This window comes from Piscibacillus salipiscarius (genome assembly GCF_042685285.1).
Lineage (GTDB): Bacteria > Bacillota > Bacilli > Bacillales > Alkalibacillaceae > Piscibacillus > Piscibacillus salipiscarius.
In genome coordinates this window covers 1-57,671 of sequence record NZ_JBHUMZ010000017.1, presented here as the reverse complement: position 1 = coordinate 57,671, position 57,671 = coordinate 1, and the positions used below count along the sequence as shown (strand labels likewise).

Sequence of the window (57,671 nt, the reverse complement as noted above, 5' to 3'; positions counted from 1 at the left end):
AGTTCTTCAAATGTTAATTTTTCTTCCCGATCAGGTGCTACATAATGAAGAGCAACTTGATCTTTCTTATTAGGGTTTTCTGCATGTCGATCGATAGCTTCATAGGCAATATTAACTTTTCCTGTGTCATACCATGAGAAAGCTTTTTTTGCTTCTTCCCAGTCAAAGTTTTCATAAGTTTGTTTGTAGTTGTCCAAGTTGTGTTGTCCATTTGATCCTTGTAATTCTTTTACTTCTTCTGCCATTCTATCACCTCAACTATTTTTTAATTTAAATAACAATTTCCTTAAACACATAACTTAAAACAAAATTTTCATATTATGTGAAAATTCTGTTACTAACTATTGTATATGAGAAAGCGCTTTTTTTAAAGTGATAAAATTTCCACCATATAATCTGATGAAAAATTGATTTTTTTCTAAATATTTGGTAAATTTATATACATTAAAATAAATATTTTTACATCATGGAGGGAGCTTACTATATATGAAATTGTATATGTCTGTGGATATGGAAGGTATTACTGGTTTACCCGATTATACGTTTGTAAACCCTCAATTCCATAACTATGAACGTGCAAGGCGGATTATGACCCAAGAAGCTAACCACGTTATTGAAACCGCTTTTAATAATGGCTGTGACTATTTTTTAGTTAATGACAGCCACTCTAAAATGAATAATTTACTTGTTGATGAATTATATGAAGAAGCTGAGCTGATCACAGGCGGTGTTAAGCGTTACTCTATGGTGGAAAGCCTGGATGATTCTTATCAAGGAGCTATCTTTCTAGGCTATCACGCCCGTGCTGGACAACCTGGAGTCATGTCTCATTCGATGACTTTTGGTGTGCGTAATTTCTACGTCAATGATACGGCCGTTGGAGAATTAGGTTTAAACGCGTACGTTGCTGGTTACTATGATGTACCTGTCATCTTAGTTGGTGGTGATGATTGTGCATCTCATGAAGCAGAGCAGCTTATACCTAATGTCGTAACAGCACCTGTTAAGTATTCAATTACGAGACAGGCCGTAAAATCATTGACACCGAAGAAATCTGGAGAACTTTTAAGAGAGAAAACCATTGAAGCTATTAATCTATTAAATCGAATTGACCCGTTAACTCCTCCAAAACAACCAACTTTCAGAATTGAATTTAATAACTATGGTCAAGCGGAGTGGGCTGCGATTATGCCCGGTACCGAAATCGAACCAAATAGTTGTATCGTAAAATTTGAGGCTAAAGATATATTAGAAGCATACCGTGCCATGGTGGTCATGACAGAATTAGCCATGAATTCAACATTTAATTAAGGGGGGAGTAAGTTGTTTCGATACATAATCAAGCGTTTTTTAATGGCACTTTTAACTATTTGGATTATTGCCACACTGACATTCATATTAATGATGTCCATTCCTGGCTCCCCGTTTAATAGTGTTGCAGATAAGACTTCTAATGAAGCAGTGCAAGAAAATTTAAAGTCTCACTTTAACTTGGATGACCCACCAGTCGTTCAATATATGCATTACTTAAAATCGATCGCTACGTTTGACTTTGGGCCGTCAATCAAAAAGCCCAATTCAACAGTTAATGAATTGTTAGGCCGAGGGTTTCCAATCTCAGCAGAACTTGGGATTATTTCTGTTCTAGTTGCCTTAGTTTCAGGTATTGCTTTAGGGGTTTTAGCAGCTTTAAGGCATAACGGGATTATTGACTATATGGCTATGACAATTGCTGTTTTAGGTATTTCAATTCCTAACTTTGTTTTGGCAACATTACTCATCCAACAACTAGCTGTAAATTATAACATTTTTCCTGTTGCGACATGGAAATCTCCAATGCATATGGTGTTACCAACCATTGCGCTGGCAACTGGACCAATGGCTATTATTGCTAGGCTAACTCGGTCAAGCATGCTAGAAGTGCTGACACAAGATTATATTAAAATGGCGCGAGCAAAGGGCCTTTCACCTTATAAGGTCATTATTAAACACGCATTAAGAAATGCTTTAATGCCAGTTGTAACCATTTTAGGGACGCTACTTGCCGGTGTTTTAACGGGGACATTTGTCATTGAAAAAATCTTTGCCATTCCTGGAATGGGACAATATTTCGTACAAAGCATTAATGAACGTGACTATCCCGTAATTATGGGGACAACCGTATTCTACAGTGCCTTTTTAATCTTCATGCTGTTTTTAGTCGATATTACCTACGGCATTTTAGATCCGAGAATTAAAATACACGATGAGAAAGGGGATTAGAATGGATCAACAAGTTAAACACCAAAACAATCAGCTTAATCCTAAGGAAATCCCCGTAGAATGGTTACAACCTCTTGAACAAAAAGAGCTTAATCAGGAAGAAGTTGTTCGTCCTTCCTTATCATATTGGCAAGATGCGTGGCAACGTTTAAAGAAAAACAAAATGGCTATGGGAGGATTGTTCTTCTTAGTTTTACTAGGTATCATGGCAATCTTTGGTCCATATATGACTCCTTACACGGTAAATGGACAAAACCTTGCCGTGCAAAACCAAGCACCATCTGTTAATCACTGGTTTGGGACTGATGACTTGGGAAGAGATGTCTTTACTAGAACTTGGTATGGTGCAAGAATCTCATTATTTGTGGGGCTTGTTGCGGCTTTTATCGACTTCTTTATCGGTGTCATCTATGGAGGAATTTCAGGTTATAAAGGTGGAAGAACCGATAATATTATGATGCGAATTGTAGAGATCCTTTACGGTTTACCTTATCTATTAATCGTTATTCTGTTACTTGTCGTTTTAGGTCCTAGTTTATTTACGATTATTCTAGCTCTATCTCTTACTGGATGGGTTGGAATGGCAAGAATTGTTCGTGGACAAGTCTTACAACTAAAAACACTAGAGTTTGTCCATGCCTCTAAATCATTTGGAGCTAAAACGAGCCGAATCATTCGGAAAAACCTCTTGCCCAACACGATGGGACCTATTATTGTCCAAATGACCTTAACGGTTCCAACTGCCATATTTGCCGAAGCATTTTTAAGTTTCTTAGGTCTTGGTATCTCAAGCCCCTTTGCAAGCTGGGGTGTGATGGCCAATGATTCACTAACAACGATTATATCTGGACATTGGTGGCGCTTGTTCTTCCCAGCGTTTTTCATTTCAGCAACGATGTTTGCTTTTAACGTACTAGGAGACGGTCTTCAAGATGCCCTTGATCCAAAACTAAGGAGGTGACACCTATGAAAAAAATACTTGAAGTTGATGACCTTCATGTTTCATTTTCTACATACGGCGGTGAAGTCAAAGCAGTACGCGGGGTATCTTTTGATTTATATCAAGGGGAAACGTTAGCAATTGTAGGTGAATCAGGCTGTGGTAAAAGTGTAACCGCCAATAGCATCATGCAATTAATCCCTAAACCTGCTGGAAAAATTCGTAATGGCCGGATTGTTTTTAAAGATCAAGACATTACGCACTATAACGAACGGCAGATGAAGGAAATTCGGGGTGTGGATATTTCGATGATCTTCCAAGACCCTATGACAGCACTTAACCCTACTCTAACGATAGGTGATCAGTTAACTGAAGGTTTGATTCAACACGAAAAAATATCTAGAAGCAAAGCTAAAGAAAAAGCCATTGACATGCTCAACCTTGTAGGGATTCCAAGTCCAGAAGAGCGGTTAAAACAGTATCCCCACCAATTTAGTGGTGGAATGAGGCAACGTATTGTTATTGCCATTGCTCTTATTTGTGAACCTGATTTACTCATTGCCGATGAGCCGACCACAGCTCTGGATGTTACTATTCAAGCGCAAATTCTAGAACTATTTAATAAGATTCAACAGCAAACTAATGTTGCGATAATTTTAATTACACACGACTTTGGTGTTGTTGCAAAAGTTGCAGATCGAATCGCGGTCATGTATGCAGGGAAAATCATTGAAACTGGCTTTAAGAAAGAGATTTTCTACGAAGCTAAACACCCTTACACAAAAGGTCTACTGCATTCTATTCCACGGTTAGATCAAAAAGATGAGAAACTGATTCCTATTGATGGAACGCCGCCAGACCTATTTTCACCACCAGTTGGCTGCCCTTTTACAGCAAGGTGTCCACATGCCATGGTGGCTTGCGAAAAGGTTTATCCTATCCGTCATGAAAATAGCGAGTCACATTACGTGGAGTGCTGGCTTTATGATGAGAGGGTCCAACATATGAAAATTAATATAAAACCAAAGGAGGAATACAAATGAATAAAAAGTGGTTACTGGCTTTAATGGTCACACTACTGACCATGCTACTCGTTGCCTGTACAACATCAACGGGTGAAGGTGAAGATGAAGAAAGCAATAGCGAAAACAACACAGAAGAAAATGAAAGTTCAAATGAAAATGAGGGAGACGAAGGTGACAAAAAGATACTCTATTTAAATAATGCAACTGAACCAACATCGTTCGACCCACCAGTTGGGTTTAACTCCGTTTCCTGGAACACTTTAAACAACTTACTAGAAGGATTAACACGATTAGATCAATCCCATGAGCCTAAGCCTGCCATGGCTAAGGAATGGGAAGTATCTGAAGATGGCCAAGAGTACACATTCTTCTTAAGAGAGGATGCCAATTGGTCAAACGGTGACCCCGTGACAGCACAAGATTTTGTTTATGCTTGGAGACATTTATTAGATCCTGAAACAGCTTCATCAGCTGCTTTCTTAGGTTACTTCATTAAAAACGGTGAAGCATTTAACGCTGGTGAAGCATCTGCAGAAGATGTTGGCGTTGAAGCAGTTGATGACAAAACATTTAAAGTTACACTTGAATCACCAACTGGCTTCTTCTTAGACTTAGTCTCAAATCCTGCATTCTTCCCGGTTAACCATAAGGTTGCGGAAGAAAACCCTGATTGGCATGCAGAAGCTGATACTTTTGTTGCAAATGGACCTTTTTCATTAAAAGAGTGGAACCACGATCAAAACATGGTTTTTGAGAAGAACCCTGAATACTGGGACGCTGATACTGTTAAGTTAGATGAAGTTCATTGGGCTATGGTCAATGATACTAATACTGAATACCAAATGTACGAAAGTGGTGAGCTAGATACATCGGGCATTCCTTCTGATTTAGCTGACCAACTTTTAGAAGGTGATGATGTTACAAATGAAGAACAAGCAGGTGTCTACTTCTACCGCTTTAATGTTAATGAAGAACCGTTCCAAAATAAGAAAATTAGAAAAGCATTTGCTTTAGCTGTAAACCAACAAGAAATTGTTGATTACATTACTAAGAACTTAGAAAAACCAGCATATGGTTTCGTATCATACGGCTTTACAGATCATAATGGTGAAGATTTCCGTGAGGTAAACGGAAATTTAATCGAAACAAACGCAGAAAAAGCTAAACAATTATTAGAAGAAGGTATGAAAGAAGAAGGTTATGATGAGTTACCACAAGTGACATTATCGTATAACACAAGTGAAACTCACAAATCGATTGCAGAATATTTACAAGAAACATATAACAAGGTTTTAGATGTTCAAGTTGAGTTAGAAAACACAGAATGGAATGTTTTCTTACAGGATCAAAAAGACCTAAAACACCAGTTCTCACGTAGTTCATTCTTAGCCGATTATGCAGACCCTGTTAACTTCTTAGAAAGCTTTGTGACAGATTCATCTATGAACCGTACAGGCTGGTCAAATGAAGAATACGATCAACTAATCGCAAATGCAAAAAGTGAAACGGACGAAGCAAAACGTTTCGAATATTTATATGAAGCAGAGAAGATTTTATTTGAAGAGATGCCACTCTTCCCAATTCACTTCTATAACCAAGTCAATTTACAAAACCCAGATGTATCTGGCATTGTACGTCACCCAGTTGGTTATTTAGAACTTAAATGGGCAGATAAGAAATAAAATGTATTAAGGTAAAGGGCATACCGAGCTATGCCCTTTATCCAAATTAAAGGAGTTTAATCTATGATTCTACCAAAGGCATTACAACCAGGAGATACTATTGGTGTCATAGCACCTGCTAGCCCACCTAATATAGAGAATCTGAAAAAGGCCATTCCTTTTTTTGAAAACATTGGATTTAAGGTTCAACTAGGTCACTATGTCGAAGAAGTACATGGTTATTTAGCAGGCACAGATGAACAGCGTTTAAAAGACCTGCATGACATGTTTAGAGACGACAACATCAAAGCCATTATTTGTGCTGGTGGAGGTTATGGAACAGGTCGAATAGCAGCTTCCATTGACTATGATTTAATAAAAAAACATCCCAAGATATTCTGGGGATATAGTGATATTACATATTTACATACAGCCATTAGGCAACAAACAGGTCTTATTACATTCCACGGACCTATGCTGGCATCAGATATAGGTAAAGACGATTTCCACGAGCATTCAAAGCAAGCTTTCAATCAATTATCTCAACCTACACCCATGATATATGATCATACATATTCTGAACTAAAAGTAATTTCTAAAGGTGATGCTAACGGGGAAATTGTTGGTGGAAATTTATCTTTAATCGTTAATTCATTAGGCGGCCCTTATGAAATAGACACGAATGGAAAACTACTTTTCATAGAAGATGTTGATGAGCCACCTTATCGTATTGATTCTTTCTTATCTCAGCTTAAACACGCCGGAAAGCTTGATGATGCAGCAGGTATTATTGTTGGTGACTTTAACAATGCTAAACCGAAAAAAGACCGGCCATCCTTTACGTTAGAACAAGTATTAAATGATTACTTAAGTACATTAAATAAACCGGTCATAAGCGGTTTTAAAATCGGCCATTGTCAACCACATTACGCCATACCGCTTGGCGTTCAAGCTAATCTATCAACCGAAGCCAAACGTTTATCCATCGAGCCAGGTGTCATAGGAGGATCATCTTGAACATAAAGCAAATCGAAACTTTTCAAATTCGAATACCATTAAATAAACCTTTTAAAACTGCTTTAAGAACCGTGACTGAAGCGGACACCATTTACGTTAAAATTACTTTAGAAGATGGAACGATTGGTTATGGGGAAGCACCACCAACTCTTGTCATTACAGGCGATAGTTTAAGAAGTATTAAGTATTGTATAGAAGAGGTCTTTAAACCCCTTTTAATAGGGCAATCCATTAAAAACATACATCAATTACTAGAAAAAATTCACAGAGCGATCGTACGCAACACGAGTGCTAAAGCTGCTATAGATATGGCGTTATTTGACTGTTTAGCAAGGTCAGCTAACCTCCCTCTTTATCAATTACTAGGCGGTTATCGAAATAAAATTGAAACAGATTATACCGTAAGTGTTAACCGTCCTGACGAGATGGCTCAAGATGCTCAGGAGTATGTTAGCCAAGGCTTTTCAATATTAAAAGTTAAAGTTGGTAAAGATCAAATAGAACAAGATATTAAACGAATAAAAGCCATTCGAGAAAGAATAGGCACTTCAACTACCATTCGTTTAGATGCCAATCAAGGCTGGTCAGTTAAAGAAGCCATTTATGCGATTAATAAAATGGAAGAGCTCGGCTTAGACATTGAACTAGTTGAGCAGCCTGTGATCGCTAATGACATTGAAGGTTTGAAAGAAGTCACAACCCAAACCCACACTCTGATCATGGCAGACGAAAGTGTTTTCTCACCGGTTGATGCTAGAAGAGTGTTAGAAACAAGAAGTAGTGATCTAATCAATATAAAACTAATGAAATCAGGCGGTATCTACCACGCACTAAAAATTAACCATATGGCAGAAACATTTGGGATTCCTTGTATGGTCGGAAGTATGATTGAAACGAAATTAGGCATCACAGCAGCTGCACATTTTGCTGCAAGCCAGCCTAATATCACCAGGTACGACTTTGATGCTCCGCTCATGTTATCAGATGATACGATTTATGGTGGAGCCCAGTATACGCAAAATATTATGACGTTACCTGATGAACCTGGTTTAGGGGTTAAGACGATTAATAAAGCCTACATTCTTTAACTGAAAGGATTATGTAATATGAGCCAACAACAAGCTAATATATGGGTTTGTAACGTTTCTGTGGCAACGATTTGGACAGATTCGGAATCACCAAGAGTCATCGATCAAGTTGGCTTAACAAAACCTGTATTATTACAAAAATGGTACGACGAATTAACCAAAAAACAAAGAGATCATCTATGCTATGAGAAACGAGTACAATCCCAGCTTCTCTACGGTGAAGAAGTCATTGTCGATCAAATTGAAGGTAAATGGGCTAAAATTATTGCCGTCAATCAACCTTCTAAAAAGGATGAACGGGGCTATCCTGGGTGGGTTCCTCTTACTCAGCTCAAGTTAGTTAGTCAAGACTGGCGTGAACCACCTATTGCTTTAGTAACCAATGAACAAACCATTTTATACGATTCTAATAAATTACCGTTTCTAGAGTTAAGTTACGGAACCTATTTACCTGTTTTAAAGCAGCAAGAGAGTTGGATTAAAGTTCGAACACCTGAAGGCGAGGGTTGGTTTCAAGCAAAAAACATAAAGGTTTACAATTCAATTAAAGATTTACCTCAAGGTAATGGTCAATCGATTGTTAAGTCAGCAGAACAATTTTTAAAGCTCCCATATTTTTGGGGTGGGATGAGTGCATTCGGTTATGACTGTTCTGGATTTGCTTACACCATGCATAAGATGAACGGGTACAGGATCCCCCGTGATGCATCAGACCAAGCCTTACAAGGCAAGCAAGTTGCGTTTAATGAGTTAAAGATAGGCGATTTATTATTTTTTGAAGGTGACATAGGTAAAGGTAACATTAATCACGTCGGTATTTACTATGGAAACGGACAAATGATTCATTCATCTATTTCTAGTACTGGTATTGAAGTTATTTCGCTTGCAGGTTCTAGATATGAATCTAAATTATGTGAAGCAAGAAGGTACTACCAGGAGGAGTCTACATGACAAAAGATTTATTAAGAGTAGAGAACTTAAAAAAATATTTCAAAGTTGGGCGAAACCAAACGTTAAAAGCTGTTGATGATGTAACATTTTCGATTAAAGAAGGTGAAACATTTGGTGTTGTAGGCGAATCAGGTTGTGGAAAATCAACAGCGGGAAGAACGATTCTAACCTTATATGAAAAAACAGGTGGTAACGTGATTTATGATGACGTTAATGTCCACGATATCCCTGAACAAGAACGCTTTAAGTTATTTAGGGATATGCAGATGATTTTCCAGGACCCTTATGCCTCACTAAATCCAAGGTCAACAGTCAAGGAGATTATCTCAGAACCAATGGAGGTTCATGGCCTTTATAAAAATAATAAAGAAAGACTCAAGAAAGTATATGAATTACTTGAAGAAGTCGGACTGAACAGAGATCACGCTAACCGTTATCCTCATGAATTTAGTGGTGGGCAAAGGCAGCGTATTGGAATTGCCAGAGCTTTAGCGTTAGAGCCTAAATTTATTATTTGTGACGAACCTATTTCAGCACTTGATGTTTCAGTACAAGCACAAATCATTAATCTGTTAGAACGTCTTCAAGAGGAAAAAGGTTTAACTTATTTATTTATTGCCCACGACCTTTCAATGGTCAGACATATATCAGACCGGATTGCTGTTATGTATTTAGGACATATCGTAGAACTTACCGAAAGTAAAACATTATATGATGAACCGCTTCATCCATATACCAATGCACTCTTATCAGCTGTTCCAATCCCAGACCCTGACATAGAAGAAAATCGTTCAAGAATTGTGTTAGAAGGAGAATTACCAAGTCCAATTGATCCACCGTCAGGATGTGTTTTTAGAACTAGGTGTCCGCTTGCGCAAGATATCTGTGCTCATAAAAAGCCAAAACTGACAGAAGTTGAGGACGGCAGACACGTTGCCTGTCACCTGTACGACCCAGACATTTACGAAATGGATTCAACACAATTAACACAAATGCATAACTCATAAAAGATCTGGCTGTAGCCAGGTCTTTTAATATACAAAAAAATATAAGAAAAATAAAATACTAATAATGATCGTAAAAATTGACACTAACCAAACGACCCGATTAGACGGCTGAAACGTTTGTTCATTGATTTGCTTCTTTTTAACTAAATAACTATAAGTCGCGAACACAATAATGATTAGCCCTAAAACCACCGAGAATATGCCAATCATTTGAGCAAATTGATCAGCTGCGGCAGAGGTTTCATTCAACGAAAAATGGATATTCACAATTAAGAAACCTATACCAACCATTGCTAAAGCTGTACGGATCCATGCTAAATAAGTTCTTTCATTCGCTAAGTGTTGTTGAATATAATTAGAATCAATGGTTTTCTCCATATTTACACCTCACTCTAACTATTAATTAATTTAACCTAAATTAACGAATAAAAAACCCACCTGGCTAAAGGTGAGTTTAACTGATTCCTATAAAAAGTCTAGCCAAATTTTAATGGCAGATGCCAAGATTAATCCAGCTAAGATGATGTGTAAATATTTTGTATTAATTTTCTTACCAGCATTGGCTCCTAGTGGTGAGGCAATTAAACTTGCGACAATCATAATGATAGCCGGAACAAGTAATACTTGTCCTGTCATGATCTTACCTGCCGTTGAACCAATTGAAGAAATGAACGTTATCGCTAATGATGATGCAATCGTCATTCGTGTTGGAATTTTAAGCACGATCAGCATGATTGGAACTAACACAAATGCCCCTGCAGCACCCACGATTCCAGCACCAATACCTACAATAAATGCTAAGCTTGATGCCAGCGTTTTATTAAAGGTGACTTGATCTAGTGCAACATCATCTAAACCTTTCTTCGGCATAAACATCATAATAACGGCAATCGTCGCTAAAATCGCATAAACGAAATTAACAGACCCTTCGGATAAGAATCTAGATCCAAATCCGCCTATAAAGCTACCGATTAGAATGCTAATCCCCATATATAAAATAAGGGACTTATTTAGATAACCACCTTTTCGGTAAGCCCAGACACCACCAATGGTCGCAAAGAACACTTGAACAGCACTTATACCTGATACTTCATGGGACGTAAATGCTGCAAAACCTAATAGTGGTGGTATATATAATAACATTGGATATTTAACTATTGATCCACCGATTCCGACCATTCCAGAGATGAATGATCCAGCAAACCCAATAAGAAATAATACTAATAAAAACAATATACTATACTCCACAGGAAAACCCCCCTTGGTATCTCATTCATAAACTACCCTAGTTCAAAAAAATAATGAGGGAAATAAGGTCATAAACCTTATCCCCCTATTATTTATTACTTAACCGCACAACGGTTAGGACCAATTTCCATTTCACGTTTCTTTTCAGTTTCTGGAGAAATTTTACCCATGTTCGTTTCACGGATTTCTTGATATGCGTTTGGTTGTGGTGGTAAGTTTTCTGTAACCATACGACGGAATTCTTGCTCATCGTCCACATTTAGTCCGTGGTTATCTTGATATAATTCACCTAATTTTTTACCTACTGAACCATCTTCATTTAATTCATCATTTGTCATATAGTGTGCTGGTAATACTACTAGTTCATCAGAAAGTTCTTTATAACGTTTATAAAGTGTTTCACGTAAGTCACCTACCCAATCATCAGCTAAACCAGCTAAGTCTGGGCGACCAATTGAATCTACGAACAGAATGTCACCTGACATTAAATATTGGTCGTCAACGATAAATGATGTTGAACCAATTGTGTGTCCAGGTGAATATAATGCTTGAACACTGATCTTAGAAGAACCGATTTTAACATCTTCACCGTCTTCTAAAGGTTTGTATTCAAATTGTACTTCTGTCGCATCTTTTGGTGGTAACCAATAAGTTGCACCTGTTTTCTCAGCAATTTCGCGTCCACCAGAGATGTGGTCTGCGTGTAGGTGTGTGTCAAATGCGTGAGTGATTTTAGCACCTTTTTCTTCTGCAAAGTTAATGAACACATCGGCCATACGTACTGCATCAATCGTTGCTGCTTCACCGTCAGAGATCACCATATATGATAGGCAACCTTTACCTAGGCGTACGAACTGGTATAATTCACCACCATCTTTTAAGTCAGCAATTTTAACTGGCTCTAAGTGTTCACTCCAAGCCTTCATACCGCCTTCTACTGAATAAACATTGTCAAAACCAGCTTCAACTAGTTGATCCGCAACGAATTCAGATGAACCACCTTTCGCACAAACAACCGCTACATCACGATCTTTTGGTACTTTATCTTGAATAGGTTCAATTCCTTCGATTAAATCGAAGTAAGGTACGTTTAGATAATCAAAGTTGTCGCCTTCAATTTTCCAATCTTCAAATGCATCCTCATTACGTACATCTAATACGAATAAATCTTCTTTGTTGACTACTCGTTTCGCAATATCTTGAACATTCATTGTTTTTACTGACATCTTTTTATACCCCCTATGGTATTAATTTTGTGTTAATAAAAGAACTTGGAACGGACCAAGTCCTCTTTAGCTACAATTTCACTAACTACTACTTAATTACTTACTTTCAACGTCTCCATCCCATTCACTCATACCAGGGACTACGTTATATACTTTACTAAAACCTTTTTCACTTAATAATTGTGCTGCCATATCACTACGGTTACCAGTACGGCATACAACATAAATCTCATCGTCTTGACTTAATTCACTAACGCGATTCTCTAATTCACCGAATGGGATTGAGATTGCATTAGGAATATGACCAAATGCATATTCAGCTGATTCACGTACGTCTAAAACCGTTACACCATCAGAATTAACTTTTTGTTTTAAATCATCATTATTAACCTTATTGTCAAAAGAAGGTTGTTCTCCTGATTCACCTTCAGAAGCTTTGCGAACATAGTGCTTTAAGACATCTCCTTCTTCAACTGTGCCTAAATACTGATGACCACTACGCTCTGCCCAAGCTTTTAAATCAGCTTTTGAACCTTGATCTGTAGCTTCAATTAAGAGAACTTTGCCAGGCTCTACGTTTTCAATTTCTTTACGTGTTTTAACAATTGGCATAGGGCATGCTAAGCCTTTTGCATCTAACACATGATCTGCACTAATATTAGTCATTCAAGATCCCTCCTATTATTACTTCTCAACTGGACCTTCCCAGCTAAGCATTCCGCCTTCCATGTTCGTAACGTTATAACCTTTGCTTTCTAGAAATTGTGTTGCTTGACCGCTACGTCCACCAGAACGGCATACCATAATATACTCTTGATTCTTATCTAATTCATTCTCACGAAATTCAATTAGACCTAGTGGAATGTTTACCGCACCAGGTATTTTACCTTCCTGAACTTCCTCAACTTCACGAACGTCGATCAAGTTTAAATCTTCACCTTGATCTAATTTCTCTTGTACTGTTTTTGAATCAATTGTTTTCATAGTTCATACCTCCAAGATTAAATGAATAGGTTAATAGCGCCATCTTCACCTTCAGCAATATAAGCTGCGACACCACCGTATTCAATACCATCTAAAAGTTCTTCTTTCTTAAGACCTAATAAATCCATTGTCATCGTACAAGCTAGTAACGTAATATCCTGCTCTTTAGCCATATCGATTAAATCTGGTAATGGCATAGCATTATGCTTTTTAACAACACCTTTAATCATTTTTGGACCCATACCTAAAAATTGCATTTTAGATAGTGGCATGTTGTCTGCCCCACGAGGCATCATTTTACCAAACATTTTCTCCATAAATGATTTTTTTGGTTGTACTTTTTCATCTTTACGTAACGCATTTAATCCCCAGAAAGTGTGGAAAATTGTTACATCGTGATCATAAGCAGCTGCACCATTGGCAATGATATAGGCTGCCATTGTTTTATCGTAATCACCGCTGAATAGGATGATATTCGTCTTTTTCTTTTCAGCCATTGTATAACTCCTCCCTAATTGTTGGCTTTTTTGTAGAGAGATGATCAATCTGATGATCATCTCTCACATTACTTATACCCGTATAGGTATTTGTTAAACTAAAAAAATTATCCTTTTTTAATATAGAAAGTAAATACGCCGTCATCTTCATTCATGTCAACTAACTCATGACCTGAAGATTTGCACCATGCTGTTAGGTCACTCTTAGCACCTGCATCTGTTGCAACTACTTCTAGAATCTGACCACTTTCAACGTCCTCAATTGCCTTTTTAGTTTTTACAATTGGCATTGGGCATGCTAGACCTTTTGCATCTAAAGTTTTATTAATATCCATAAATAATTCCTCCTAAGAAATTGTTTTAGTATTTTTAATACCCTATGGGGTATATTAACTTATAAAATGAAATCCGTCAACAGCTTAGTATAAATTTTTTGTTAACGGCTTTTAACTAATAAATTAACAGCTTCTTTAACTTTATCTTCTGTGTCCTCATCATTTTCATTTGCATCTTGAACACATTCGATTAAGTTATTGCTCACGACTACTCCTATGGTCCGATCAATTGCTGTTCGGCTTGCAGATAACTGGGTAATCACGTCTTTACAATCTGCTCCTTCTTCCATCATACGAAGAACCCCACGCAATTGACCTTCCAAACGTTTCACTCTATTTTTAACTTTTGCATCGTATTCCATCATGATTACCTCCTCTCAATTACAATGATACAACGCAAAACGAATATTGTCATTTATGACGTTACGTATTCATCATATACCCCTATAGGTATTTTGTCAAACATAAAAAAACTGGCACCGTAAAACGGCACCAGTCATGGATGATTAATCGTCGCAGTGGGCACTTGCGCCACCGCCACCACCTGAATTACGTCTCCACTCAGATACAGGTAATGCTCTTACTGGATCTAAGCAAGCAATTGCCATAAACTCACATAAATCTACAGTGATACAAATACCTGTGCGTTGAAAGTCTCTTATACTATTTCCAGTTGGTGGAACAAAATCACATAAATCTTCTCCACCCGATCCAGGTGTTTGACCACCTTCGTTTACTGGTAATAATAACTCTAATTCAGCACAACAATTCTTTTTCACCTTGCTTACTCGGAAAATTGGAGTTTCGATACAATTGTAAGCTACCATATTATTACCAAAAGGATTAGCAACTACACTTCTGCCAATAAACTCTTTGCAATCTCCTTTACAGTATAAAACGAATGGAACTGTATCGTTAGTAGTACTCGGTCCAGTAGTTGGGGATAATAAGTCATTGATTGACTGTTTACATCCCGTTTCACATCCTTGACCTCTTCCCGCTACTTCATCTTGTGCAGCAGCAATTTTAGCTACAGTTTTACATACACATTTGTTGTTTTTACAATCCAATTCATTGCAATTGTCTTCAAACATTTATTCTCACCTCTCTTTTCTTGGTTACACTATAAAATATGTCGATGAAATAAAAGTGTATAGGTCTTTGCTAGATATTTTTGGATTTTTAAAATGTCTAGAAAAACACCCACTTTAGAGTCGAAATTTGTTATCATGGAATAATAGAAAAGATATGTTATTGGAGGAGTTTTCATGGGGGAATACCATGTACCTTTTATTGCTGTAGAGGGCCCCATCGGCGTCGGGAAGACCTCATTGTCAAACAAAATTGCACAACATTTCTACTTTCACTTACTTAAAGAAATTGTCGAAGAAAATCCATTCTTAGGTAAATTCTACGACAACATTGAAGAGTGGAGTTTTCAAACGGAAATGTTCTTTTTGTGTAATCGATACAAGCAACTAGAAGATATTGAAAAGCATTATTTACAACAAGACAAGCCAGTTGTGTCTGATTATCATATATATAAAAATATGATTTTTGCTAAACGAACGTTAAATGACAAACAGTTTAATAAGTATGAGCAGATTTTCCACACATTAACGGATGATATGCCTAAACCAAATGTCATGATTTATTTACATGCCAGTCTTGATACATTATTAGAACGAATTAGAAAACGTGGTAGAGAAGTTGAGAAGAATATCCAAGCGGATTATTTAAGTCAATTATCAAAGGATTATGATCAGTTCATGGACGAGTTTGAAAGGAATAACCCTGAAATTCCTGTGATTCGTTTAAATGGTGATGATCTTGACTTTGTTAAACATCAAGAGGATTTAGCTTATATATTATCGATTGTTGAGAAGCATATACAAAAAGGAGAAGTTGTTACATGAACGTCTATGACCGTTATGGAATTCCTAGTGATGCTGTTATTACCATCGCAGGAACAGTTGGAGTAGGGAAATCAACAATGACGAATGCCCTGGCTAGTACTTTAGGTTTTCGTACATCCTTTGAGAAAGTTGATGGCAACCCTTATTTAGATAAATTTTATAAAGATTTTGAGCGTTGGAGTTTTCACCTTCAAGTTTATTTCTTAGCTGAGCGTTTCAAGGAACAAAAAAGAATCTTTGAATACGGTGGAGGGTTTATCCAAGACCGATCCATTTATGAAGATACAGGTATTTTCGCAAAAATGCATCGTGAAAAAGGTACGATGAATGAGACGGATTATAATACTTATAAAAGTCTATTCGATGCGATGGTCATGACTCCTTACTTTCCGCATCCAGACTTATTGATTTACTTGGAAGGTTCATTTGAAGATGTACTAGACCGTCTAAAAAGTAGAGGCCGTCAAATGGAGCAAGATACACCAATCGAGTATTGGCGAGAAATGTATGATCGCTATGAAGAATGGGTTAATAACTTTAATACTTGTCCTGTTATGAGGATTAATATTAATGACTATGATTTATTTAATAATGAACAGTCGATTGAGCCGATTCTAGAAAGAATTGGCCATTTCATTCAGACTTCTCGCCATTATATTAAAGCATAAACTAGTTGAGCCGGTACGTTTATTTCACGTACCGGCTCTTTTATTCATTAAATGCATTTTGTAAAAATGTCATTAAAGGAAAGGGATCTATATGCTTACCATTCTTAATGACCTCGTAATGTAAATGAACCCCTGTACTTCGACCTGTTGTGCCCATTGAACCAATCAGCTGGCCCTGCGTGACTGACTCTCCTTTTTTAACCTTTACTTCATTAAGATGACTATAGCGAGTTTTATATGAATTTCCATGGTCAACTAAGATTGAATAACCATAAGCGCCTTGATAGCCTGCAAATTCAATAATCCCATCTCCTGCCACATAGATATCAGTCCCTAAAGGACCTGCTAAATCAATTCCTGAGTGGAATGAACCTGTATTTGTGAATGGATCAGTTCTGTAGCCAAAGTGAGAACTTACGGTTTCAGAAGCAGCTGGCCAGTGGATTGGTGTCTTCTTAAGATCTCGATTAACCTCTTCTAGTTGACTAACGGCCATTTGATAACTAGCCACTAATCCAGAAACCTCTTGCTTGATTGCTGAATACGGACGATTAATTTTAAGTTCTGAAGATTTAACGAGACCCACTTTGTCCGGCACATTATTGCTTGATAAAGACGCTGCACGGTCCACGTTCAATTGATTAATAAGTTCTATCATTTGTTCCTCTATGGATCTTAATTCAGCGAGTTGCCGTTCAATATCACGACGGTCTTTTTCAAACGTTAATTGCTGGGTATTTAATTGTTGATTTAGCTCATTTACTCTGGATTGCAGTCTTTCATTTTCATTGGCTTTCTGAATCATAAAGAAAGCCATCACCCCTATCATTATTAGGGATATAGTTAAAGCCAACCATATAATAGGTTGTTTTGATGATATAGGCTCTTCAGAACGCCATTCTCTTGGATGCATAAACTCTCATACTCCCTACGCACTTTTTATATTAGGGTTTGATATTTCTGCTAAATTATCCAAAAGAAGGCATAAAAAAATGGCTACATCTCTGTAACCATGATTGTTTGAAATATGTATATGGCGGAGGAGGAGGGATTCGAACCCCCGCGGGCCGTGAAGCCCCTGGCGGTTTTCAAGACCGCTCCCTTCAGCCGGACTTGGGTACTCCTCCGTGTAAGCTGACAAAAATAAATATATCATACGATTCGACAGCGTGCAACATTTTCTATAGATTTTTTTATTTTCTGTTATTTTAATAAATGAAGAGTTCCTTATAAATAAAGAGGCGCGCTCAACGCGCACCTCTTCTTCTAACGTTCAATACGTTTTTTATTACCCATATATGGACGTAATACTTCCGGGATGGTGACAGAGCCATCTTCTTCTTGATAGTTCTCTAAGATTGCAGCAACCGTGCGCCCTACGGCAAGTCCAGATCCGTTTAATGTATGAACAAACTCTGGTTTAGCCTTTGCATCACGGCGGAAACGGATTCCGGCACGGCGAGCTTGGAATGCTTCAAAATTAGAACAAGAAGAGATTTCACGGTACGTATCACTACTAGGAAGCCAAACCTCAATATCGTACTTCTTAGCTGCTGTGAAACCAAGGTCCCCCGTACACATACTCATAACCCTGTACGGCAATTTAAGAAGCTGTAGAATCTTCTCAGCGTGTCCTGTTAGCACTTCTAATGTCTCATAAGAGTCTTCAGGTTTGACTAAATGAACAAGTTCAATTTTATTAAATTGGTGCTGACGAATTAATCCTCTCGTATCACGTCCAGCAGACCCTGCTTCAGAGCGGAAGTTAGCGCTATAAGCCGCAAACTTTTTAGGTAAATCATCAACAGATAAAATCTCATCACGATGATAATTCGTCACAGGGACTTCAGCTGTTGGAATTAAGTAATAATCCCAGTCCTCAAGCTTAAAGACATCCTCTGTAAATTTAGGGAATTGGCCTGTGCCTTTTAGGCTTTCGGTGTTAACCATTTGCGGAGGCATCATTTCTTGATAGCCATGCTCATCCACTTGATAGTCCATCATAAAGTTGATTAAAGCACGTTCAAGGCGAGCACCTAATCCTTTATAAAATGCAAAACGGCTTCCAGTAACTTTTGATGCACGCTCAAAGTCAACAATATCTAAATCAGTAGCAACATCCCAGTGAGGTTTTTCATCAAAGTTAAACTCTCGAACCTCTCCCCATTTGCGTACTTCTACGTTGTCATCCTCATCTTCACCAACAGGAGTTGATTCATGAGGAACGTTAGGAATTGATAGTAATAACTCGTTTAATTTCTCTTCAACCTCTTTTAGGTTCGTATCAATTTCTTTAATTCGATCTCCAACTTCACGCATTTCTTTAATTAAATGATCGGCATCTTGTTTTTCTTTTTTCATTTGAGAAATCTCTTTAGAAACCTCATTACGACGTGCTTTTAACTCTTCTGATTCTTGAATATACTCACGTCTTTTTTGATCCCATTCTTGAAAATGATCAAGGTCTGTTAAGTCTTCACCACGATGTTGTAGCTTCGCTTTAACGTCATCAAAATTTTGTCTTAAGTACTTTAAATCAAGCATGATACTCCTCCTTATGTTTTAACGAAATAAAAAAACCCGTCCCTCAAGAAAAGGGACGAGTTGTATACCCGCGTTACCACCCTTGTTGAAAAAGCCAACACTTCTTCCAACTCGGAAGCTTTAACGGCGCATGACCGGATTAGCTTACTCTTTGTTTCGGCTAACCTGCTCAGGGATGGATTCATTAACGTCTTTTACTGGTTTGCACCTACCACCAGCTCTCTGGAAAAAGATCTATAATTACTATTTCCCGTCTGTGCATTTAACTATTTGTATTATAATATAACTGTTTTTTTACTGGGCTGCAAGTTTTAACTTACTTTTTTTCACAAGTTCAATAAAATATTGAGTTAATCGGTGATCATCCGTTAATTCCGGATGAAAGGCAGCAGCTAAATAATGTCCTTGTTGTGCGGCTACAATTTGGCCATCATAAGTTGCTAGCACTTCGGTATCCTCTTTCACATTCACAATGTGGGGTGCTCGAATAAACACGGCTTCAAAGTCCTCAGCTACACCTTTTACTTCAAGTTTTGTCTCAAAACTCTCACGCTGACGTCCAAATGCATTGCGTTCGACCACCATGTCCATAAGCCCTAGATGCGCATGACTTTGACCATTGATTTCTGATGCTAAGAGTATTAATCCCGCACAGGTACCAAAGATTGGCTTACCAGACTTTCCAAACTCTTGCAGTGCCTCAAAGAAATCATAACGGTCAATTAAACGTCTCATCGTGGTACTCTCACCACCAGGAATGATTAGGCCATCAACCTCATCTAGCTGTTCTTTTTTCTTTACGATTAATGCTTCCTGGCCACAAGATTCAATCGAGTGTTTGTGCTCTCTAAATGCACCTTGTAACCCTAATACACCAATTTTAAGCATTAGGATTCTCCTCTATTCACTGCGGTCCTGCATACGATCAGAATCCGTTAGTGTCGACATTTCAAGTCCTGGCATCGCTGTGCCTAAACCTTTCGATAGTTCACCGATTAATTTGTAGTCATCATAATGAGTCGTTGCTTCAACAATGGATCTTGCAAAACGTTCAGGGTTATCCGATTTAAAAATACCTGAACCAACAAACACACCATCAGCACCTAGTTGCATCATAAGAGCCGCATCTGCAGGAGTTGCAATGCCGCCTGCAGCAAAGTTTACAACAGGTAGGCGTCCGCTTTCACGAATTTCAAGTAATACTTCATATGAAGCCCCGTTTTCTTTCGCATAAACCATTAGTTCATCTTCCGCCATATTCGTTACTTCTTTAATTTGTTTTTGCACTTCACGCATATGACGGACTGCTTCAACAATGTTACCTGTACCAGGTTCACCTTTCGTACGAAGCATGGATGCACCTTCACCTATACGGCGCACAGCTTCACCCAGATTACGGCAACCGCACACGAAAGGTACGGTATAATCACGTTTATTAATATGATAAAGCTCATCGGCTGGCGTTAATACTTCACTCTCATCAATATAATCAACACCCATTGCTTCTAGGACGCGAGCCTCTACAATATGACCTATACGTGCTTTTGCCATCACAGGAATTGAAACAGCATTCATTACTTCCTCAACGATGGTTGGGTCTGCCATACGGGCAACGCCACCTGCTGCACGAATATCTGCTGGTACACGCTCTAAAGCCATAACAGCAACAGCACCCGCTTCTTCTGCAATTTTAGCTTGCTCTGCATTCACAACGTCCATGATGACGCCGCCTTTTTGCATTTCGGCCATACCTCTTTTGACACGGTCTGTACCTATTTGACTCATATAAAACTCCCCCTATTTGTTTATCTTTAGTTAAATAAACCTTTTATACTACCAAATAAATCAACGAAAAAATCCCCTATTGCTTGTAACATTAATACAAACCAGTTGGATTTTTCAACCCCATCAGAAGTTACAAGCGGTACAGATATTTGATCGCCATCAACTAAATGACCAAAATCCTCTTCACCCTCGTAAGTTAAAACAACCTTACCTACTTCAGTACCCGCTTCTATTGGCGCAACTAACTCACCATTGTCATTTAGAGCCTCTTCACTAACTTCGAATTTAGCCGAGTAGTTCTCTTCTTCGCCTTCTTTAATTACTTTTTCAATAGCTTGACCAGCCTCAACAGAAACTGATTCCTCTTTACCTTTAGCTACAGGAATAGAAGATTCACCTTCAACTTGGTATCCTGCTTCAACTAATGTAGTTTTACTGAAGTTATTAAAACCATAATCTAATAATTTGGCTGTCTCAAAAAAGCGCGCTCCAATACTATCTGTGCGCATAACAACAGAAATTAAACGCTGACCATCTCGTTCAGCTGTCCCCGTAAATGTATAACCAGCTAAATCTGTATGTCCCGTTTTTAGTCCATCTAAACCTTTATAAGAATATTGTTTAAAGTTCTGACTTTCGTGCCCAGGTAACATCCAGTTCCAGTTAATCATAGTGTTACCTTCAAATTCTTTTACAGGAATACTAGATACCTCTAATACTTCTCGGTAATCTTTTACTAAATGATAAGCTAATTTAGCTGTATCACGAGCGGACATCATGTTCTCTCCATTAGGGTCCGTTCCTTCTGGGTAATTTTCACCTAATGAACTATTATTTAAGCCTGTGGAATTAACAAATTCATAATCTTTCATGCCAAGTTCTTTAGCTTTAGCATTCATCATTTTTACAAATTCACCTTCAGAACCTGCAATTAATTCAGCTAATGCGATAGTCGTTGCGTTATCTGAATTAATCACCATTGCGTCGTATAAATCTTTAACTGTATATGGGTGATCTAAGCGCAGTCCAACTCCAGAGAAACTATTATCAGCTGAAATACTGTAAGCATATTCACTAATTTGCGTTTCAGTCTCCCAAGTAATCTCACCATTTTTAATTGCCTCTAATACTAAATATTCCGTCATCATCTTTGTCATACTAGCAGGAGGCAGTGATGTATCTGCATTTTTAGCAAATAACACATCTCCTGTCTCAAAATCTACTAAAATAGCTGACTCAGCATTGACATCAAATGAACTTGCACTTGAAGCAATTGGTGCAATATATAATGAGCTTAATGCTAATACAGCAATCATGATCCATAATCTTATCGTGTGTAGCGTTCTCTTCATTCTGTCTTCCCCCATTGAAATTCTTTTACGTTCCTATTATACATGATTTCTAGCACGTTCACATTGGAAATTTAGACAAATTATTTAAATTGAAATAAATTAGTCCTTGTTACCTAATGAAGTAGAATCTCAGTTCTCTAATCATCCATTATTTACAAAATACTCTAGTTTTTAAAGATATCCAAAAAAATAGCATTGAACCGATTCATTATTCGGCTCAATGCCTGACTTAATAAACATTAACTGTTCTGTTCAATAGAAAACCTTTTTAGAGTAACAGTAACTCATATTACAAGTGAAAAAATGAAGAATTCAAGAGCTTATAATTTCTTCGATATATAAATCTTGATGATTTACAAGCTGAATAATTTCATCATTCGACTCACTTTTAACCATAGGTCTTGTCGGATGACGTTCATCAACAAATACGATCTCACCTATTTCATTATTGGTTAATCTAACCCTAGTGCCGTTCGAGAAATAAACAATGGATTGAACTAATGCTTCAATAATTTTTAAATCTAGTTTCCCTAAAAATTCATTCATCATCTCTTCAATCACTTTAAAAGGAGATTGTTTTTTACGGTATAACCTTTCTGAAGTCATCGCATGGTACATGTCACTTACTGCAATGATTCTCGCAAAAGAATGAAGTTTGTCTTCTTTGACACCAAGTGGGTAGCCAGAGCCATCTAATCGTTCATGGTGCTGCAATACAGCTAGTTTGATATTTCGGCTTAAGAACGGCTCATGTTCAAGCATACGATAAGAGACAATCGGATGTTTCTGCACTTTTTCATACTCTGCCTCAGTCAAAACACCATCTTTCTTATAAAAATAGGCACCTTCCTTAATCATTCCGATGTCACTTAAATAAGCAGCAAGGGCAACCTGCATGCAATCTGAATGATCGTAGTTCAGTTTTTTAGCAATAAATCCTGAAATAATAGAATTGGCCACCATATGGTGATAAATATAATCATGTTTGTCATTGTAGTGATGCAATTCAAGTAACATTTCAATCGATAGATTCACTTCTTGCATAAATGGTGCTACGATCTGACGAATTTTATTTAAGTCAAGCTGCGGATGTTCCTCCCAGTTTTCAAACAGATGCTTTGTTTGTTTAACGGCATGAACATAATAATCAAAAAAAGTATATTCTTTTGGTTCTTTTTGCATTTTTGAATGATTTTGTTCCTGTTTTATAGTATTTGGGTCAACCTCAGGCGCTTGAAAAGTATCGCCATTCACTAGTCTAGAGGCCACTTCAACGTAAGGGACCTCAAAATCTTTTAAAACTTTAATATGGATTGGTTCAACCACTGTATTTTTTGGCACGATTGGATGAATCGTTTTACCTTGAACATCCTTAAGGAGCAGACATCCTGGCACCAAATTTTCCGGAAGAACTTTCAAACAAATTCCCCCTCTCCCCAAATGAACTTATATTTAATAGTGAGAAGAAAACTCGCCTACTTAAAGACGAGTTTTCTAGTTGTAAAATGTTTATTCTTCAGTTGTCTCGTCACTATTAGTTGAATCAGTATGCTCTTCTGTAGCCTCTTGATCTTCAATGTCATCTTCAGGCTCTTCTTTCTCTACTCGTGCTACAGTTGCTACTTCTTCCTCTTCCGCTAAACGGATTAATTTAACACCTTGTGTATTACGGCCCGTTTGTGAGATTGATTCAGAAGACATTCTAATCAATACCCCACTTGCCGTCATTAACATTAGGTCTTCATCACCAGTAACAGGCTTAACTGCTACAACTGAACCATTCTTCTCACTTAATTTACAAGTGATAATTCCTTTACCACCACGGTTTTGAAGACGATACTCATCTTCGTGCGTTCGTTTTCCAAAACCTTTAGACGTTACAGTTAGAAGATCGACCCCTTTATCAATGATTTCCATTGATACGACCTCATCGCCTTCTTTTAGCGTGATGCCTTTAACGCCTGAAGCCGTACGTCCCATTGAGCGTACATCAGATTCATGGAAGCGAATCAGTAAACCATTCTTCGTTGCAATCATCATATTTTTATCGCCATCCGTTAAGCGAACGGATATGAGTTCATCATCTTCACGAAGATTAATTGCTCTTAAACCACCACGGCGAATATTAGCAAAGTTCTCTAGAGATGTTCGTTTTGATAGTCCTTTTCTTGTGGTAAAGAATAAGAACCAATCAGAATCGAATTCTTTAACACTAATGACCGCATTGACCCATTCATCTTTTTCCACTTGAAGAACGTTAACTAACGGAATACCTTTAGCTGTACGGCTAAACTCAGGAATTTCATAACCTTTCGCACGGTACACCTTACCTTTATTTGTAAAGAATAATAAAGTGTCGTGGGTGGATGTTGATAATAGATGTTCGATGAAATCATCATCATTCGTCCCCATCCCCTGTATACCTCGGCCACCTCTTCGTTGCGCACGATAAGTTGTGGCAGGTAGGCGTTTAATATAACCCCTGTGCGTCAAACTAATGATGACCGTTTCTTCTGGAATTAAGTCTTCATCTTCAATAAAGTCTGTACCACCAATAGTAATTTCAGTGCGGCGAGTATCATTAAATTTCTCTTTAATTTCAAGAAGTTCCTCTTTAATGATATCTAAAACCTTTTGTTCATCAGCTAAGATCGCTTTTAACTCAGCAATTAATTCTTTAACCTCTTTGTAGTCATTATCTATCTTATCACGCTCTAAGCCTGTTAGACGTTGCAAACGCATATCTAAAATAGCTTGAGCTTGTTTTTCTGATAATCCAAAACGATTCATTAAGCCATCTCTTGCTTCATCAGTGGTCTGGGAACCACGGATTAATTCAATGACTTCATCAAGATGATCTAGCGCGATTCTTAAACCTTCTAAAATATGAGCTCTAGCTTCTGCTTTTTCTAGGTCATATTTTGTCCGTCTAATAATGACTTCTTTTTGGTGTTCTAAGTAATATTCAAGCGTTTGTTTAATGTTTAACACTTTCGGTTGTCCATTAACTAACGCTAACATGTTGATTCCAAATGACGTTTGCAAGGAGGTTTGCTTGTATAGATTATTTAATACAACATTTGGGTTTGCATCGCGCCTTAATTCAATGACAATACGCATTCCTTCTCGGTCAGATTCATCTCTTAAGTCAGTTATACCGTCAATTTTCTTATCCCGAACTAGTTCAGCAATTTTCTCAATCAGTCTCGCTTTATTAACTTGAAAAGGTAATTCATTAACGATGATCGTTGCTTTTCCGTTCGGTTCTTCAATAATATCTGCTTTAGAGCGAATCGTTAAAGAACCTTTACCAGTTTCATACGCCTGACGAATTCCACTTCTGCCTAAAATACTCCCGCCAGTTGGAAAATCCGGTCCATGTATATAATCGTTCATCAGTTCTTCAATTGTTATATCTGGATTTTCACTAATCGCTAATACGGCATCAATAACTTCCCCTAATTGGTGCGGAGGAATATTGGTTGCCATCCCAACAGCAATACCTGATGCACCGTTAACAAGCAAGTTTGGAAACTTTGCAGGTAAAACAACTGGCTCTTTTTCTGTGCCATCATAGTTGTCATCGTAGTCAATCGTATTTTTATTTATATCTCGAAGCAGCTCCATAGAAATCTTTGACATACGAGCCTCGGTATAACGCATCGCAGCGGCTGAGTCACCATCTACAGAACCGAAGTTACCGTGACCATCCACTAACATATTACGGAAGTTAAAATCCTGCGCCATTCGTACCATTGCTTCATAAACTGCTGAATCACCATGAGGGTGATACTTACCAATTACTTCACCAACAATACGTGCTGATTTCTTATAAGCCTTATCTGAATGCATTCCTAAATCATGCATCGCATAAAGGATACGTCTATGTACAGGTTTTAAACCATCACGAACATCTGGTAAAGCACGTGAAACAATGACACTCATTGCATAATCTAAAAACGATGTTCGCATTTCTTGACTAATATTAATTTCTTCTACTTTTGGTCGTTGTTGATCCAACCGTCATTACCTCCCTAACGGTAATGAGCGCAAGAAACTAATGCCGTACACTTGCGCTCTTACCACAACTTAGATATCTAAATTTTTAACGTATTGTGCATTCTGTTCTATGAAATCACGTCTAGGTTCTACTTGATCTCCCATTAATGTTTCAAAAATTTCATCCGCATCCATCGCATCTTCAAGATTAACCTGTAATAATGTTCTCGTTTCAGGATTCATCGTTGTCTCCCATAACTGCGTTGGATTCATTTCACCTAGACCTTTATAACGTTGGATGTTAGGTTTTGGAGTTGCTGGGATTTCAGCTAATATACGATCCAATTCTTTATCGTTATAAGCATATTGTAAATTTTTATTTTGTTTAATTTGATATAAAGGTGGCTGAGCAATATAGACATAACCACGCTCTATCAGTGGGCGCATATAACGGTAGAAGAAAGTTAATAATAGTGTTCGTATGTGTGCGCCATCAACGTCTGCATCTGTCATAATCACAATCTTATGATAGCGTGATTGTTCAATATCAAATTCCTCACCAATTCCTGTGCCTAAAGCCGTGATCATCGCACGGATTTCATTGTTAGATAAAATTTTATCTAAACGAGCCTTTTCTACGTTAATAATTTTACCCCTTAAAGGTAAAATAGCTTGAAAATGACGATCGCGCCCTTGTTTAGCCGAACCGCCAGCTGAGTCACCCTCAACAATATACATCTCACTAATAGATGCATCTTTAGAGGCGCAATCAGCTAACTTACCTGGTAGGCTTGATACTTCTAGTGCGCTTTTACGTCTTGTTACTTCACGCGCTTTTTTAGCTGCAATGCGAGCACGTGAAGCCATTAAGCCTTTTTCAACAATTTGTCTCGCCACTTTAGGGTTTTCAATTAAAAATGTTGAGAACTTATCAGAGAAGATTTGATCTGTAATTGTTCTAACTTCACTATTACCTAACTTCGTCTTAGTTTGTCCTTCAAACTGAGGGTCAGGGTGTTTGACCGAGATAATAGCCGTTAAACCTTCCCTAACATCATCACCGATTAAGTTAGGATCATTTTCTTTATACAAATGGTTCTTTCTTGCATAATCATTAATGACACGAGTTAAAGCTGTTTTGAACCCACTTTCATGAGTTCCGCCTTCAGCCGTGTGTATATTATTTGTAAACGAGTATATATTACTAGCAAATCCGTCATTATACTGAATAGCAAACTCAACCGTAATGTCATCTATATCACTTTCACCGTAAATCGGTTCGTGTAACGTTTCACGCTTACGATTAAGATGCTCAACATATTCGGCAATTCCGCCTTCATAGTAGAAATGCTCAGCTTCAGGCTCTTCTTCACGTCTGTCTTCAATCGAAATCTTAAGCTGTTTATTTAAATATGCTAATTCCCTCGTACGATGCAGTAGCTGTTCATATTCATACTCTTCTGTTTCTGTGAAAATTTCAGGGTCTGGCTTAAAGTTTGTCTTCGTACCTGTTTTATCCGTCTCACCAATAACTTTCACTTCATCATTAGGGATTCCGCGCTGGTAACTTTGGTAATATAATTTACCATCACGATGAACATAAACCTCACAACGTTCAGATAACGCGTTTACAACTGAAGCCCCTACACCATGAAGACCTCCAGATACTTTATATGTACCACTATCAAACTTACCACCAGCATGTAGAACCGTCATAATAACTTCTAAAGCTGGTTTACCAGCTTTTTTATGCATATCTACAGGAATGCCACGTCCATCATCTATGACCGTAATACTGTTATCTTTCTCGATGATGATTTGAATATGGTCACAATATCCTGCTAGGGCTTCATCTATACTGTTATCAACGATTTCCCAAACTAAATGGTGTAAGCCTCTACCACTCGTTGAACCAATATACATTCCCGGACGTTTACGAACCGCTTCTAAACCTTCAAGGACCTGTATTTGACTTGCACCATAATCCGTTTGTTCGTTTAAGTTATCTTCCATCGCCATGATCTCACCTTCATTTTCTTATTGAATTACTAGTCACTTGGCCAGTTACTCTTCTAGTTCATAGGTATCTGTTATATCTTCTACCTTATCTAACTTATAATCTAATTGCGCACGTCTATTTAACGTCGATACTGATAGGGAACTGAAGTATATATGATCAACGGTAATGACAATGGATTTAGCTTCTTCATACGAATTATCCGAGACATTACCTTTTTCTCTTTGTTTAAATATCATTTCTTCTACAATTGATGAGGAGTTAAACAACGTATAATCAATAATTGACACCACATCTTCAGACTGAATAACGTTTTCATCGCCTATATGTATAAACACTTTCGATCCTCACCTTTCTTCGACTAATTGTCCATTATGAATTGTATAAATCGCAGCTTGGCTTATGGTGTCATGAGCTATTCCATCAACACTCGTTGTGGTAACAAAGGTTTGCACCTTCCCTTGAATCGTATTCAAGAGGTGGGATTGCCTAAAATCATCAAGTTCACTTAAGACATCATCCAATAATAAAATTGGATACTCTCCTACTTCTTCATAAATTAGTTCAATTTCAGCTAGTTTAAGTGATAGGGCTGTCGTTCGTTGTTGTCCTTGCGAACCAAACGTTTGCACATTTTTGTCATTGACATTAAAGATTAAATCATCCCGGTGAGGGCCAACTAGAGTAGTACCCCGTTCAATTTCCTTAGTTTCAATTTTAGAAAAATGTTCCTCTAAAACTATCTTTATTTTTTCCGAATCCATGTCTTCTGATACATCTACACTTGCATCGTAATCAATCGATAACTGTTCATATCCTCTACTAATTCCTTCATGGATTGGTTTTGCCCATTTTCTTAGCTTTTGCAAGAATAGAAAACGTTTGTTTAATATAACTGAAGCATGCTCTATTAATTGGTCCGTATATACTCTTAACATAGTCGGATCAGGCTGCTGCTTTCTTTGTAAATCTTTTAGTAAGGCATTTCGTTCTTTTAGTATTCGTTGAAATTGCCCTAAATGGTAGATGTAAACTGGCTGTGTTTGACCAATTTCCATATCAAAAAATTTTCTTCGTTCAGATGGGCTACCCTTTACTAGATTAAGATCTTCTGGAGCAAACATCACAATGTTCATCGCTCCGATATATTCACTTAAACGTTTTTGTTCAATGTGATTGAACTTAGCTTTTTTCCCTTTATTTGAAAAAACAACTTCAAGCGGGAAACTTTGATTTCGTTTAAAAACCCTACCCTCTATTTTACCATACTCTGCGTCCCATTGAATTAATTCTTTGTCTCTTGATGTACGATGCGATTTTGTGAAAGCTAACACGTAAATGGCTTCCATTAGGTTTGTTTTCCCTTGGGCATTTTCACCAATGATGACATTAATTTTTTGATCAAATGAAACAGATAATTTATCGTAATTCCGATAGTGGGTAAGTGTAATTTCCTCAATATACATGAAGTGACTCCTCTAATGTGTATGCATTAATTCGATGCTTGTCCAACTTGAAATGTCCCGACTTCTTCAACTTCAATCACATCGTTCACTTTAAGTTTTCTGCCTCTACGATCATCTAATTCTCCATTGACATATACATTGAATTCCTTCAAAAAAATTTTTGCCATGCCGCCAGAGTCAATAATATTAGCTAATTTTAAAAACTGTCCAAGAGTGATCTCTTGTGTATCTATTTCGATAATTTCAGGCATTTTTTCACCTTCTTTTCCAATCTAACATCATATATCTATTTTACTAGATATTTCACATTAAGAAAAGTACAAGGAAAACCCTTATATCTTTATTAAAAATAGTGTTATCCCTAGTTTGGCCGAATGATGAACCCGTTAACCAAAAGAATATTATTTTCTTATTACTTTAAAGTTATTAACATGTGAATAATTCAAAAAGGGGTAAGCCATCCACAGTGGATCATTTTAAATAATTTCAATCAAGGAGAGGTTGTGGAAAGTTTTAATGAGAGCATAATTAAAACCCGAGCTAAGTTTTCAAACATCTTGGCTCGGGTTTATTTTTATATTAATAAGTTCTTACTGGTGTAATTAACTGTAAAATTTGATCTTCATCTTCTTTAGGACGAATAACAAACGGGCGCATAGCACCTGTGAAATTAATTGCGACTTGTTCAGCGTCAATAGCTTTTAAAGCATCAATCATATATTTCGCATTAAAAGAGATTTTTAAATCTTCACCTTCGATTGAATCAGTAACTAATGTCTCCTCTACATGACCAATTTCAGGGGAGTGACTCGTAATTTGGATCGTATTTTGATCTTTTGTTACAAGCTTGACGATGTTGTTTCGATTATCCTTAGCTAAAAGACTAGCACGGTCAATTGAATCGATAAGTTCTTTTGAATTAACAGTAACGACTGTTTTACTTTGATTAGGAATTAGACGAGATGTCTCAGGGTAGTTACCGTCTAATAAACGAGATAAAAAGAATAAGTTCTTAGTTCTAAATAAGATTTGATTATCCGTTACACTTATCTGGATCGTCTCTTGAGTGTCACCAAGGATTTTATTTAATTCACTTAGACTTTTACCAGGAATGACAACATTATTAAAGGTTAGATGATCAGCATTTGACATAGAAATCCTTCTAGAAGCTAGACGATGAGAATCTGTTGCGACTAGTTCTAACAAATCATTTTCAAGTTTAATATTGACCCCTGTTAAAATTGGTCTAGTTTCAGACACAGAAACGGCAAAGTTCGTTTGTCTAATTAACATTTTCAATAAATCGATTTGTAGATCAAAGCTATTATCAGTCTGTAAAACTGGTAATTGAGGGAACTCCTCAGTGTCCTGACCATTTAACTTAAACTCTGCATGACCAGATTTTATTTGGATGTTTAAATCACTATCAACATTAATTTCAACTTGATGATCAGGTAATTTACGAATAATTTCAGGTAAAAATTTAGCTTGTACAACAATTTGTCCTGGTTCAAGATCGTGAATGTTAACAACACCATCTTCTTCAACCGGAATAGTAGATTCGATTGTAATATCTGAATTACTACCTGTTAGTTTGACTCCTTGCTGGTTGGCTTCAATTTTGATGCCAGATAAAATCGGGATAGTTGGTTTAGATGATATAGCCTTCATAACATTTTGGATGCTATTCATTAATGGTTCACGTTCTATTAAGATTTTCATAATGCCCTCCTGATTTGTTAGTTATATATTTATTTATTTTTAATAAAAAATTAGTAGTAATCGTAATAGGTCCTGTGAATTTGTGAATAACTCTAGATAATAGCATGAAATCAAGTTATTCACATGTGGATAAACTGTTTATGAATGTGCATAACTTATCTACATGTTCACAACTAATGAGACTTAATTGTTTCAATTAAATCATCAATTTCTCGCTGTAATTGTAGATCTTCAGCCATCATTTTAGAGATTTTTTCGTGAGCATGAATGACGGTAGTATGATCCCTACCACCAAATTCTTCACCTATTTTAGGTAACGAATAATCAGTTAATTCTCGTGATAGATACATAGCAATCTGACGAGGGAAGGCGACTGATTTGGTTCGTTTTTTGGCAGCGAAATCTTCTAAACGTACATGGTATTTTTCGCCAATGATTTCTTGAATTCCTTTAATCGTAATTTCTTTAGGTTTACTATTTGGAATAATGTCTTTTAATGCACTCGCAGCTAATGCAGCATCAATATCCTCATTAACTAGTGAAGAGTAGGCAACAACTCTGATTAATGCACCTTCTAATTCTCTGATGTTAGTGTCTATTTGATTAGCTATATAAAGCATGACCTCGTTAGGAATATCTAAGCCATCTGCTTTTGCTTTCTTTCTTAAGATTGCGATACGAGTTTCTAAATCTGGCGGTGTAATATCTGTGATGAGGCCCCATTCAAACCGAGAACGCAGCCTGTCTTCTAATGTTGGAATCTCTTTAGGTGGTCTGTCACTTGAAATGACGATTTGTTTATTTTCTTCATGTAAGGTATTGAACGTATGGAAAAATTCCTCTTGAGTTTGTTCTTTCCCAGCTAAAAATTGAATATCATCAATTAGGAGCACGTCTACATTACGATATTTATTTCTGAAATCAATCGCTTTATTATCACGAATTGAATTAATAAACTCATTTGTAAATTTTTCTGAAGTTGTATAAACGACACGAGCTGATGGGTTATGCTCTAGAACATAATGACCGATTGCATGCATTAAGTGTGTTTTACCAAGACCTACACCACCATATATGAATAGGGGATTATAGGCTTTAGCAGGCGCTTCAGCTACAGCTAGTGATGCTGCATGGGCAAAACGGTTTCCAGAACCAATGACGAACGTCTCAAATGTATATTTAGAATTCAACATCGATTTTGATGATGAGTCATTTTGCTTAAGTTGATTCATTTTTTTAATCGGTTGTTTTTGCGGTTCATCGATGTCTTCTGTTTCTGGAATAATAAATTTAGGCTCTAGTTCTGCTCCTGTGATGTCATAAATGGTTGAAGAGATGAGCTTAGAATAACTGTTTTCTAACCAATCTCTCGCAAACTCATTTGGAGCAGCGATCACTATTTGATCGTTTTCAATGAACTTAGCCTCTGTTGATTTTAACCAAGTATCAAAACTTGGTTTGCTGACTTTTTTCTCTATCTCTGATAAAGCTTTCGTCCATATTTCTGATATATTCTCCAACTAGTTCACTCCCTTAGTTCAAAAACTCCAATAAGAGGCCAAAATAAAAAAACGCACATGTGGATAATTATAAACGATTGTAACAAGCTTTATGTACATGAATCGACATAATCCACAAAAATGTGCATAAATGTTTAAACAAGATGTGATTAACTATCCACAAACTATTCACAACCTGTGGAAAAGGTTACTTTTGTAAAAAGGTTATCCACGAGTTAAACAACATAATCATAGCAGAAAATGTCGTTTATTTCAATGCGATTTGAAACTTATCCACACCAAGAACTCCTATGTTTAAATTTTTTGTCCACAAGGGTCGAATTTGTGGGTATTTTGTCAATTCACAATGTGGATAGATTTTTTTGGTTAGAAAGTTGTTAATTGGAGTTGTGGATAAAAAGGAACTTGTTTTTTGATCAAAAATTTATTACAATGAAATGTGCGCTATTGATTTGACAACAAGCGTTACATTTTATATACTAATTTGGACTGTTTTTAGAAGGAACGTGCAAGATCATCAGGAGGTGTTTAAGAATGAAACGCACTTATCAACCAAATAAACGTAAAAGAAATAAAGTACACGGATTCCGTGCTAGAATGAGTACAAAAAACGGACGTAAAGTTCTAGCTCGTCGTCGTAAAAAAGGAAGAAAAGTTCTATCTGCTTAGGCCACTGAAATTATATCAGTGGTCTTTTTTCTCTTTTTAGAAATAGAAGTAGAATAGTTAAACGTGATTAATAGTGTAAAATAGATGGCAACGTGTCATGCTATATACATAGATCAAGCGTAGATTGGATGAATGGATTATATGAAGAAAGAATATAGAATTAAAAAGAATGAAGAGTTTCAAAAAATCTTAAAGCATGGACATTCATTCGCTAATCGCCAATTGGTACTTTATTATTATGAGAAAGAACAACAAAGTCATTTTCGAGTAGGTTTATCTGTAGGAAAGAAAATTGGCAATGCGGTTAAACGCAACGAAGTGAAACGTTTTTTAAGACATGCATTGATTGACTTTGAAGACCAAATTAAGCCAAATTATGATTTAGTGATTATTGCCAGAAAACCTACAAACCAAATGGGTTTCTATGAAATAAAGAAGAGCTTATCACACGTTTTAAAACGATCTAACATGTTTCGTCAATAATTGATTGAATTTCTTATGGTAAAAGGTATAGAAGAAGTGCTAAAATACTAAATAGAGTTTAATAAACTATACAAACCATTATAATGTTAGTAGTTTGCCGATTTGTTAGGAGGAAATAGAGAGTGCGCAAAAAGATTTTACTCATTGCAGCGTTAATAGGTTTAGCTATCTTTTTATCAGGCTGTATGGACGTAAACCAAGATCTCACAAATGATACTAAAGAAGGGATCTGGGAAGAGTATTTTGTATGGCCATTAATAACTTTAATTGAGTTTATAGCGGAAGATATTTTTAATCATGGTTATGGTCTAGCCATTATTATTGTAACGATTCTACTACGTACATTAATTCTTCCATTAAATATTAAACAATTAAAATCATCTCAGGCAATGCAAATGTTGCAGCCAGAGATTCAAAAATTAAGAGAGAAGTATTCATCAAAAGATCAACAAACACAACAGAAATTACAGCAAGAAACAATGGCATTATTCCAAAAACACGGTGTCAATCCATTAGCAGGTTGTTTACCAATTGTAGCTCAAATGCCAATTTTGATTGCATTCTATCATGCGATTGTAAGATTCCCACCTATTAGAGATTATGATTTCTTATGGTTCTCATTAGGTGAACCAAGTGTGATTTTAGCCTTAATCACGATGGCAACGACATTTATTCAGCAAAAAATTATGATGGCTGGTCAACCAGCTAGTGTAAACCCACAAATGCAAGTTATGTTATACTTATTACCATTAATGATTGGTGGATTTGCTTTATTCTTCCCATCAGCATTAGCGCTTTACTGGGTAGTAGGTAACTTGTTTATGATCGCACAAACCATTTTTATTCGTAAACCAATGATGAAACAATTTGAAGAAAATCAAAATGGGGGATCTAAAAAGTGAGAGAGATAACGGCTAGTGGTCAAACAGTTGAAGAAGCTAAAGAAAATGCGCTTCGTCAATTAGGGCTTACAGATGAACAGGTCAACTTTGAAGTGATTGATGAGGGTAAAAAAGGATTACTCGGATTATTTGGGTCTAAAAGGGCTTACGTTAAAGCTCAAGAAAAGATAGATCTAGCTAAAATAGGGGAGCAGTTCTTAAAGAGTGTTTCTCTAGAAATGGGTGTTGAAGTAGAAGTAAAAGTTCAGAACAATGGTGATGAGCTAGTCTACGAATTAGTAGGAGATAAAATTGGTTTACTCATTGGAAAAAGAGGCCAAACGTTAAACGCTCTACAATACCTTACACATTTAGCGGTAAATAAAGCTGATTCATCTCAATACGTGACAGTAGTTGTAGATGCTGAAAATTATCGTGATAGAAGAAAAGAGACCTTATATCAATTAGCAGAAAAGTTGGCAAGTAAAGCATCGCGTACAGGTGAAGAAGTTAAAATTGAACCAATGCCTTCATTTGAACGCAAAATGATCCATACCGCTTTACATGACCACAGCGACGTTTCAACTCATTCAGAAGGTAAAGATCCTAATCGTTATATTGTAATTAAACCAATTAAATAAAGATAAAAGTGATAGAAACATCTTGCGTGAAATCGTGAGGTGTTTCTTTTTTAGATATTACTAAAGATAATTATGGGAGTGATCATAGTGTCAGCTATTAATCATATTAGTGAGCGACTGTTAACTCAGTACGGTTTAGATATAGACGATGAAATTTTTGCTATACAATTACTTCATCGTATGAATCTTGTAAAAGCATTTGGAATTCAAAAAGGAATGAATGTATTAGAAATAGGCTGTGGTCAAGGGGAGACAACCATTGCTATTGCTGATCAAGTAGGAGAGGAAGGGCGCGTAACAGCAATTGATATGGCTAGCCGTGATTATGGTGCCCCTTTGACTTTAGGTGAGGCGACTGATCAGATTAAGAACTCCAAACTTGGTGAACGGATCCAATTTCATTTCGAAACAGATTTCTTGTCACTAGAATTACATGAAACATTCGATGCAGTCGTGTTATCACATAGTTCTTGGTACTTTAAAAATCCAAATGAGTTAAAAAAGTATTTTAGAAAGATGCAAGATGTATCAAATATGATTTGTGTCGCTGATTGGGATATTGATTTTATGGACCAATCTCAACGTTCTCATTTTTGCGCTGCAACAATCCAAGCACTCTATTCTCATTTTGTTAATCATGATGGCAATATACAAAATCTCTTTCATAAATCACAACTTAAAGAATTGCTTGAAGGTGAAGGTTTTCAAATAGCTAAACAAGATCAAGTAGATGCTACTTACTTACAAGATGTTCAGTGGGAGAAAGCTTATGCAAATGACATTCGGAAAGCATTTATGAATGAATCCCCAAAATTCAAGTTGTTAGTTAACAGTTATTATGAATTAATGAATGAGTATAAAGGAGAAGAAAAGTCTTTAAATAGCTTCATCATGTGTGCTTATAAATAACTTTCATTTTGACGAGAATTATGTTATTGTTTTAAGTTAGGAAATTATGCGATTTCCTAGTAAATATGCCTAGAAAGGGGTGAAGGTTGTGGAACAAGATACGATTTCTGCTATTTCAACACCAATTGGAGAAGGTGCCATTGCCATAGTTCGTTTAAGCGGTGAAGAAGCGTTTTCTATTGCTAATCGCGTGTTTAAAGGTAAAGACTTAACCAATGTAGATTCTCATACGATTCATTACGGGAATATTATAGATCCCAACACGGATGAGTTGATAGAAGAAGTGATGATTACGGTTATGAAAGGTCCAAAAACCTTCACCCGTGAAGATATAATAGAAATTAACTGTCACGGCGGAATGGTGTCTGTAAACCGTGTTCTTCAGCTAATCCTAAGAGAAGGAGCTAGACTTGCTGAACCAGGAGAGTTTACAAAACGCGCATTCTTAAATGGACGTATAGATTTGTCTCAAGCAGAGGCAGTGATGGACCTCATTCGTGCAAAGACTGACCGTGCCATGAATGTAGCCATGAAACAGATGGATGGACGTTTGTCAGAGCTTATTCGAAAACTTCGTCAAGAGCTAATAGAAACTGTTGCACATGTTGAAGTTAATATAGATTATCCAGAATATGATGATGTAGAAGAAATGACGCATGACGTGCTGATTGAAAAAGCAAGTTATGTGAAAAAAGAAGTTCATAAGATTCTTCAAACAGCTAAACAAGGTAAAATTTTAAGAGAAGGAATTGCAACAGCGATCATTGGCAGACCTAATGTTGGTAAATCGTCTTTATTAAATAAATTAGCTCATGAAAATAAAGCCATTGTGACAGAAATTCCCGGTACCACTCGTGATGTCATAGAAGAGTACGTCAATGTTAGAGGTGTACCTCTAAGATTAATTGATACAGCGGGAATCCGAGAAACAGAAGACATTGTTGAAAAAATTGGTGTCGACAGGTCTCGTCAGGCTTTAAAAGAAGCAGACCTCATTTTACTCGTTTTAAATGGAAATGAAGAGTTTACGAAAGAAGATGCTGCTTTATTTGAAGCGGCGGCAGGTATGGACGTGATTGTGATCGTCAACAAAACTGATCTTGATCAAAAGATTGATATGGAAGCAGTAAATCAAGCAGCTAATGGAGCACCAGTTATTACAACATCACTTTTACAAGAACAAGGAATTGATGAATTAGAAGAAGCAATCGCGAATACGTTTTTTGACGGTGAACTCGATTCTGCTGATTTAACGTACGTTTCTAATGTGCGACATATTCAGTTATTAGAACAGGCCGAATCTGCTTTAACTGATGCTCTAAACGGTATTGAAGCGGGAATGCCGCTTGATTTAGTTCAAATAGATATTACAAGAACCTGGGAGTTACTAGGTGAAATTATTGGAGATAATGTTCATGAATCGTTAATCGATCAGTTATTCTCTCAATTCTGTCTTGGAAAATAGAAAGGTTTTAAAAGGAGGTTTAAATTATGTACAATGCAGGCGAATATGATGTAATTGTCATTGGGGCAGGGCATGCTGGTGTTGAGGCAGGTTTAGCATCTGCTAAACGTGGCGCTAAAACGCTTATGCTAACACTTAACTTAGACTTAATTGCATTCATGCCTTGTAACCCATCAATCGGTGGGCCGGCAAAAGGTGTTGTGGTTCGTGAAATTGACGCTTTAGGCGGCCAAATGGGTAAAACAATTGATCAAACGCACATTCAAATGCGTTTATTAAATACAAGTAAAGGGCCAGCCGTCCGTGCTTTACGTGCACAAGCTGATAAAGTTCTTTACCAACAAGATATGAAGAAAGTAATTGAAAATCAAGAGAATTTAACCCTTCGTCAAGGAATGGTTGATGAATTAATCGTTGAAGACGGTGTTGTAAAAGGTGTGTTAACAGAAACAAAAGCTGCTTATTATGCACCAACTGTAATCGTAACAACGGGTACGTTTATGCGCGGAAAAGTGTTAATTGGTGACATTGAGTATGAAAGTGGACCAAACAACCAACGCGCAACAGTTAAGTTATCTAAACAACTAGAGGAACTCGGCTTTGATATTGTACGTTTTAAAACAGGGACACCACCACGAGTGAATAGTCATACGATTGATTATTCAAAAACAGAAATTCAACCAGGTGATGAAGAACCACGTGCGTTCTCATATGAAACAACAGAATTTATTACAGACCAAATTCCGTGTTGGTTAACTTACACTGGAGAGTTCACACATCAAATTATTAATGAAAACTTATCTCGTTCAGCGATGTACTCTGGTGCCGAACGCGGAACAGGCCCTAGGTATTGTCCTTCAATAGAAGATAAAATTGTACGTTTTAACGATAAGCCACGTCACCAAATCTTCTTAGAGCCAGAAGGTCGCAACACTGAGGAGGTCTATGTCCAAGGACTTTCAACATCTCTACCTGAAGATATTCAAAAACGTCTGCTTGAAACCGTACCTGGTTTAGAAAAAGCTGAGATGATGAGAGCAGGTTACGCAATTGAATATGATGCCATTGTACCAACTCAATTATGGCCAACGTTAGAGACAAAGAAAATAGATGGTTTATTTACAGCTGGCCAAATTAATGGAACATCAGGTTATGAAGAAGCAGCAGGGCAAGGAATCATGGCCGGCATTAATGCAGCTGCAAAAGCACTTGGAAAAGAGTCATTAATTTTAGATCGTTCACAAGCTTATATTGGAGTGCTGATCGATGACTTAGTGACTAAAGGCACTAACGAGCCATATCGTCTGCTCACATCACGTGCAGAATATCGCTTATTGCTGCGCCATGATAATGCTGATTTACGATTAACTGATATTGGTTATGAGTATGGTCTAATTCCAGAAGAGCGTTATGGACGTTTTACTAAGAAAAAAGAATTAATTGATGCTGAAGTTAAACGCTTAAAATCTCATATCATTAAACCTAATCAAGAAGTACAAAAAATGATTGAGGAACTTGGCGGATCTCCACTAAAAGATGGTGTTCGTGCATCTGACTTACTCAGACGTCCGGAAGTAAAATATGACCATATTAAACAATTAGTTCCTAATGAAGTGGATCTTCCTAGTGATGTTGAAGAACAAGTTGAAATCATTGTTAAATATGAAGGCTATATCGAGAAGTCTATGCAACAAGTTGATAAAATGCGTAAAATGGAAAACAAACGTATTCCAGATCACATTGACTATGATGATATACAGGGTATTGCAACTGAAGCAAAAGAGAAACTAAAGAAAGTTCGTCCATTATCAGTTGGTCAGGCTTCACGTATTTCAGGTGTGAATCCATCTGATGTTTCTATTTTATTAGTTTATATTGAACAAGGGCTTCGCTCAAAAGCTTCAAATGAATAGAGGATGTATATGAAAATTACAGACTTTACAAATGAACTAAATAGCCAGGGGATACAATTAACTGAACAACAACTAAAACAATTCGAAACATATTTCGAAATTTTAGTTGAGTGGAATAAGAAAATGAATTTAACAGCCATAACTGATCAAGAGGGAGTTTATTTAAAACACTTTTTTGATTCCATTACTGCTGCATTTTACTTTGACTTTAACGAAGTGGAAACAGTTTGTGATGTTGGTGCTGGAGCGGGATTCCCTTCAATACCGCTCAAAATTATTTTTCCTCATTTAAAGGTTACAATTGTTGATTCCTTAAAAAAGCGAATTACTTTTTTAAATCATCTTGCTGAACAGTTGGGGTTATCTGATGTAGCCTTTTACCATGACCGCGCTGAAAACTTTGGAAAAAATAAAAAGTTTCGCGAATCTTATGATGTCGTGATGGCTCGCGCAGTAGCAAGGACATCTGTATTAAGTGAACTATGTTTACCCCTTGTAAAAACGGGTGGTAACTTCATTATGATGAAGGCTGCCAAATTTGAAGAAGAAAAAGAACAAGGTGAACTTGCCTTAAAAACACTAGGCGGTGAATGGAAACAGATTCATTCATTTGAGTTGCCACTTGAACAGAGTGAACGACATATTGTGATCGTAGATAAAAAACGGAAAACCCCTAAGAAATATCCTAGGAAACCAGGGACACCAAATAAAGATCCAATAGAGAAGTGACATGTCGTTTTATAAGGTATTTTGACGTAAAGTTAACTCTATTATTCTACAAAATATACTTCTACTAAACAGAAGTATATGGTAAAATAGGGTTAGTGGATCACATATATAGTTAATCATAGCTATGATCAAAAATGTAATGTTTCACGTGAAACATTACATTTTTTAAGATACATAATGAGATAAAATAGGATTCATTGAATTTTGAAGGTGGGTGCCTAAATGAGTTCGTTAAGTAAGTTATTCGGTAAAAACGAACCGAAAAGCGAAGAGAACTATAACAACGAAATAGTTGAACTACCAGTTAAAGATATTCAACCCAATCAATATCAGCCACGCACCATTTTTGACGACAAGAAAATTGAAGAACTAGCACAAACAATTCGAACACATGGCATGATTCAGCCGATTGTCGTACGTAAATCTGAGGATGATGAAAGTTTTGAACTGATTGCCGGTGAAAGAAGATGGAGAGCGGTTCAAACGCTAGAGTGGGAGAAGATTCCTGCGATCATCAAAGATATGACAGATACTCAAACGGCATCAGTTGCATTAATTGAAAACTTGCAACGCGAGGAATTAACGGTTATAGAAGAAGCAATTGCGTATGATCAACTGCTTCAAATACATGGATTAACACAAGAAGCATTAGCGCAGCGGCTTGGTAAAAGTCAGTCAACGATTGCTAACAAATTGCGCTTACTTAAGCTTCCGAGTGTCGTTCAACAATCGATCTTAAATAAAGAAATTACTGAACGCCACGCACGTGCATTAATTGCCCTAAAAGGTAATCCAGAATTGCAAGAAAAAGCGTTAGCTGAAATTATCGAAAAACAGCTGAACGTTAAACAATCAGAGGATTACGTAAAGCATCTATTAAATCCTGAAGAAGATAAATCAACCAAAAAGAAAAAACCTCAAGTAAAAGGTGTTAATAAAGATGTTCGAATTGCTTTAAATACAATTAGACAGTCGTTAAGCATGGTCAAAGATACAGGTATGGATGTTAAAACTGAAGAAAATGACTCTGATGAGTTCTATGAAATAAAAATAAAAATACCAAAAAAGTAGTTTTATAACGGATATTTCCCATCTTATTTAAAGATGGGTATTTTTTTCTGCAATATAAATCTAACAATTCTTTAGGTAACATGATAAAATAATAGTATTGAAAAATTTTTAGATTGGGCAGGTGACATTATGGGAAAAGTCATTGCCATTGCAAACCAGAAAGGTGGAGTAGGTAAGACCACAACAGCTGTTAACTTGAGTGCATGTCTAGCGCACGAAGGTAATAAGGTCTTATTAATAGATATTGACCCACAAGGAAATGCAACAAGTGGCATTGGTATTAACAAGGGAGATATGTCCTCTTGTATATATGACGTGTTAATAGAGGAAGAAGATCCAAAGTCAGTTCTTGTTTCATCTAATGTACCTAATTTAGATGCAATTCCAGCTACCATACAACTTGCTGGCTCGGAAATAGAACTTGTTCCTACTATTTCAAGAGAATTAAGATTAAGAAAATCATTAGAAAACGTTAGAGATGATTATGATTATATTATCATAGATTGTCCACCCTCATTAGGGCTTCTAACATTAAATGCATTAACTGCTGCTGATAGTGTCATTATCCCAGTTCAGTGTGAGTATTACGCACTAGAAGGTTTGAGCCAGTTATTAAATACTGTTCGTTTAGTTCAAAAACGATTAAATCAAGATTTAATGATAGAAGGCGTTTTACTAACCATGTTAGATGCTAGAACGAATTTAGGTATTCAAGTTATTGAAGAAGTGAAAAAATACTTCCAAGACAAAGTCTTTAATTCGATAGTTCCTAGAAACATCAGACTTGGGGAAGCTCCAAGCCACGGTGAACCGATCATTACATATGATCCTAGATCTAAAGGTGCAGAAATATATTCTGAATTAGCGAAGGAAGTGATGGCAAATGGCCAGAGGGTTGGGTAGAGGTTTAGAAGAGCTTTTCGGTGTTGAAGAAGAAAGCGTACAGGAAGTAGAAATTAAACAGATACGTCCAAACCCTTACCAACCTAGAAAAAACTTCGAAGCAGATGCAATAGAGGAGTTAAAGGATTCTATATTGCAATATGGCGTACTTCAGCCAATTATTGTTAGAAAAGCGATTAAGGGCTATGAGATTGTAGTAGGGGAAAGGCGCTTTAGAGCCTCTAAAGAAGCTGGCTTAAAGTCAATTCCGGCGGTTGTTCGTGAACTAACTGATGAACAAATGATGGAATTAGCACTTCTTGAAAACCTCCAGCGTGAGGACTTGAGTCCAATGGAGGAAGCGGAGGCTTATGAACGTTTAATTCACGAATTAAATATTAAACAAGATGAATTAGCTAAACGATTAGGGAAAAGTAGGCCGCACATCGCTAATATGATGCGATTACTTTCATTACCTGAGAAAGTCCGGGCGATGATCAACAGTAAAGAGCTGACAATGGGGCATGGCCGCGCATTGTTAGCTTTAAAAGAAGATGATGAAATCATTTTAGTGGCTGATAAAATACGAAAAGAGCATCTTAATGTTCGCCAAGTAGAAAAATTAATCACACAGCTTAATGAAAAGAAACAAAAGAAGAAAAAGAAAACAACTAAGAAAGATGTATTTATATCATCTAAAGAAGCTGAATTAAGAGATTTCTTCGGAACAAGTGTTAACATTCAACAAGGTAAGCGAAAAGGTAAAATTGAAATCGAGTATTTTGATCAAGATGATTTAAATCGAATATTAGAATTAATCGCATATAAGTGATAAAACTCGCCGTATAGGCGAGTTTTATTTTAAAATGTTTCACGTGAAACATTTTTGTAGTTAACTCAAGAAGTTAGGATGATGAAATTGGCATTCATGGGCGTCATCGTTAATGGAATATGCATATTACTAGGAACCCTATTTGGATTATTTTTTACTAAAATCCCTGATCGAATAAAAGATACAATTATGCACGGAATTGGTTTGACAGTCTTATTAATAGGTTTTTCAATGGCGTTAACATCTGATCGAATCATCGTTATCTTATTAAGTTTAGTGACAGGTGCCATAATAGGTGAAGGAATTGATTTAGATGAAAAATTAAATCGATTAGGTTCTCATATCGAGATAAAATTCAAAAAACCTGGTAAACAATCTAGAATTGCTGAAGGCTTCGTAACAGCATCTTTAATATTTGTTATAGGCGCTATGGCTGTTGTTGGAGCACTTGATAGTGGTTTGAGAGGGGATCACGGCATTCTCTATACAAAATCGATCATCGATGGATTTGTGGCGTTAGTATTAACGACAACTATGGGATTTGGTGTAGTGTTCTCAGCCGTACCAGTTATTCTTTACGAAGGTGGAATTGCTCTGTTTGCGACGCAAATCGATCAATGGATTCCGCAAAGCATATTAGATTTATTCATTGAAGATATGACCTCAACAGGAGGGCTACTCATATTCGCGATTGGATTAAACTTACTCAAAATCACTGACATTAAAGTAGCCAATTTATTACCTAGTTTAGTTACTGTTGGATTTGTACTGTACATATACACTCAAGTACAACATGTTTTTTCATAAAAGGAGCTCAGTAATTTAAATTACTGAGCTCCTTTTAATTTAAAGATTGATGACTGATGCTTCAAATAAACATCTGTATAATATAAGCCTTGAGCTATTTGTTTTGCCATCTTGATGACAACAGACAATCTTGTGTTTTGAAGAATACTAAATTCCATAAAACCACTTACATTAACATAACCTTTTATGGATATATCACCAACTGCAGGTAACTCTTTCTGTAAAGCAGCACCAGGGAGTAAAGGACCATAAACTACATCAACAGATTTAACTTTTGACATACTAGATAATGCAGCATCAATGGCAATGACGTAAGGGTTTGAATGAGTTTGATAAATAGATTTAATAGTTTCATGCAGATTTTTTGCGTGAACAGGCTGATCTATTGTGCCGTATACATGAAGCTTTGATAATGGTTTGAGTGATAGATAATGTCCAATAAATGGCCCTAAACTATCTCCAGTAGAGCGGTCAGTTCCAATACATAGTATTATGATAGGTTGATCCGCATTGATGGTTTCTTTAATAGTATTAAATAGATTTAAACAAAATGAAGTATCATCTGTTGGTAAATTCATTGAAGTAGGACGATTATTAATAGAAGTCATACTCTTAACCCCTTGTACATATTTTTACTAGTATATGGCGTCGATTAAAAAGATATACATAAGGGGTTGAAGGGATGATAGGTGGTTTTAAATGGATTGGTCTTATAGTGGCTACCATGATTGGTGCTGGTTATGCTTCTGGAAGGGAAATTTGGGAGTTTTTCGGGCATGAAAGTGGTCTAGGTATTTTATTATTTACCATTATGTTTATCATAAGTTGTGTTGTAGTCCTTACTATAAGTTACGAATTAAAATCTGAACATTATTTACCTGTGTTACAAACATTAGTGGGGAAGAGGTTTGCGCACTTTTATGATTGGGGTATTCTATTATACTTATTTACGATGTTGTTTGTTATGATCTCTGGAAGTGGGGCAACGTTACATATACTAGAATTTCCTTATTTTATTGGTGTCGTATTAATGATTGTTTTGCTAGTTGTCGTTATACCGTATGGAATGGGCGGAATCCTATCTATTAATCGTTTTTTATTACCGATGTTAATACTAGGACTAGCAGTTGTTCTTATTGTATTTATATATCAAGAAAAGGTTCCATTGATTTATCAATATGTGGAACAATCTAACTGGGTGTCATCTGTTCCATTTACTTCGCTAAATGTTGTTCCATTAATTGCAGTCATCGGTGCGATTGGTAAAGAAATTGAAAGTAAAACAGAAATTTATGTGGCTAGTATTGGCAGTGGACTGATCCTAGGGACTATGTCTTATATTTACAATATAAGCTTAATCCACGTTTCCGATCAGTTGTTTTTTTATGAAATCCCGTTATTTGCGATACTAAATGGTTATCCTATTCAAATGTTTTTTATTATGTCAGTATTATTATGGTTTGCTATATATACAACGGCCATCACTAGTTTATTTGGATTGATTGCTCGAGTAAAAGAATACTTTAAGTGGAGTAAAGGAGTCGTGGGGGTATTATTAATATTAGCAGCGGTTCCATTCACTCTAGTTGGATTCTCAAACTTAATTAGTTATTTATATCCTTTATATGGCTTGATTAATATATACGTATTAGCTATGATTTTATTGTTTCCAATAATTAAACGAGCTAGTGAACGAAAAATTTGATAAAATATTCTTAGAAGACTTATTGATAGAAAGGGATGGTGACAATGGTTGATCAAAACTACGATTTAAATGATATTGTAGAAATGAAAAAACCCCATCCGTGTGGTGCTAATGAGTGGAAAATAATACGTATGGGGATGGACATTCGTATTAAATGTCAAGGATGCAACCATAGTGTGTTAGTACCTAGAAAAAAATTTGAAAAGAAACTAAAAAAAATTATTCAAAAAGCAAGCTAAAAAAATGTTTCACGTGAAACATTTTTTAATTTTCTAGTCATTTTTTGTTCAAACAGAGGCAAATAGGCCTTTGTTTTTTTATTTTCTTAATAACTTGTGTTTTTACTTTCATAAATCTATAATTGTTATGGACTAATCTTGTTAGGTTGGGTACGGAATTGAAGGAGTGTTAGATTAATGTCATTAACTGCAGGAATAGTTGGTTTACCAAATGTGGGTAAATCAACGTTATTTAATGCGATTACGCAAGCTGGTGCTTTGTCAGCAAACTATCCATTCGCAACAATCGATCCGAATGTTGGGATTGTTGAAGTGCCAGATCATCGTCTTCAGACGTTAACGGAGATGGTAAATCCTAAGAAAACGGTGCCAACTTCGTTTGAGTTTACAGATATTGCAGGAATTGTAGAAGGTGCAAGTAAAGGTGAAGGCTTAGGAAACCAATTTTTATCTCATATCAGACAAGTTGATGCAATTTGTCACGTCGTTCGTTGCTTTGAGGATGAAAATATCACGCACGTGTCTGGTCATGTAGATCCTATTTCAGATATTGAGACGATCAACTTAGAATTAATTTTAGCCGACCTAGAGACCATTATGAAACGCTATGATAAAGTAGCGAAATTGGCTAAGCAGAAAGTGAAAGATGCTCAATATGAGTTTGAGATATTAGAGAAGTTGAAGGACGCTTTTGAAAATGAGAAGCCAGCACGCGCAATAGAATTTACAAAAGAACAAGAGAAATATGTAAAACAGCTACATCTACTAACAATAAAACCTATTTTATATGTTGCTAATGTTGGTGAGGATGAGTTATTAGATGTAGAAGATAATGAAAACGTTCAAAAAGTAAAAGAATATGCCGCGAACGAAGGGGCAGAAGTCATTGTTGTTTGCGCTAAAGTGGAATCAGAGATCGCCGAATTAGAAGGTGAAGAGAAAGAAGAATTTTTACAAGAGCTTGGCATTGAGGAATCAGGATTAGACCAATTGATTAAAGCTTCATATAATATGTTAGGTTTAGCAACTTACTTCACAGCTGGTGAGCAAGAGGTTAAAGCTTGGACATTTAGAAAAGGTATGACAGCTCCACAAGCAGCAGGGATTATTCACTCTGATTTTGAACGTGGGTTTATCCGTGCTGAAACGGTTTCTTATAATGATTTAGTAGAAGCAGGTTCGATGGCAAAAGCGAAGGATGCAGGTAATGTTCGCTTAGAAGGTAAAGAATACATCGTTCAAGATGGCGATGTTATTCACTTCCGTTTTAACGTGTAACGATTGGGTCAAATTAATAGTTGTTTAATAAGTGTATATTTGATATAATACTTTATTGTGAGTAATTAGATTTACTCCTTGCTCCATATCAAATATGGGGCCGCAAAGTCCAAGAGGAGGTGAAGACGGATGACAAAATACGAAATTATGTATATCATCCGCCCAGATGTTGAGGAAGAAGCTCGTAAAGCTGAAGTTGAGCGTCTTCACAGCGTGTTAACTGATAATGGCGCGGAGATTACAAATGTTGATGAAATGGGTCAACGTCGTCTTGCATATGAAATTAATGACTACCGTGATGGTTATTATGTTGTTGTTAATTTCGAAGGCGATTCTACTGCAGTTGATGAATTCGGTCGTACAGCGAAGTTCTCTGAAGACGTACTTCGTCACATGGCAATTCGCGAAGACGATCAATAAGGAGTGTTTGATGTGTTAAACCGAGTTGTATTAGTTGGAAGATTAACCAAAGACCCTGATTTACGTTACACGCCAAATGGAGTAGCAGTTGCGAACTTTACTGTAGCTGTCAATCGACCTTTTTCTAACCAGCAAGGGAACCGTGAAGCAGACTTCATTAACTGTGTTATTTGGAGACGCCAAGCTGAAAACCTTGCGAACTATATGAAGAAAGGTAGTATGATTGGTGTTGACGGTCGTATTCAAACACGTAGTTTTGATGGGCAAGATGGGAAGCGTGTTTTTATCACTGAAGTGGTCGCTGAGAGCGTTCAGTTCTTAGAGTCGAAAGGATCATCTCAAGGTGGACAAAACATGCAAGGAAATCCAGCACCAAACACATCAAACCAAGGGTCACCAAATCAAAATCAAGGTGGATTCAATCAATCTCAACAAGATGATAACAATCCATTTGCTGAAAAAGGTGAGCCGGTAGATATATCAGATGACGATCTACCATTTTAATCAATCATTGTAATCAAAGGAGGGTTATCACATGGCACGTCGTGGACGTAAGCGTAGAAAGGTGTGTTATTTCAAGTCGAACGGAATTACACACATCGACTATAAAGATATTGATTTATTAAGACGTTTCGTTTCTGAGCGTGGTAAAATTTTACCTCGTCGTGTAACAGGAACTTCTGCAAAATATCAACGTAAATTAACTAAAGCAATTAAACGCGCTAGACAAATGGCTTTATTACCATATGTTAGCGAATAATAAATACTAGGAGGCAATGCTTATAAGCGTTGCCTCTTTTTCATTATAAAAATCGGTATAAAACCATGGCTGTTTTCTTTTGCTTAAACATATGATTGAGCATAAAAATGATGTAAAATAATAATATTAGGTAAGATAGATTAGTTTTAAAGTTAGAGGTGCACATATAATCATGAATTCTTCCAACGCAACAAAAGATGGCATCATGTATGGGGCAATATATTTAGTCTTATTATTGGTAGCTTTTTTTGTACCAGTCTTAAGCATCTTCATCCTATTTACATTACCTATACCATTTTTAATTTATACTTATAAGCATGAGTTAAGTCATTCAGTCATCATGTTTGTGATCACGATGACGATTAGCTCAATCTTTCTGCTATATATATCACTTCCGCTCACTTTATTAATGGGGTTAGGCGGTAGTGCAATCGGATATGGATTGAAGCAAAAACGCAAGTCATATGAGACATTGGCATTAGGTACACTTGGTTATTCAGTCGGAATCGTACTGGTCTATGTTCTCAGCCAGTTTTTCTTTCAAGTCAATTGGTCTCAAGAGATTCAAAATGCTATTGATGAAAGCTTGCAGACTTTTACTTCGTTCTACGACCAAGTCGGTGAGTTATCTGAAGAGGATTTAGAGCTATACCGAGAACAGATGTATTTGATGATTTACAAAATACCATCTATGATTGTGATAGCGGGTTTAGCCTTTGCTTGGATTACCCAGTGGTTAGGTCATAAAATCATTAATAAAATGGAAGGAGATAAGCTAAAATTTCCTCCATTTAGAGAATTTTCATTACCAGTATCATTGATTTGGTATTATTTTGCGGGAGTCATTCTGTTATTAATATTCCCATCACCAGAAGATTCAATGTTTTTAGTAGCGGATAATTTAACCACATTAGCTGGAGTATTATTAGCTTTACAAGGTTTATCTTTCATCTTTTTCTTAGTGCACGTTAAGAAATGGCCAAAAGTCGTACCTATGATTGTAGTCATTTTATTTATTATCCAGCCAATATTACTTCTTTATCCACTAAGAATATTAGGTATAATTGATTTAGGATTGCAACTAAGAGGTCGACTAACGAAGAAGAAATAAAGTCGATCGATTGGGAGATGAGTTCATTTATGAATGACGTTAAGGAATTAACGGAGAACAAAAGTATATGGCTCTTGTATGGTTTAGCCGGAGTCTTAACCATTATTGTGATTTATTATCAATGGTTAATTGGTTCGGTATTAGCTTTAGTTCTCGCTGTTTTAATGTATATTACTTATAGAACGGAAGCTTTAATTAAACAACGTACTGAAAATTATATTTCAACGTTGTCTTACAGAGTTAAAAAAGTTGGCGAGGAAGCCTTATTGGGCATGCCTTTTGGAATAATTCTCTTTAATGAAGAGTTTCAAATAGAGTGGGCTAACCCATTTATGAATGATTATTTTGATAGTGAACGTTCATTAATTGGGGAAGATCTAAGTGATTTTTCAGAAGCCCTTGAATTAGCTGCTAAAGATGAAGAAGATGAGAAGTGGATTACACTTGGTGAGCGTCGTTTTCAAGCTATTATAAAAACTGAAGAGCGCTTGGTTTATTTATTCGACCGCACGGAACAAATTGAGTTAGAGACTCTACATGATAACGAACGTACCATATTAGGAGTTATTTTCTTAGATAACTATGAAGAATTAACTCAGGCAATGGACGATACCTCAAAAAGTCATTTGAACTCAGAGGTTACGTCAATTTTAAATAATTGGTCGAATGATTATGGAATCTTTTTAAAACGGACGTCACAAGAGCGGTTTATCGCTGTCATGAATAAAGAGATTCTAACGCAGCTTGAGAAGACTAAATTTGAAATTTTAGATGAAGTAAGGGAACTGATTTCTGATCAGAATGTCCCGTTAACGTTAAGTATTGGTATTGGAAGAGGTACAACGGACTTGCCTGAACTAGGTGATTTAGCCCAGTCAAGTCTTGACTTAGCGTTAGGACGTGGAGGGGACCAGGTAGCGATAAAAGATGATACTGGTCGCGTTAAATTCTATGGTGGTAAAACGAACCCAATGGAAAAACGGACCCGAGTACGTGCTAGAGTTATTTCACATGCATTAAGAGAATTGGTGCGGGAAAGTGAAAAAGTTCTTATTATGGGTCACCAAACACCAGATATGGATTCGATCGGTTCATCGATTGGTATTTTAAAACTGGCTCAACAGAATGGAAAGAAAGGGTATGTTGTTTTTGACCCTGATGGAGTTAATACTGGTGTTCATCGATTAATGGATAAGATTGGTGAGCATGAATCTTTAAAAGATTGGTTTATCACTCCAGATGATTCATTAGATATCGTTACGAAAGATACCTTGATCGTGGTTGTTGATACGCATAAACCTTCCATGGTCATGGAAGAACGTTTGTTAAATAAAACTGAGCATATTGTGGTGATTGATCATCATAGAAGGGGAGAAGAGTTCATTGAAGAACCGACCCTTGTTTATATGGAGCCTTATGCTTCATCGACAGCTGAACTTGTAACTGAGCTATTAGAGTATCAAGATGGACCACTTAAATTAGATGTATTAGAAGCAACATCCTTATTAGCTGGAATTACAGTAGATACTAAATCATTTACTTTAAGAACAGGGTCTCGTACATTTGATGCAGCATCCTATTTGCGTTCAAAAGGTGCAGATACTGTGTTGGTACAGAACTTATTAAAAGAAGATTTAGATGTCTATGTAAGACGTAGTGAGCTTGTAAAAAATGCGACAGTATATCGAGAAGGAATCGCGATCTCGAAAGGTTTACGGGATGAGAATTACGGCGCGATTATTATTGCACAAGCTGCTGATACACTCCTTACCATGAGTAATGTAAAAGCATCATTTGTCATTGCTAAACGTCATGATGGTAAAATAGGTGTAAGCGCTCGTTCATTAGGCGAAATCAATGTACAAATCATTATGGAGAAAATGAACGGGGGCGGGCATTTAACCAATGCAGCTACACAGCTTGAAGATACCACCCTTGAACAAGTCGAAGAGCAACTTAGAGGGATCATTGAAGAGTACTTTGAAGGAGGGGACGAAGAATGAAAGTAATTTTCACAAAAGATGTAAAAGGAAAAGGTAAAAAAGGAGAAGTTAAAAACGTGTCAGAGGGTTATGCACGTAACTATCTTCTAAAAAATAATTTAGCCGTAGAAGCAACAAAAGGCAACTTAAAACAGCTGGAAGGTCAAAAGCAAAAAGAGAAAGAAAAAGAACAGGAAATACTTAACGATGCTAAGATATTAAAAGACCAACTTGAAGATATGACAGTGGAACTTACGGCGAAATCTGGTGATGGTGGACGATTATTTGGATCTGTCACCAGTAAACACATCGCTGATGACTTAAAGAAAAACCATAACATTAAAATTGATAAAAGAAAGATTGAACTGGACGATCCGATTCGTAATCTAGGCTATACAAATGTACCAGTAAAACTCCATCCAGATGTAACTGCAACGCTAAGAGTACATGTTAAAGAAGTCTAATTGGAATTGTTCCGCGTTAAAGGGGGAACCGATGTGTCAGATATGATCGCACAGGACCGAACACCACCGCATAATATTGAAGCTGAACAATCTGTATTAGGCGCCATTTTTCTTGAACCTAGTGCTATTGTACAAGCTTCTGAAATATTAGAGTATGACGACTTTTATCGAGTTAGCCACCAGAGGATTTTTGAAGTGATGGTTCGGTTAACAGATAAAGGGGAGCCAATTGATCTAGTTACGGTCATGAATGAGTTAAGAGAACAAGAGCTGCTAGAAGAGGTAGGCGGGGTAACGTATTTAACTGAATTAGCTGAATCTGTTCCTACAGCAGCAAACTTAGAATATTACGCTAAAATTGTTGATGAGAAGTCAGTACTTCGCCAAATCATTTCGACAGCAACAGGCATTGTGACTAAATCATTTGAAGAGAAAGATGATCTATCAGAACTGATTGATTATGCTGAGAAATCAATCTTAGATGTGTCTCAACAAAAAGCATCAGGAAAGTTCCGTAATATTAAAGACGTTCTCATAAATGTTTATGATAATATCGAGCAGCTTCATCACCAAAGTGAAGAAGTAACTGGTGTACCAACAGGATTTAAAGATTTAGACCATATCACGTCTGGATTTCAGAGTAACGATTTAATTATTATCGCAGCAAGACCGTCTGTTGGTAAGACTGCATTCGCATTAAATATTGCGCAAAACGTGGCGATCCATGCACAAGAGAATTGTGCGATCTTCAGTTTGGAGATGGGCGCTGAACAGTTAGTCATGCGTATGTTATGTGCTGAAGGCAATATTGATGCACAGAGACTAAGAACGGGAAGCCTGCAAGAGGAAGACTGGGGTAAATTAACCATGGCAATGGGTAGTTTATCTGACGCAGGAATTTATATTGATGATACACCTGGTGTTAAAGTAAGTGAAATTCGTTCAAAATGTCGCCGTCTTAAACAAGAATCAGGCTTAGGGATGGTATTAATCGATTATCTACAATTAATCCAGGGAAGCGGATCTAGCCGTGAAAACAGACAGCAGGAAGTATCTGAAATTTCTCGTCAGCTAAAAGCATTGGCACGTGAATTAGAAGTTCCAGTCATCGCGTTGTCACAGCTATCACGTGGTGTAGAACAAAGACAAGATAAACGACCAATTATGTCTGACATTCGTGAATCAGGAAGTATTGAGCAGGATGCAGATATTATCGGGTTTTTATATCGTGATGATTATTATAATGATGATACAGAGAAAGAAAATATCATTGAAATTATTATTGCTAAGCAAAGAAATGGACCAATTGGAACTGTCGAATTAGCTTTTGTTAAAGAGTACAACAAGTTCGTCGATTTAGACCGAAAATATAATGAAGCGGATATTCCGCCTGCTTAGATATTTAAGCTAACACCGATTGTGACTATAAAGTCATATCGGTGTTTTTTGTTTGATCATGAAAAACCTCTATTTAAGATGAATGAAAAACGTACAAAATACTAAAAATTTATATCAATGTTCGTCATTCATTGAATAAAAGTTAATTTGCTGATAAAATAACCTTTGGATTAAAGTTATTTCTTAATATTAGGAGGTCCTCATATGACAACGGCAGTAATAATTGGGACACAATGGGGCGACGAAGGTAAAGGTAAAATTACAGACTTTCTCGCTAGACAAGCCAATGTAGTAGCTCGGTATCAAGGTGGCGATAATGCTGGACATACTATTCAGTTTAAAGATCAAACGTATAAACTTCATCTGATTCCATCAGGTATATTTAATCCAAATAAAGTGTGCATCTTAGGAAATGGTATGGTCATTAATCCTAAGAAATTACTAGAGGAGATGAATTATGTTAAAGAAAGTGGCATGCCTGTTGAGCAATTAAAGATTAGTAGTAGAGCACATGTCATTATGCCATATCATATGGAACTAGATCGCCTTCAAGAAGAAGCCAAAGGTAAAGAAAGACAGATTGGTACTACTAAAAAAGGAATTGGACCAGCCTATTCTGATAAAATCAATCGAATGGGCATTCGAATGGCTGATTTATTAGAGCCAGATACGTTAGAAGGAAAAATCAAGTATCAAGTTGAAGAGAAAAATATTTGGTTTGAAAAAGTTTACAATCATACGCCAGTAAATGTTGAAGCTGTTTTAAATGAATATTTAACATATGGGGAAGCTCTTAAGTCATATATTGTGGAAACTTCTATCGAATTAGAAAAATCAATAGAAAGAGGGAACCACGTTTTATTTGAAGGGGCTCAAGGGGTGATGTTAGATATTGATCAAGGAACGTATCCTTATGTTACATCATCTAACACATCTGCAGCTGGTGTAGCTACAGGAAGTGGGGTAGGGCCAAATCAAGTTCATAAAGTTGTTGGAGTGTCAAAAGCTTACACGACTAGAGTTGGGGATGGACCGTTTCCAACAGAGTTACATGATGAAGTAGGAGAACAAATTAGAAGAGTTGGCCATGAATATGGTACAACCACAGGCCGAGCTAGGCGTGTTGGGTGGTTTGATACAGTTGTGGTTAATCATGCTAAACGAGTGAGTGGTTTAACTGATTTATCATTAAATTGTCTAGATGTGTTAAGTGGATTAGACCAAGTCAAAATCTGTGTGGGTTACGAGCTAAATGGAGAGATGATTCAATATTACCCTGCAAGCTCTAAAGAATTAAAAAATTGCAAGCCAGTATATGAAGAGTTACCTGGATGGAGTGAAGACATAACTCACGTCAGAAGGTTTGATGAATTACCTGAAAACGCCCAAAAATACCTCAGACGTATTGAGGAGTTAATCGGGGTTCAAATTTCAATCTTTTCAGTAGGTCCAGATCGCGAACAAACAATTGTACAGAAAGAAATTTATAACTAAATAACAATTACAAGCTAGGCACGTAAACGACCTTACGTGCCTAATGTCATAATTATATGAAAAATGAAACTTTAAGTTTTTTATAGAAATAATTAAAAGAAGCTTGTCAAATTGTTTATTACTGTGATAATATTAACGCTGTCCGCATCAATTGGTCCGGTAGTTCAGCTGGTTAGAATGCCTGCCTGTCACGCAGGAGGTCGCGGGTTCGAGTCCCGTCCGGACCGCCATTTAAGTAAAGCAATCTAATATTCACGGCTCGGTAGCTCAGTCGGTAGAGCAACGGACTGAAAATCCGTGTGTCGGCGGTTCGATTCCGTCCCGAGCCACCACTAATAAGCACAGACGATCTGTGTTTTTTCTTTTATATAACAGATTTAAATTTTTACTTTACAGGTATATTACAGAAGTTGCAATTATTCAGAATATTACTATTTAAACAGTGTCATTTTACACTATAAGTTTCAATTTAAACAGAGTAATTTCAAATATTTTCTAGATTCTATACAAGTTGTTTACAATATGCTACTAAAGGTTTAATTTAATATTTTCCTTATGGTAGATTATATATGTGTATACGAGATGTATTAAGAAAGTTTCAAGAGTAGATATAAGTCGTTTTTTGGAGGAAATGGTCGTGAAAAAGATATTTGGGAGAGTCAAACGAGGCCTGAGTAAGTTTAAAGACTTATCGATGGTCAAGAAAACACTAATTATTACTTGTTTAGGCACAGGGGTTGCCTTTGGAACAGTATATGCAGATTCAATAGATAAAAGTTTCTTAGAAGTTCATCACGTATATGTTGATGGAGAACATGTTGGAACGGTTAAAGATGTAGAGAGTGTTAAAAGTTTTGTAGAATCTAAATTAGATTCTGAAGAACAAAATTATGATGGTATAGAGTTAATGCCAGAACAAAAGATTGATTATGTTGGAGAATTAGTCTTTTCTACTAAAGATGAGACGAAAGAAGTTAAAAATCATTTAGATGAAGTGTTATCGTTTAATGCTACTGCTATTAAGCTCCAAATGAAGGATCAAGTAATTGGATATGTTGGTAATCTAAATGAAGCCAATAAGGCAATTAACAATGTAGTTAATAAATATCTACCAAAAGAACTTAATCAGGAAATTCAGTTTCTGAAAATGAAAGAAGATCAAATTGTATCTCCAATATTAGAACGAGTTCCTTCAGATATTGCTAAGAATCAAACAACAAAGGAACAGAAAAAAGAAAAAGAGGATTCTAAACTCACTTTAAATGATGGTTCGGTTGTACTTGATATAGGATTAACTGAAAATCTTAAAGTTGTAAAAGAAGGCGTCAATCCTACTAAACTACTATCAGTAAAACAGCTACAAAAAATGCTGGAACGTGGTACAAAAGGGGAAGCAATACATACCATTAAGGAAAACGAAGTGCTAAGTCAAGTAGCATCGAAGTATGATTTATCTGTACAAAAGTTAATGGATATGAACCCTGATATTAATGAAGACTCAGTTGTTCAAGTAGGTCAGAAAGTTAAGGTTGAAGCTGATAAGCCATTTATTAATGTAAGCTACACAGTTGAAAAATCAGAGAAAGAATCAATTGATTTTGAAACAAAAACTAAGAGTACGGATTCATTATTCAAAGGTCAAACAAAGATCAAGCAAAAAGGTGAAAAAGGTAAAAAGAAAATTACCTATCGTATAACAACTAAAAATAATGAAGTAGTTAAAAAGAAAAAAATTGATGAAGAAGTTGTAAAAGAACCTACAGAGGAAATCGTTTTAAAAGGAACGAAAGAGGTTCCGTCTAGAGGAACTGGCCAATTTGCTAAACCAACTGTTGGTGGTTTTATCACTAGTAACATGGGTAGCCGTTGGGGAAGTTACCACAAAGGAATTGACATTTCAGGTGTTAGTAACAGAACGATTAAAGCTGCTGATAATGGTACTGTAACGTTTGCTGGTTATGATGGAGCTTATGGTTATAAGGTTGTCATTAATCACAATAACGGACTAAAAACGATGTATGCCCACATGAATAGTCTTAGCGTAAATAGCGGTCAAACGGTGCAGCGCGGACAAAAAATTGGTGTGATGGGCAGTACCGGAAGGTCCACTGGAGTTCATTTGCATTTCGAAGTTTATAAAAATGGTGCTCGAGTAAATCCTACGAGCTACGTTAATTATTAAGTGTTTAAACCTCTAGCAAACTGAACTGACCCAGGGAAATGAGACAAGAAAAAACACCTATGCTGCCACGGTCCTGTATTCAACAGGGCTGTGGCAATTTAATTTTGAAAAAGGTCGTATATAATT

General features: G+C 36.6%; 59 protein-coding genes, 3 tRNA genes and 1 other annotated feature (1 of these 63 running past the window's edge). Of the genes, 37 read left to right on the top strand and 25 right to left on the bottom strand.

What is annotated here, in order from left to right:
• Nucleotides 1-245, bottom strand: the 5' end (the start) of a protein-coding gene (gene acsA, locus ACFSW4_RS06535; protein WP_377328217.1) for an acetate--CoA ligase. Its footprint begins 1,477 nt before the window's first position; 245 of the gene's 1,722 nt are visible here — the first part of the coding sequence; it begins with the start codon at nt 243-245; its stop codon lies beyond the left edge, outside the window.
• Nucleotides 246-486: 241 nt separating this feature from the next.
• On the opposite strand from acsA, the gene ACFSW4_RS06530 reads away from it, so the two are divergent.
• The 9 genes from ACFSW4_RS06530 to ACFSW4_RS06490 all read left to right on the top strand — a co-directional run bounded on the left by ACFSW4_RS06530 (nt 487) and on the right by ACFSW4_RS06490 (nt 9,951).
• A complete protein-coding gene (locus tag ACFSW4_RS06530) occupies nt 487-1,311 on the top strand; it encodes a M55 family metallopeptidase (RefSeq protein WP_377328215.1) in 825 nt (274 codons plus the stop codon).
• Between the two features lie 12 nt (nt 1,312-1,323).
• On the top strand, nt 1,324-2,262 hold the full coding sequence (locus ACFSW4_RS06525) for an ABC transporter permease (RefSeq protein WP_279401744.1): 939 nt from the start codon (nt 1,324-1,326) through the stop codon (nt 2,260-2,262).
• 1 nt (nt 2,263) lies between these two features.
• Nucleotides 2,264-3,223 (top strand): ABC transporter permease, encoded by a 960-nt coding sequence (locus ACFSW4_RS06520; RefSeq protein ID WP_377328213.1) that lies wholly within the window; start codon nt 2,264-2,266, stop codon nt 3,221-3,223.
• 5 nt (nt 3,224-3,228) lie between these two features.
• Complete coding sequence (locus ACFSW4_RS06515; protein ID WP_377328211.1) at nt 3,229-4,245, top strand: ABC transporter ATP-binding protein; 1,017 nt, start codon at nt 3,229-3,231, stop codon at nt 4,243-4,245.
• Entirely contained in the window at nt 4,242-5,909 is a 1,668-nt protein-coding gene (locus ACFSW4_RS06510) for a peptide ABC transporter substrate-binding protein (protein WP_377328209.1), read from the top strand. Before ACFSW4_RS06515 ends, ACFSW4_RS06510 begins: the two co-directional genes overlap by 4 nt.
• A gap of 63 nt (nt 5,910-5,972) precedes the next feature.
• Entirely contained in the window at nt 5,973-6,905 is a 933-nt protein-coding gene (locus ACFSW4_RS06505; protein ID WP_377328207.1) for a S66 peptidase family protein, read from the top strand.
• Nucleotides 6,902-7,993 (top strand): mandelate racemase/muconate lactonizing enzyme family protein, encoded by a 1,092-nt coding sequence (locus ACFSW4_RS06500; protein WP_377328205.1) that lies wholly within the window; start codon nt 6,902-6,904, stop codon nt 7,991-7,993. The genes ACFSW4_RS06505 and ACFSW4_RS06500 overlap by 4 nt, the downstream gene beginning before the upstream one ends.
• An 18-nt stretch (nt 7,994-8,011) precedes the next feature.
• Nucleotides 8,012-8,944 (top strand): C40 family peptidase, encoded by a 933-nt coding sequence (locus tag ACFSW4_RS06495; protein WP_377328203.1) that lies wholly within the window; start codon nt 8,012-8,014, stop codon nt 8,942-8,944.
• The gene (locus ACFSW4_RS06490; protein ID WP_054754100.1) at nt 8,941-9,951 is read left to right on the top strand and encodes an ABC transporter ATP-binding protein; all 1,011 of its coding nucleotides are present in this window, start codon (nt 8,941-8,943) and stop codon (nt 9,949-9,951) included. Before ACFSW4_RS06495 ends, ACFSW4_RS06490 begins: the two co-directional genes overlap by 4 nt.
• Nucleotides 9,952-9,975: 24 nt before the next feature.
• Here ACFSW4_RS06490 and ACFSW4_RS06485 read toward each other — a convergent pair whose 3' ends face one another.
• The 9 genes from ACFSW4_RS06485 to ACFSW4_RS06445 all read right to left on the bottom strand — a co-directional run bounded on the left by ACFSW4_RS06485 (nt 9,976) and on the right by ACFSW4_RS06445 (nt 15,335).
• On the bottom strand, nt 9,976-10,329 hold the full coding sequence (locus ACFSW4_RS06485) for a YidH family protein (protein ID WP_377328201.1): 354 nt from the start codon (nt 10,327-10,329) through the stop codon (nt 9,976-9,978).
• An 87-nt stretch (nt 10,330-10,416) separates the two neighbouring features.
• Nucleotides 10,417-11,199, bottom strand: coding sequence for a sulfite exporter TauE/SafE family protein (locus tag ACFSW4_RS06480; protein WP_054754103.1), 783 nt, complete (start codon nt 11,197-11,199; stop codon nt 10,417-10,419).
• Between the two features lie 95 nt (nt 11,200-11,294).
• Nucleotides 11,295-12,425 (bottom strand): MBL fold metallo-hydrolase, encoded by a 1,131-nt coding sequence (locus ACFSW4_RS06475; RefSeq protein ID WP_377328199.1) that lies wholly within the window; start codon nt 12,423-12,425, stop codon nt 11,295-11,297.
• Nucleotides 12,426-12,521: 96 nt separating this feature from the next.
• Nucleotides 12,522-13,091 carry a sulfurtransferase TusA family protein gene (locus ACFSW4_RS06470; protein ID WP_377328197.1) on the bottom strand — a complete coding sequence of 190 codons (570 nt, stop codon included), beginning with the start codon at nt 13,089-13,091 and terminating at the stop codon, nt 12,522-12,524.
• 18 nt (nt 13,092-13,109) lie between these two features.
• On the bottom strand, nt 13,110-13,409 hold the full coding sequence (locus ACFSW4_RS06465; protein ID WP_054754105.1) for a rhodanese-like domain-containing protein: 300 nt from the start codon (nt 13,407-13,409) through the stop codon (nt 13,110-13,112).
• A gap of 17 nt (nt 13,410-13,426) precedes the next feature.
• Complete coding sequence (locus tag ACFSW4_RS06460) at nt 13,427-13,906, bottom strand: DsrE/DsrF/DrsH-like family protein (RefSeq protein WP_377328195.1); 480 nt, start codon at nt 13,904-13,906, stop codon at nt 13,427-13,429.
• A 107-nt stretch (nt 13,907-14,013) separates the two neighbouring features.
• Nucleotides 14,014-14,241, bottom strand: a complete 228-nt coding sequence (locus tag ACFSW4_RS06455) for a sulfurtransferase TusA family protein (protein ID WP_054754107.1) — start codon at nt 14,239-14,241, stop codon at nt 14,014-14,016.
• 101 nt (nt 14,242-14,342) lie between these two features.
• Entirely contained in the window at nt 14,343-14,603 is a 261-nt protein-coding gene (locus tag ACFSW4_RS06450) for a metal-sensitive transcriptional regulator (protein ID WP_054754109.1), read from the bottom strand.
• A 144-nt stretch (nt 14,604-14,747) separates the two neighbouring features.
• Nucleotides 14,748-15,335 carry a CotY/CotZ family spore coat protein gene (locus tag ACFSW4_RS06445; RefSeq protein WP_054754111.1) on the bottom strand — a complete coding sequence of 196 codons (588 nt, stop codon included), beginning with the start codon at nt 15,333-15,335 and terminating at the stop codon, nt 14,748-14,750.
• 174 nt (nt 15,336-15,509) lie between these two features.
• Here ACFSW4_RS06445 and ACFSW4_RS06440 point away from each other — a divergent pair, with 174 nt between their 5' ends.
• Both ACFSW4_RS06440 and ACFSW4_RS06435 read left to right on the top strand, forming a co-directional pair.
• Nucleotides 15,510-16,157: a deoxynucleoside kinase gene (locus ACFSW4_RS06440; RefSeq protein ID WP_377328193.1), complete on the top strand. Its 648-nt coding sequence runs from the start codon at nt 15,510-15,512 to the stop codon at nt 16,155-16,157.
• Nucleotides 16,154-16,825, top strand: coding sequence for a deoxynucleoside kinase (locus ACFSW4_RS06435; RefSeq protein WP_377328191.1), 672 nt, complete (start codon nt 16,154-16,156; stop codon nt 16,823-16,825). The genes ACFSW4_RS06440 and ACFSW4_RS06435 overlap by 4 nt, the downstream gene beginning before the upstream one ends.
• A 40-nt stretch (nt 16,826-16,865) precedes the next feature.
• On the opposite strand, the gene ACFSW4_RS06430 is transcribed toward ACFSW4_RS06435, so the two are convergent.
• The 14 genes from ACFSW4_RS06430 to dnaA all read right to left on the bottom strand — a co-directional run bounded on the left by ACFSW4_RS06430 (nt 16,866) and on the right by dnaA (nt 33,230).
• Nucleotides 16,866-17,738: a peptidoglycan DD-metalloendopeptidase family protein gene (locus ACFSW4_RS06430; protein WP_377328189.1), complete on the bottom strand. Its 873-nt coding sequence runs from the start codon at nt 17,736-17,738 to the stop codon at nt 16,866-16,868.
• A gap of 121 nt (nt 17,739-17,859) precedes the next feature.
• Nucleotides 17,860-17,952 (bottom strand) — tRNA-Ser (locus ACFSW4_RS06425).
• 139 nt (nt 17,953-18,091) lie between these two features.
• Nucleotides 18,092-19,369, bottom strand: coding sequence for a serine--tRNA ligase (serS, locus tag ACFSW4_RS06420; RefSeq protein WP_377328187.1), 1,278 nt, complete (start codon nt 19,367-19,369; stop codon nt 18,092-18,094).
• A 48-nt stretch (nt 19,370-19,417) separates the two neighbouring features.
• Nucleotides 19,418-19,635, bottom strand: a binding site (T-box leader).
• 28 nt (nt 19,636-19,663) lie between these two features.
• Nucleotides 19,664-20,257: a pyridoxal 5'-phosphate synthase glutaminase subunit PdxT gene (pdxT, locus tag ACFSW4_RS06415; RefSeq protein ID WP_054754114.1), complete on the bottom strand. Its 594-nt coding sequence runs from the start codon at nt 20,255-20,257 to the stop codon at nt 19,664-19,666.
• 12 nt (nt 20,258-20,269) lie between these two features.
• The gene (gene pdxS, locus ACFSW4_RS06410; RefSeq protein WP_054754116.1) at nt 20,270-21,154 is read right to left on the bottom strand and encodes a pyridoxal 5'-phosphate synthase lyase subunit PdxS; all 885 of its coding nucleotides are present in this window, start codon (nt 21,152-21,154) and stop codon (nt 20,270-20,272) included.
• A 26-nt stretch (nt 21,155-21,180) separates the two neighbouring features.
• Nucleotides 21,181-22,506: a D-alanyl-D-alanine carboxypeptidase family protein gene (locus ACFSW4_RS06405; protein ID WP_377328185.1), complete on the bottom strand. Its 1,326-nt coding sequence runs from the start codon at nt 22,504-22,506 to the stop codon at nt 21,181-21,183.
• 312 nt (nt 22,507-22,818) lie between these two features.
• Nucleotides 22,819-23,925, bottom strand: coding sequence for an HD-GYP domain-containing protein (locus ACFSW4_RS06400; RefSeq protein WP_377328183.1), 1,107 nt, complete (start codon nt 23,923-23,925; stop codon nt 22,819-22,821).
• Nucleotides 23,926-24,015: 90 nt separating this feature from the next.
• The gene (gene gyrA / locus ACFSW4_RS06395) at nt 24,016-26,478 is read right to left on the bottom strand and encodes a DNA gyrase subunit A (protein ID WP_377328251.1); all 2,463 of its coding nucleotides are present in this window, start codon (nt 26,476-26,478) and stop codon (nt 24,016-24,018) included.
• Between the two features lie 117 nt (nt 26,479-26,595).
• Nucleotides 26,596-28,518 (bottom strand): DNA topoisomerase (ATP-hydrolyzing) subunit B, encoded by a 1,923-nt coding sequence (gyrB, locus tag ACFSW4_RS06390; RefSeq protein ID WP_377328249.1) that lies wholly within the window; start codon nt 28,516-28,518, stop codon nt 26,596-26,598.
• Nucleotides 28,519-28,569: 51 nt separating this feature from the next.
• A complete protein-coding gene (gene remB, locus ACFSW4_RS06385) occupies nt 28,570-28,860 on the bottom strand; it encodes an extracellular matrix regulator RemB (RefSeq protein WP_054754123.1) in 291 nt (96 codons plus the stop codon).
• A gap of 9 nt (nt 28,861-28,869) precedes the next feature.
• Nucleotides 28,870-29,988 carry a DNA replication/repair protein RecF gene (recF, locus tag ACFSW4_RS06380; protein ID WP_377328181.1) on the bottom strand — a complete coding sequence of 373 codons (1,119 nt, stop codon included), beginning with the start codon at nt 29,986-29,988 and terminating at the stop codon, nt 28,870-28,872.
• 26 nt (nt 29,989-30,014) lie between these two features.
• Nucleotides 30,015-30,239 (bottom strand): S4 domain-containing protein YaaA, encoded by a 225-nt coding sequence (yaaA, locus tag ACFSW4_RS06375; RefSeq protein ID WP_377328179.1) that lies wholly within the window; start codon nt 30,237-30,239, stop codon nt 30,015-30,017.
• A 328-nt stretch (nt 30,240-30,567) separates the two neighbouring features.
• Entirely contained in the window at nt 30,568-31,710 is a 1,143-nt protein-coding gene (gene dnaN, locus ACFSW4_RS06370) for a DNA polymerase III subunit beta (protein ID WP_054754125.1), read from the bottom strand.
• 173 nt (nt 31,711-31,883) lie between these two features.
• Nucleotides 31,884-33,230, bottom strand: coding sequence for a chromosomal replication initiator protein DnaA (gene dnaA / locus ACFSW4_RS06365; RefSeq protein WP_377328177.1), 1,347 nt, complete (start codon nt 33,228-33,230; stop codon nt 31,884-31,886).
• A gap of 534 nt (nt 33,231-33,764) precedes the next feature.
• On the opposite strand from dnaA, the gene rpmH reads away from it, so the two are divergent.
• The 12 genes from rpmH (at nt 33,765) to ACFSW4_RS06305 (ending at nt 44,512) form a co-directional block, all read left to right on the top strand.
• Complete coding sequence (gene rpmH / locus ACFSW4_RS06360; protein WP_054754127.1) at nt 33,765-33,899, top strand: 50S ribosomal protein L34; 135 nt, start codon at nt 33,765-33,767, stop codon at nt 33,897-33,899.
• A gap of 141 nt (nt 33,900-34,040) precedes the next feature.
• Entirely contained in the window at nt 34,041-34,382 is a 342-nt protein-coding gene (gene rnpA, locus ACFSW4_RS06355; protein ID WP_377328175.1) for a ribonuclease P protein component, read from the top strand.
• A 122-nt stretch (nt 34,383-34,504) separates the two neighbouring features.
• Nucleotides 34,505-35,284: a membrane protein insertase YidC gene (gene yidC / locus ACFSW4_RS06350; protein ID WP_377328173.1), complete on the top strand. Its 780-nt coding sequence runs from the start codon at nt 34,505-34,507 to the stop codon at nt 35,282-35,284.
• Entirely contained in the window at nt 35,281-35,904 is a 624-nt protein-coding gene (gene jag / locus ACFSW4_RS06345) for an RNA-binding cell elongation regulator Jag/EloR (protein ID WP_377328171.1), read from the top strand. The genes yidC and jag overlap by 4 nt, the downstream gene beginning before the upstream one ends.
• Nucleotides 35,905-35,991: 87 nt before the next feature.
• Nucleotides 35,992-36,813: an SAM-dependent methyltransferase gene (locus ACFSW4_RS06340; protein WP_279401748.1), complete on the top strand. Its 822-nt coding sequence runs from the start codon at nt 35,992-35,994 to the stop codon at nt 36,811-36,813.
• A gap of 88 nt (nt 36,814-36,901) precedes the next feature.
• Nucleotides 36,902-38,278 (top strand): tRNA uridine-5-carboxymethylaminomethyl(34) synthesis GTPase MnmE, encoded by a 1,377-nt coding sequence (gene mnmE, locus ACFSW4_RS06335; protein WP_377328169.1) that lies wholly within the window; start codon nt 36,902-36,904, stop codon nt 38,276-38,278.
• Nucleotides 38,279-38,301: 23 nt separating this feature from the next.
• Nucleotides 38,302-40,191, top strand: a complete 1,890-nt coding sequence (mnmG, locus tag ACFSW4_RS06330) for a tRNA uridine-5-carboxymethylaminomethyl(34) synthesis enzyme MnmG (RefSeq protein WP_377328247.1) — start codon at nt 38,302-38,304, stop codon at nt 40,189-40,191.
• Between the two features lie 9 nt (nt 40,192-40,200).
• Nucleotides 40,201-40,920: a 16S rRNA (guanine(527)-N(7))-methyltransferase RsmG gene (rsmG, locus tag ACFSW4_RS06325; protein ID WP_377328167.1), complete on the top strand. Its 720-nt coding sequence runs from the start codon at nt 40,201-40,203 to the stop codon at nt 40,918-40,920.
• A 222-nt stretch (nt 40,921-41,142) separates the two neighbouring features.
• Nucleotides 41,143-41,991, top strand: a complete 849-nt coding sequence (gene noc, locus ACFSW4_RS06320; protein ID WP_377328165.1) for a nucleoid occlusion protein — start codon at nt 41,143-41,145, stop codon at nt 41,989-41,991.
• Nucleotides 41,992-42,120: 129 nt separating this feature from the next.
• Entirely contained in the window at nt 42,121-42,894 is a 774-nt protein-coding gene (locus tag ACFSW4_RS06315) for a ParA family protein (protein ID WP_054754131.1), read from the top strand.
• Nucleotides 42,875-43,705: a ParB/RepB/Spo0J family partition protein gene (locus ACFSW4_RS06310; protein WP_377328163.1), complete on the top strand. Its 831-nt coding sequence runs from the start codon at nt 42,875-42,877 to the stop codon at nt 43,703-43,705. The genes ACFSW4_RS06315 and ACFSW4_RS06310 overlap by 20 nt, the downstream gene beginning before the upstream one ends.
• Before the next feature lie 87 nt (nt 43,706-43,792).
• Nucleotides 43,793-44,512 carry a DUF554 domain-containing protein gene (locus tag ACFSW4_RS06305; protein ID WP_377328245.1) on the top strand — a complete coding sequence of 240 codons (720 nt, stop codon included), beginning with the start codon at nt 43,793-43,795 and terminating at the stop codon, nt 44,510-44,512.
• Between the two features lie 20 nt (nt 44,513-44,532).
• Here the strand turns inward: ACFSW4_RS06305 and yyaC are convergent, their stop codons facing one another.
• A complete protein-coding gene (yyaC, locus tag ACFSW4_RS06300) occupies nt 44,533-45,120 on the bottom strand; it encodes a spore protease YyaC (RefSeq protein WP_377328161.1) in 588 nt (195 codons plus the stop codon).
• Nucleotides 45,121-45,194: 74 nt separating this feature from the next.
• On the opposite strand from yyaC, the gene ACFSW4_RS06295 reads away from it, so the two are divergent.
• The 14 genes from ACFSW4_RS06295 (at nt 45,195) to ACFSW4_RS06230 (ending at nt 57,545) form a co-directional block, all read left to right on the top strand.
• Entirely contained in the window at nt 45,195-46,217 is a 1,023-nt protein-coding gene (locus ACFSW4_RS06295) for a YkvI family membrane protein (protein WP_377328159.1), read from the top strand.
• Nucleotides 46,218-46,261: 44 nt separating this feature from the next.
• Nucleotides 46,262-46,456: a DUF951 domain-containing protein gene (locus ACFSW4_RS06290; protein WP_377328157.1), complete on the top strand. Its 195-nt coding sequence runs from the start codon at nt 46,262-46,264 to the stop codon at nt 46,454-46,456.
• Nucleotides 46,457-46,633: 177 nt separating this feature from the next.
• Entirely contained in the window at nt 46,634-47,734 is a 1,101-nt protein-coding gene (ychF, locus tag ACFSW4_RS06285; RefSeq protein WP_054754139.1) for a redox-regulated ATPase YchF, read from the top strand.
• A gap of 129 nt (nt 47,735-47,863) precedes the next feature.
• Nucleotides 47,864-48,154: a 30S ribosomal protein S6 gene (rpsF, locus tag ACFSW4_RS06280; protein ID WP_054754141.1), complete on the top strand. Its 291-nt coding sequence runs from the start codon at nt 47,864-47,866 to the stop codon at nt 48,152-48,154.
• 12 nt (nt 48,155-48,166) lie between these two features.
• Entirely contained in the window at nt 48,167-48,658 is a 492-nt protein-coding gene (ssb, locus tag ACFSW4_RS06275; protein WP_377328155.1) for a single-stranded DNA-binding protein, read from the top strand.
• Between the two features lie 31 nt (nt 48,659-48,689).
• A complete protein-coding gene (gene rpsR, locus ACFSW4_RS06270; RefSeq protein ID WP_054754142.1) occupies nt 48,690-48,914 on the top strand; it encodes a 30S ribosomal protein S18 in 225 nt (74 codons plus the stop codon).
• Nucleotides 48,915-49,086: 172 nt separating this feature from the next.
• Nucleotides 49,087-50,025: a YybS family protein gene (locus ACFSW4_RS06265; RefSeq protein WP_377328153.1), complete on the top strand. Its 939-nt coding sequence runs from the start codon at nt 49,087-49,089 to the stop codon at nt 50,023-50,025.
• A 29-nt stretch (nt 50,026-50,054) separates the two neighbouring features.
• Nucleotides 50,055-52,028, top strand: coding sequence for a DHH family phosphoesterase (locus tag ACFSW4_RS06260; RefSeq protein ID WP_377328151.1), 1,974 nt, complete (start codon nt 50,055-50,057; stop codon nt 52,026-52,028).
• On the top strand, nt 52,025-52,471 hold the full coding sequence (rplI, locus tag ACFSW4_RS06255; RefSeq protein WP_377328149.1) for a 50S ribosomal protein L9: 447 nt from the start codon (nt 52,025-52,027) through the stop codon (nt 52,469-52,471). Before ACFSW4_RS06260 ends, rplI begins: the two co-directional genes overlap by 4 nt.
• A 42-nt stretch (nt 52,472-52,513) precedes the next feature.
• On the top strand, nt 52,514-53,869 hold the full coding sequence (gene dnaB / locus ACFSW4_RS06250; RefSeq protein WP_054754157.1) for a replicative DNA helicase: 1,356 nt from the start codon (nt 52,514-52,516) through the stop codon (nt 53,867-53,869).
• Between the two features lie 204 nt (nt 53,870-54,073).
• Nucleotides 54,074-55,363 carry an adenylosuccinate synthase gene (locus tag ACFSW4_RS06245; RefSeq protein ID WP_377328147.1) on the top strand — a complete coding sequence of 430 codons (1,290 nt, stop codon included), beginning with the start codon at nt 54,074-54,076 and terminating at the stop codon, nt 55,361-55,363.
• 153 nt (nt 55,364-55,516) lie between these two features.
• Nucleotides 55,517-55,593 (top strand) — tRNA-Asp (locus ACFSW4_RS06240).
• A 26-nt stretch (nt 55,594-55,619) separates the two neighbouring features.
• Nucleotides 55,620-55,695: transfer RNA gene (locus ACFSW4_RS06235), tRNA-Phe, on the top strand.
• Between the two features lie 305 nt (nt 55,696-56,000).
• Nucleotides 56,001-57,545, top strand: coding sequence for a peptidoglycan DD-metalloendopeptidase family protein (locus ACFSW4_RS06230; protein ID WP_377328145.1), 1,545 nt, complete (start codon nt 56,001-56,003; stop codon nt 57,543-57,545).
• The last annotated feature ends 126 nt before the right edge of the window (nt 57,546-57,671 follow it).

Bases quoted from the DNA above. Each gene is read 5' to 3' on its own strand.
- ACFSW4_RS06530 (WP_377328215.1), top strand. From the start codon at position 487: ATGAAATTGTATATGTCTGTGGATATGGAAGGTATTACTGGTTTACCC.
- ACFSW4_RS06520 (WP_377328213.1), top strand. From the start codon at position 2,264: ATGGATCAACAAGTTAAACACCAAAACAATCAGCTTAATCCTAAGGAA.
- ACFSW4_RS06515 (WP_377328211.1), top strand. From the start codon at position 3,229: ATGAAAAAAATACTTGAAGTTGATGACCTTCATGTTTCATTTTCTACA.
- ACFSW4_RS06510 (WP_377328209.1), top strand. From the start codon at position 4,242: ATGAATAAAAAGTGGTTACTGGCTTTAATGGTCACACTACTGACCATG.
- ACFSW4_RS06505 (WP_377328207.1), top strand. From the start codon at position 5,973: ATGATTCTACCAAAGGCATTACAACCAGGAGATACTATTGGTGTCATA.
- ACFSW4_RS06495 (WP_377328203.1), top strand. From the start codon at position 8,012: ATGAGCCAACAACAAGCTAATATATGGGTTTGTAACGTTTCTGTGGCA.
- ACFSW4_RS06490 (WP_054754100.1), top strand. From the start codon at position 8,941: ATGACAAAAGATTTATTAAGAGTAGAGAACTTAAAAAAATATTTCAAA.
- ACFSW4_RS06485 (WP_377328201.1), bottom strand. From the start codon at position 10,329: ATGGAGAAAACCATTGATTCTAATTATATTCAACAACACTTAGCGAAT.
- ACFSW4_RS06475 (WP_377328199.1), bottom strand. From the start codon at position 12,425: ATGTCAGTAAAAACAATGAATGTTCAAGATATTGCGAAACGAGTAGTC.
- ACFSW4_RS06470 (WP_377328197.1), bottom strand. From the start codon at position 13,091: ATGACTAATATTAGTGCAGATCATGTGTTAGATGCAAAAGGCTTAGCA.
- ACFSW4_RS06465 (WP_054754105.1), bottom strand. From the start codon at position 13,409: ATGAAAACAATTGATTCAAAAACAGTACAAGAGAAATTAGATCAAGGT.
- ACFSW4_RS06460 (WP_377328195.1), bottom strand. From the start codon at position 13,906: ATGGCTGAAAAGAAAAAGACGAATATCATCCTATTCAGCGGTGATTAC.
- ACFSW4_RS06455 (WP_054754107.1), bottom strand. From the start codon at position 14,241: ATGGATATTAATAAAACTTTAGATGCAAAAGGTCTAGCATGCCCAATG.
- ACFSW4_RS06450 (WP_054754109.1), bottom strand. From the start codon at position 14,603: ATGGAATACGATGCAAAAGTTAAAAATAGAGTGAAACGTTTGGAAGGT.
- ACFSW4_RS06445 (WP_054754111.1), bottom strand. From the start codon at position 15,335: ATGTTTGAAGACAATTGCAATGAATTGGATTGTAAAAACAACAAATGT.
- ACFSW4_RS06440 (WP_377328193.1), top strand. From the start codon at position 15,510: ATGGGGGAATACCATGTACCTTTTATTGCTGTAGAGGGCCCCATCGGC.
- ACFSW4_RS06435 (WP_377328191.1), top strand. From the start codon at position 16,154: ATGAACGTCTATGACCGTTATGGAATTCCTAGTGATGCTGTTATTACC.
- ACFSW4_RS06430 (WP_377328189.1), bottom strand. From the start codon at position 17,738: ATGCATCCAAGAGAATGGCGTTCTGAAGAGCCTATATCATCAAAACAA.
- serS (WP_377328187.1), bottom strand. From the start codon at position 19,369: ATGCTTGATTTAAAGTACTTAAGACAAAATTTTGATGACGTTAAAGCG.
- pdxT (WP_054754114.1), bottom strand. From the start codon at position 20,257: ATGCTTAAAATTGGTGTATTAGGGTTACAAGGTGCATTTAGAGAGCAC.
- pdxS (WP_054754116.1), bottom strand. From the start codon at position 21,154: ATGAGTCAAATAGGTACAGACCGTGTCAAAAGAGGTATGGCCGAAATG.
- ACFSW4_RS06405 (WP_377328185.1), bottom strand. From the start codon at position 22,506: ATGAAGAGAACGCTACACACGATAAGATTATGGATCATGATTGCTGTA.
- gyrA (WP_377328251.1), bottom strand. From the start codon at position 26,478: ATGCGAACATCGTTTTTAGATTATGCAATGAGTGTCATTGTTTCACGT.
- gyrB (WP_377328249.1), bottom strand. From the start codon at position 28,518: ATGGAAGATAACTTAAACGAACAAACGGATTATGGTGCAAGTCAAATA.
- recF (WP_377328181.1), bottom strand. From the start codon at position 29,988: ATGTATATTGAGGAAATTACACTTACCCACTATCGGAATTACGATAAA.
- yaaA (WP_377328179.1), bottom strand. From the start codon at position 30,239: ATGCCTGAAATTATCGAAATAGATACACAAGAGATCACTCTTGGACAG.
- dnaN (WP_054754125.1), bottom strand. From the start codon at position 31,710: ATGAAAATCTTAATAGAACGTGAACCATTAATGAATAGCATCCAAAAT.
- rpmH (WP_054754127.1), top strand. From the start codon at position 33,765: ATGAAACGCACTTATCAACCAAATAAACGTAAAAGAAATAAAGTACAC.
- rnpA (WP_377328175.1), top strand. From the start codon at position 34,041: ATGAAGAAAGAATATAGAATTAAAAAGAATGAAGAGTTTCAAAAAATC.
- rsmG (WP_377328167.1), top strand. From the start codon at position 40,201: ATGAAAATTACAGACTTTACAAATGAACTAAATAGCCAGGGGATACAA.
- noc (WP_377328165.1), top strand. From the start codon at position 41,143: ATGAGTTCGTTAAGTAAGTTATTCGGTAAAAACGAACCGAAAAGCGAA.
- ACFSW4_RS06315 (WP_054754131.1), top strand. From the start codon at position 42,121: ATGGGAAAAGTCATTGCCATTGCAAACCAGAAAGGTGGAGTAGGTAAG.
- ACFSW4_RS06310 (WP_377328163.1), top strand. From the start codon at position 42,875: ATGGCCAGAGGGTTGGGTAGAGGTTTAGAAGAGCTTTTCGGTGTTGAA.
- yyaC (WP_377328161.1), bottom strand. From the start codon at position 45,120: ATGACTTCTATTAATAATCGTCCTACTTCAATGAATTTACCAACAGAT.
- ACFSW4_RS06295 (WP_377328159.1), top strand. From the start codon at position 45,195: ATGATAGGTGGTTTTAAATGGATTGGTCTTATAGTGGCTACCATGATT.
- ACFSW4_RS06290 (WP_377328157.1), top strand. From the start codon at position 46,262: ATGGTTGATCAAAACTACGATTTAAATGATATTGTAGAAATGAAAAAA.
- ychF (WP_054754139.1), top strand. From the start codon at position 46,634: ATGTCATTAACTGCAGGAATAGTTGGTTTACCAAATGTGGGTAAATCA.
- rpsF (WP_054754141.1), top strand. From the start codon at position 47,864: ATGACAAAATACGAAATTATGTATATCATCCGCCCAGATGTTGAGGAA.
- rpsR (WP_054754142.1), top strand. From the start codon at position 48,690: ATGGCACGTCGTGGACGTAAGCGTAGAAAGGTGTGTTATTTCAAGTCG.
- ACFSW4_RS06265 (WP_377328153.1), top strand. From the start codon at position 49,087: ATGAATTCTTCCAACGCAACAAAAGATGGCATCATGTATGGGGCAATA.
- ACFSW4_RS06260 (WP_377328151.1), top strand. From the start codon at position 50,055: ATGAATGACGTTAAGGAATTAACGGAGAACAAAAGTATATGGCTCTTG.
- rplI (WP_377328149.1), top strand. From the start codon at position 52,025: ATGAAAGTAATTTTCACAAAAGATGTAAAAGGAAAAGGTAAAAAAGGA.
- dnaB (WP_054754157.1), top strand. From the start codon at position 52,514: ATGATCGCACAGGACCGAACACCACCGCATAATATTGAAGCTGAACAA.
- ACFSW4_RS06245 (WP_377328147.1), top strand. From the start codon at position 54,074: ATGACAACGGCAGTAATAATTGGGACACAATGGGGCGACGAAGGTAAA.